Source organism: Kluyvera sp. STS39-E (assembly GCF_040932435.1).
Taxonomy (GTDB): domain Bacteria; phylum Pseudomonadota; class Gammaproteobacteria; order Enterobacterales; family Enterobacteriaceae; genus Kluyvera.
The window spans coordinates 1-57,671 of sequence record NZ_JBFQGA010000002.1 but is presented as its reverse complement, the minus strand read 5'-3'; the positions used below and the strand labels follow the sequence as shown (position 1 = coordinate 57,671).

At 54.1% G+C, this 57,671-nt stretch carries 52 protein-coding genes (1 of these 52 running past the window's edge); 23 read left to right on the top strand and 29 right to left on the bottom strand.

Features of this window, described 5'->3' with window-relative positions; genetic code table 11:
* The 4 genes in view from potH to rlmC are tightly spaced (at most 60 nt apart) and all read left to right on the top strand, a layout consistent with a single transcriptional unit that may run on beyond the window.
* Positions 1-7, top strand: the end of a protein-coding gene (gene potH, locus AB4K05_RS03835; protein WP_368478696.1) for a putrescine ABC transporter permease PotH. 947 nt of this gene lie to the left of the window's left edge; the window shows 7 of its 954 coding nt (coding positions 948-954); its start codon lies beyond the left edge, outside the window; it ends in the stop codon at positions 5-7.
* The gene (gene potI / locus AB4K05_RS03830) at positions 4-849 is read left to right on the top strand and encodes a putrescine ABC transporter permease PotI (protein WP_368478695.1); all 846 of its coding nucleotides are present in this window, start codon (positions 4-6) and stop codon (positions 847-849) included. The genes potH and potI overlap by 4 nt, the downstream gene beginning before the upstream one ends.
* Positions 850-909: 60 nt before the next feature.
* Positions 910-1,398: a YbjO family protein gene (locus AB4K05_RS03825; RefSeq protein WP_368478694.1), complete on the top strand. Its 489-nt coding sequence runs from the start codon at positions 910-912 to the stop codon at positions 1,396-1,398.
* Between the two features lie 42 nt (positions 1,399-1,440).
* Complete coding sequence (rlmC, locus tag AB4K05_RS03820) at positions 1,441-2,568, top strand: 23S rRNA (uracil(747)-C(5))-methyltransferase RlmC (protein ID WP_368478693.1); 1,128 nt, start codon at positions 1,441-1,443, stop codon at positions 2,566-2,568.
* 54 nt (positions 2,569-2,622) lie between these two features.
* On the opposite strand, the gene AB4K05_RS03815 is transcribed toward rlmC, so the two are convergent.
* The 3 genes from AB4K05_RS03815 to AB4K05_RS03805 are packed head-to-tail and all read right to left on the bottom strand — an operon-like array spanning position 2,623 to position 4,312.
* A complete protein-coding gene (locus AB4K05_RS03815) occupies positions 2,623-2,901 on the bottom strand; it encodes a pentapeptide MXKDX repeat protein (RefSeq protein ID WP_368478692.1) in 279 nt (92 codons plus the stop codon).
* Positions 2,902-2,931: 30 nt separating this feature from the next.
* Complete coding sequence (locus AB4K05_RS03810) at positions 2,932-3,702, bottom strand: molybdopterin-dependent oxidoreductase (RefSeq protein WP_368478691.1); 771 nt, start codon at positions 3,700-3,702, stop codon at positions 2,932-2,934.
* A gap of 10 nt (positions 3,703-3,712) precedes the next feature.
* On the bottom strand, positions 3,713-4,312 hold the full coding sequence (locus tag AB4K05_RS03805; RefSeq protein WP_368478690.1) for a cytochrome b/b6 domain-containing protein: 600 nt from the start codon (positions 4,310-4,312) through the stop codon (positions 3,713-3,715).
* A gap of 137 nt (positions 4,313-4,449) precedes the next feature.
* Between AB4K05_RS03805 and AB4K05_RS03800 the strand changes: the two genes are divergently transcribed.
* The gene (locus AB4K05_RS03800) at positions 4,450-5,172 is read left to right on the top strand and encodes a response regulator (RefSeq protein ID WP_368478689.1); all 723 of its coding nucleotides are present in this window, start codon (positions 4,450-4,452) and stop codon (positions 5,170-5,172) included.
* The gene (locus AB4K05_RS03795; protein WP_368478688.1) at positions 5,169-6,641 is read left to right on the top strand and encodes a sensor histidine kinase; all 1,473 of its coding nucleotides are present in this window, start codon (positions 5,169-5,171) and stop codon (positions 6,639-6,641) included. Before AB4K05_RS03800 ends, AB4K05_RS03795 begins: the two co-directional genes overlap by 4 nt.
* A 35-nt stretch (positions 6,642-6,676) precedes the next feature.
* Here AB4K05_RS03795 and artJ read toward each other — a convergent pair whose 3' ends face one another.
* From artJ to AB4K05_RS03765, 6 genes are all read right to left on the bottom strand, one after another.
* The gene (gene artJ, locus AB4K05_RS03790; protein ID WP_368478687.1) at positions 6,677-7,408 is read right to left on the bottom strand and encodes an arginine ABC transporter substrate-binding protein ArtJ; all 732 of its coding nucleotides are present in this window, start codon (positions 7,406-7,408) and stop codon (positions 6,677-6,679) included.
* Positions 7,409-7,585: 177 nt separating this feature from the next.
* Entirely contained in the window at positions 7,586-8,254 is a 669-nt protein-coding gene (gene artM, locus AB4K05_RS03785) for an arginine ABC transporter permease ArtM (RefSeq protein WP_368478686.1), read from the bottom strand.
* The gene (gene artQ / locus AB4K05_RS03780) at positions 8,254-8,970 is read right to left on the bottom strand and encodes an arginine ABC transporter permease ArtQ (RefSeq protein WP_368478685.1); all 717 of its coding nucleotides are present in this window, start codon (positions 8,968-8,970) and stop codon (positions 8,254-8,256) included. The genes artM and artQ overlap by 1 nt, the downstream gene beginning before the upstream one ends.
* A gap of 6 nt (positions 8,971-8,976) precedes the next feature.
* Positions 8,977-9,708: an arginine ABC transporter substrate-binding protein ArtI gene (gene artI, locus AB4K05_RS03775; protein WP_368478684.1), complete on the bottom strand. Its 732-nt coding sequence runs from the start codon at positions 9,706-9,708 to the stop codon at positions 8,977-8,979.
* Between the two features lie 17 nt (positions 9,709-9,725).
* Positions 9,726-10,454, bottom strand: coding sequence for an arginine ABC transporter ATP-binding protein ArtP (artP, locus tag AB4K05_RS03770; protein ID WP_368478683.1), 729 nt, complete (start codon positions 10,452-10,454; stop codon positions 9,726-9,728).
* Positions 10,455-10,764: 310 nt separating this feature from the next.
* Positions 10,765-11,280 carry a lipoprotein gene (locus AB4K05_RS03765; RefSeq protein ID WP_368478682.1) on the bottom strand — a complete coding sequence of 172 codons (516 nt, stop codon included), beginning with the start codon at positions 11,278-11,280 and terminating at the stop codon, positions 10,765-10,767.
* Positions 11,281-11,397: 117 nt separating this feature from the next.
* Here AB4K05_RS03765 and AB4K05_RS03760 point away from each other — a divergent pair, with 117 nt between their 5' ends.
* Both AB4K05_RS03760 and AB4K05_RS03755 read left to right on the top strand, forming a co-directional pair.
* Positions 11,398-11,721: a heavy metal-binding domain-containing protein gene (locus tag AB4K05_RS03760; protein WP_368478681.1), complete on the top strand. Its 324-nt coding sequence runs from the start codon at positions 11,398-11,400 to the stop codon at positions 11,719-11,721.
* Complete coding sequence (locus AB4K05_RS03755) at positions 11,718-12,557, top strand: N-acetylmuramoyl-L-alanine amidase (protein WP_368478680.1); 840 nt, start codon at positions 11,718-11,720, stop codon at positions 12,555-12,557. Before AB4K05_RS03760 ends, AB4K05_RS03755 begins: the two co-directional genes overlap by 4 nt.
* A 1-nt stretch (position 12,558) precedes the next feature.
* On the opposite strand, the gene AB4K05_RS03750 is transcribed toward AB4K05_RS03755, so the two are convergent.
* The 4 genes from AB4K05_RS03750 to poxB form a co-directional block, all read right to left on the bottom strand.
* On the bottom strand, positions 12,559-13,572 hold the full coding sequence (locus AB4K05_RS03750) for an NAD-dependent epimerase/dehydratase family protein (RefSeq protein ID WP_368478679.1): 1,014 nt from the start codon (positions 13,570-13,572) through the stop codon (positions 12,559-12,561).
* A gap of 87 nt (positions 13,573-13,659) precedes the next feature.
* Positions 13,660-15,102: a DUF2867 domain-containing protein gene (locus AB4K05_RS03745; protein WP_368478678.1), complete on the bottom strand. Its 1,443-nt coding sequence runs from the start codon at positions 15,100-15,102 to the stop codon at positions 13,660-13,662.
* 11 nt (positions 15,103-15,113) lie between these two features.
* Complete coding sequence (gene ltaE, locus AB4K05_RS03740; protein ID WP_368478677.1) at positions 15,114-16,115, bottom strand: low-specificity L-threonine aldolase; 1,002 nt, start codon at positions 16,113-16,115, stop codon at positions 15,114-15,116.
* Between the two features lie 38 nt (positions 16,116-16,153).
* Positions 16,154-17,872 (bottom strand): ubiquinone-dependent pyruvate dehydrogenase, encoded by a 1,719-nt coding sequence (gene poxB, locus AB4K05_RS03735; protein ID WP_368478676.1) that lies wholly within the window; start codon positions 17,870-17,872, stop codon positions 16,154-16,156.
* Positions 17,873-18,025: 153 nt separating this feature from the next.
* On the opposite strand from poxB, the gene AB4K05_RS03730 reads away from it, so the two are divergent.
* A complete protein-coding gene (locus AB4K05_RS03730; protein ID WP_368478675.1) occupies positions 18,026-18,460 on the top strand; it encodes a DoxX family protein in 435 nt (144 codons plus the stop codon).
* 62 nt (positions 18,461-18,522) lie between these two features.
* Here AB4K05_RS03730 and AB4K05_RS03725 read toward each other — a convergent pair whose 3' ends face one another.
* From AB4K05_RS03725 to AB4K05_RS03715, 3 genes are read right to left on the bottom strand one after another with little or no spacing between them, the layout of a single operon-like run.
* On the bottom strand, positions 18,523-20,139 hold the full coding sequence (locus AB4K05_RS03725) for an FAD-NAD(P)-binding protein (protein WP_368478674.1): 1,617 nt from the start codon (positions 20,137-20,139) through the stop codon (positions 18,523-18,525).
* Between the two features lie 23 nt (positions 20,140-20,162).
* On the bottom strand, positions 20,163-20,699 hold the full coding sequence (locus tag AB4K05_RS03720; protein ID WP_368478673.1) for a hypothetical protein: 537 nt from the start codon (positions 20,697-20,699) through the stop codon (positions 20,163-20,165).
* A 56-nt stretch (positions 20,700-20,755) separates the two neighbouring features.
* Positions 20,756-21,637, bottom strand: a complete 882-nt coding sequence (locus AB4K05_RS03715) for a LysR family transcriptional regulator (protein ID WP_368478672.1) — start codon at positions 21,635-21,637, stop codon at positions 20,756-20,758.
* A 123-nt stretch (positions 21,638-21,760) separates the two neighbouring features.
* On the opposite strand from AB4K05_RS03715, the gene AB4K05_RS03710 reads away from it, so the two are divergent.
* Positions 21,761-22,612 carry a Vmh family MBL fold metallo-hydrolase gene (locus AB4K05_RS03710; RefSeq protein WP_368478671.1) on the top strand — a complete coding sequence of 284 codons (852 nt, stop codon included), beginning with the start codon at positions 21,761-21,763 and terminating at the stop codon, positions 22,610-22,612.
* Positions 22,613-22,726: 114 nt separating this feature from the next.
* Here AB4K05_RS03710 and AB4K05_RS03705 read toward each other — a convergent pair whose 3' ends face one another.
* The gene (locus AB4K05_RS03705) at positions 22,727-23,641 is read right to left on the bottom strand and encodes a LysR family transcriptional regulator (protein ID WP_368478670.1); all 915 of its coding nucleotides are present in this window, start codon (positions 23,639-23,641) and stop codon (positions 22,727-22,729) included.
* A gap of 102 nt (positions 23,642-23,743) precedes the next feature.
* On the opposite strand from AB4K05_RS03705, the gene AB4K05_RS03700 reads away from it, so the two are divergent.
* On the top strand, positions 23,744-24,658 hold the full coding sequence (locus AB4K05_RS03700) for a DMT family transporter (protein WP_368478669.1): 915 nt from the start codon (positions 23,744-23,746) through the stop codon (positions 24,656-24,658).
* A 54-nt stretch (positions 24,659-24,712) separates the two neighbouring features.
* Here the strand turns inward: AB4K05_RS03700 and hcr are convergent, their stop codons facing one another.
* The 4 genes from hcr to aqpZ all read right to left on the bottom strand — a co-directional run bounded on the left by hcr (position 24,713) and on the right by aqpZ (position 29,274).
* A complete protein-coding gene (gene hcr / locus AB4K05_RS03695; protein ID WP_368478668.1) occupies positions 24,713-25,681 on the bottom strand; it encodes an NADH oxidoreductase in 969 nt (322 codons plus the stop codon).
* 10 nt (positions 25,682-25,691) lie between these two features.
* A complete protein-coding gene (hcp, locus tag AB4K05_RS03690; protein WP_368478667.1) occupies positions 25,692-27,344 on the bottom strand; it encodes a hydroxylamine reductase in 1,653 nt (550 codons plus the stop codon).
* A 147-nt stretch (positions 27,345-27,491) separates the two neighbouring features.
* Positions 27,492-28,391: a lysine exporter LysO family protein gene (locus AB4K05_RS03685; RefSeq protein WP_368478666.1), complete on the bottom strand. Its 900-nt coding sequence runs from the start codon at positions 28,389-28,391 to the stop codon at positions 27,492-27,494.
* A 190-nt stretch (positions 28,392-28,581) separates the two neighbouring features.
* Positions 28,582-29,274: an aquaporin Z gene (aqpZ, locus tag AB4K05_RS03680; protein WP_368478665.1), complete on the bottom strand. Its 693-nt coding sequence runs from the start codon at positions 29,272-29,274 to the stop codon at positions 28,582-28,584.
* Between the two features lie 371 nt (positions 29,275-29,645).
* Between aqpZ and AB4K05_RS03675 the strand changes: the two genes are divergently transcribed.
* Positions 29,646-31,304, top strand: coding sequence for an ATP-dependent endonuclease (locus AB4K05_RS03675; protein WP_368478664.1), 1,659 nt, complete (start codon positions 29,646-29,648; stop codon positions 31,302-31,304).
* On the opposite strand, the gene AB4K05_RS03670 is transcribed toward AB4K05_RS03675, so the two are convergent.
* Both AB4K05_RS03670 and AB4K05_RS03665 read right to left on the bottom strand, forming a co-directional pair.
* Entirely contained in the window at positions 31,301-32,257 is a 957-nt protein-coding gene (locus tag AB4K05_RS03670) for a VirK/YbjX family protein (protein WP_368478663.1), read from the bottom strand. The two genes, AB4K05_RS03675 and AB4K05_RS03670, sit on opposite strands and share 4 nt — an antisense overlap.
* Before the next feature lie 174 nt (positions 32,258-32,431).
* The gene (locus AB4K05_RS03665; RefSeq protein ID WP_368478662.1) at positions 32,432-33,385 is read right to left on the bottom strand and encodes a VirK/YbjX family protein; all 954 of its coding nucleotides are present in this window, start codon (positions 33,383-33,385) and stop codon (positions 32,432-32,434) included.
* A gap of 161 nt (positions 33,386-33,546) precedes the next feature.
* Here AB4K05_RS03665 and macA point away from each other — a divergent pair, with 161 nt between their 5' ends.
* Together macA and macB are read left to right on the top strand one after the other, a co-directional pair.
* A complete protein-coding gene (gene macA, locus AB4K05_RS03660) occupies positions 33,547-34,662 on the top strand; it encodes a macrolide transporter subunit MacA (protein WP_368478661.1) in 1,116 nt (371 codons plus the stop codon).
* A complete protein-coding gene (gene macB / locus AB4K05_RS03655) occupies positions 34,659-36,599 on the top strand; it encodes a macrolide ABC transporter ATP-binding protein/permease MacB (protein WP_368478660.1) in 1,941 nt (646 codons plus the stop codon). The genes macA and macB overlap by 4 nt, the downstream gene beginning before the upstream one ends.
* An 81-nt stretch (positions 36,600-36,680) precedes the next feature.
* Here the strand turns inward: macB and cspD are convergent, their stop codons facing one another.
* The gene (gene cspD / locus AB4K05_RS03650; protein WP_368478659.1) at positions 36,681-36,908 is read right to left on the bottom strand and encodes a cold shock-like protein CspD; all 228 of its coding nucleotides are present in this window, start codon (positions 36,906-36,908) and stop codon (positions 36,681-36,683) included.
* A 383-nt stretch (positions 36,909-37,291) separates the two neighbouring features.
* Here cspD and clpS point away from each other — a divergent pair, with 383 nt between their 5' ends.
* Positions 37,292-37,612, top strand: coding sequence for an ATP-dependent Clp protease adapter ClpS (clpS, locus tag AB4K05_RS03645; protein WP_368478658.1), 321 nt, complete (start codon positions 37,292-37,294; stop codon positions 37,610-37,612).
* A 29-nt stretch (positions 37,613-37,641) separates the two neighbouring features.
* Positions 37,642-39,918 (top strand): ATP-dependent Clp protease ATP-binding subunit ClpA, encoded by a 2,277-nt coding sequence (clpA, locus tag AB4K05_RS03640; protein ID WP_368478657.1) that lies wholly within the window; start codon positions 37,642-37,644, stop codon positions 39,916-39,918.
* A 187-nt stretch (positions 39,919-40,105) separates the two neighbouring features.
* Here clpA and infA read toward each other — a convergent pair whose 3' ends face one another.
* The 5 genes from infA to trxB form a co-directional block, all read right to left on the bottom strand.
* Complete coding sequence (gene infA / locus AB4K05_RS03635) at positions 40,106-40,324, bottom strand: translation initiation factor IF-1 (protein WP_002211347.1); 219 nt, start codon at positions 40,322-40,324, stop codon at positions 40,106-40,108.
* 284 nt (positions 40,325-40,608) lie between these two features.
* Entirely contained in the window at positions 40,609-41,313 is a 705-nt protein-coding gene (aat, locus tag AB4K05_RS03630) for a leucyl/phenylalanyl-tRNA--protein transferase (protein ID WP_368478656.1), read from the bottom strand.
* Positions 41,314-41,468: 155 nt separating this feature from the next.
* Positions 41,469-43,190 carry a cysteine/glutathione ABC transporter ATP-binding protein/permease CydC gene (gene cydC, locus AB4K05_RS03625; RefSeq protein ID WP_368478655.1) on the bottom strand — a complete coding sequence of 574 codons (1,722 nt, stop codon included), beginning with the start codon at positions 43,188-43,190 and terminating at the stop codon, positions 41,469-41,471.
* Positions 43,191-44,957: a cysteine/glutathione ABC transporter permease/ATP-binding protein CydD gene (cydD, locus tag AB4K05_RS03620; RefSeq protein WP_368478654.1), complete on the bottom strand. Its 1,767-nt coding sequence runs from the start codon at positions 44,955-44,957 to the stop codon at positions 43,191-43,193.
* Positions 44,958-45,073: 116 nt separating this feature from the next.
* Positions 45,074-46,042 (bottom strand): thioredoxin-disulfide reductase, encoded by a 969-nt coding sequence (trxB, locus tag AB4K05_RS03615; protein ID WP_368478653.1) that lies wholly within the window; start codon positions 46,040-46,042, stop codon positions 45,074-45,076.
* Positions 46,043-46,592: 550 nt separating this feature from the next.
* Here trxB and lrp point away from each other — a divergent pair.
* From lrp to AB4K05_RS03580, 7 genes are all read left to right on the top strand, one after another.
* Positions 46,593-47,087, top strand: coding sequence for a leucine-responsive transcriptional regulator Lrp (lrp, locus tag AB4K05_RS03610; RefSeq protein WP_000228473.1), 495 nt, complete (start codon positions 46,593-46,595; stop codon positions 47,085-47,087).
* 120 nt (positions 47,088-47,207) lie between these two features.
* A complete protein-coding gene (gene ftsK, locus AB4K05_RS03605) occupies positions 47,208-51,401 on the top strand; it encodes a DNA translocase FtsK (protein WP_368478652.1) in 4,194 nt (1,397 codons plus the stop codon).
* A 122-nt stretch (positions 51,402-51,523) separates the two neighbouring features.
* Complete coding sequence (gene lolA, locus AB4K05_RS03600; protein WP_368478651.1) at positions 51,524-52,135, top strand: outer membrane lipoprotein chaperone LolA; 612 nt, start codon at positions 51,524-51,526, stop codon at positions 52,133-52,135.
* 9 nt (positions 52,136-52,144) lie between these two features.
* Positions 52,145-53,488, top strand: a complete 1,344-nt coding sequence (gene rarA / locus AB4K05_RS03595) for a replication-associated recombination protein RarA (protein WP_368478650.1) — start codon at positions 52,145-52,147, stop codon at positions 53,486-53,488.
* Positions 53,489-53,580: 92 nt separating this feature from the next.
* Positions 53,581-54,873 (top strand): serine--tRNA ligase, encoded by a 1,293-nt coding sequence (gene serS / locus AB4K05_RS03590; RefSeq protein ID WP_368478649.1) that lies wholly within the window; start codon positions 53,581-53,583, stop codon positions 54,871-54,873.
* A 202-nt stretch (positions 54,874-55,075) separates the two neighbouring features.
* Complete coding sequence (gene dmsA, locus AB4K05_RS03585) at positions 55,076-57,520, top strand: dimethylsulfoxide reductase subunit A (protein WP_368478648.1); 2,445 nt, start codon at positions 55,076-55,078, stop codon at positions 57,518-57,520.
* Between the two features lie 10 nt (positions 57,521-57,530).
* Positions 57,531-57,671: 4Fe-4S binding protein (locus AB4K05_RS03580; protein ID WP_048481461.1), on the top strand; the 141-nt coding region annotated here is incomplete at its 3' end.

Here is a 57,671-nt window from a genome sequence, read left to right as displayed (position 1 = left end):
CGGATGAACAACTTACCGGTCGTGCGCTCACCGTGGCGTATCCTGATTCTGGTGATTGGGTTTACGTTCCTGTACGCCCCAATGCTGATGTTGGTTATCTACTCATTTAACAGCTCAAAACTGGTTACCGTCTGGGCGGGGTGGTCAACGCGCTGGTACGGAGAGCTGTTCCGCGATGACGCCATGATGAGTGCGGTTGGGCTAAGTCTGACTATTGCGGCAGCGGCGGCAACGGCGGCGGCGGTTCTAGGGACCATTGCCGCCATGGTGATGGTGCGCTTTGGCCGCTTTCGGGGATCGAACGGCTTTGCCTTTATGATCACGGCACCGCTAGTGATGCCGGACGTGATTACCGGGCTGTCGCTGCTGCTGCTGTTTGTGGCGCTGGCACATGCCATTGGCTGGCCGGCAGACCGCGGGATGCTCACCATTTGGCTTGCCCACGTCACCTTCTGTACAGCCTATGTCGCAGTGGTTATCTCCTCGCGTTTGCGCGAGCTTGATCGCTCAATCGAAGAGGCGGCGATGGATCTGGGGGCGACGCCGCTGAAGGTCTTTTTCATCATTACGCTGCCGATGATTATGCCGGCGGTGATCTCAGGCTGGCTGCTGGCCTTTACGTTATCGCTCGATGATCTGGTGATCGCCAGCTTCGTTTCAGGCCCAGGGGCGACCACTTTACCGATGCTGGTCTTCTCCAGCGTGCGTATGGGGGTGAATCCAGAAATTAACGCCCTGGCATCGCTAATACTCGGCGTCGTCGGAATTGTCGGATTAATCGCCTGGTACTTGATGGCGCGCGCAGAAAAACAGCGAGTGCGCGATATCCAACGTGCAAGACGCGGATAATCCACTTAAAATCGATACGGATATGCAGTCGATGCCGCGAACGTTCGCGGCATCGTTTTCATGGAAGGCATTACATTGGAATTGTTTACTCGAAGCCGTCGGTCGCACGCCCGTCTGAATGTTCCTGCTTTAGTGCAGGTGGCTGCGCTCGCAATTATTTTAATCCGCTGTCTCGACCTGCTAATGATCATCAACCTGCTGGGTCTAAGCGGTATTGGCGACTTTATTCATCGCAGCGTGCAAACCTGGACGCTGACGATGGTGTTTCTCGGTAGCTTGGTGCTGGTTTTCGTTGAGATTGGCTGTGCGTTTTCGCTGGTGAAAGGGCGCAACTGGGCGCGATGGGTCTATTTGCTGACTCAATTGATTGCCGCTGGATACCTGTGGGCGGCCTCGCTTGGCTACGGTTATCCGGAGCTGTTCAGCATTGCCGGGGAGTCAAAAAGGGAAATTTTCCGCTCACTGGTGATGCAAAAAATGCCGGATCTGCTGGTTTTACTCCTGCTTTTTATTCCACCCGCCTCGCGACGATTTTTCCGCTTACAATAACGGTGATACAATCCCCGCCCCATTTTGTCTCAAGGTCTTTGTATGCAGTGCGCACTTTATGATGCCGATCGTTGTCGTTCCTGTCAGTGGATTGAACGTCCGATCGCCGATCAACTCGCGGCCAAAATGGCCGATCTCCAGACGCTGTTGGCGGATGCCGCCGTGGTACAGTGGTGCGCACCTGTCTCTGGCCCGGAACAAGGCTTTCGCAACAAAGCCAAAATGGTGGTCAGCGGCAGTGTGGAAAAACCGCTGCTCGGCATGCTTCATCGCGACGGGACTCCAGAAGATTTAACCGACTGCCCGCTTTATCCAGATACGTTTGCGCCGGTCTTTGCCGCACTCAAGCCTTTCATTGCCCGCGCTGGGCTGACGCCGTATAACGTGGCGCGTAAGCGCGGCGAGCTAAAATATCTGCTGCTGACGGAAAGCCAGCGCGACGGCGGCATGATGCTGCGCTTTGTGCTGCGCTCAGAAGCCAAACTGGCCCAGCTTCGTGCTGCGCTGCCCGAGTTGCAGGCGCAACTGCCGCAGCTCTTGGTGATTACCGCCAACATTCAGCCGGTGCATATGGCGATTATGGAAGGTGAGCAGGAGATTTTCTTCACCGAGCAGCAGGCGCTGGCGGAGACCTTTAACGGCGTGCCGCTGTGGATCCGCCCACAAAGCTTCTTCCAAACCAACCCCACCGTGGCTAGCGCGCTGTACGCCACCGCCCGTGATTGGGTGCGGGAATTGCCGGTGGATCACATGTGGGATTTGTTCTGCGGGGTAGGCGGTTTTGGCCTGCACTGCGCGACGCCGGAGATGACCCTCACCGGTATCGAAATTGCCCCGGAAGCTATTGCTTGCGCCAAGCAGTCGGCGGCGGAACTCGGGTTAGATAAACTGCATTTCCAGGCGCTGGATTCCACCCAGTTCGCCACCGCCCAGGGTGAGGTGCCACAGCTGGTGCTGGTCAACCCGCCACGTCGCGGGATTGGTAAAGCGCTGTGTGATTACTTAAGTCAGATGGCGCCGCAGTATATTGTCTACTCAAGCTGCAATGCGCAGACCATGGCGAAGGATTTTGCCCACCTTTCGGGCTACCGCGTGGAGCGTGTACAGCTGTTCGATATGTTCCCGCATACCGCGCATTACGAGGTGCTGACCCTGCTAGTGCGGGAGTAACCCACCGGTGACAGTGCGCCCGGCAGGCCTTCGCCGCCGGGCAGCAGGTTGAATCTATTGGCTCATGGCATCTTTTTTCATCGTGTCTTTCGCCATGCTGTCCATCTTGCCCATTTTGTCCTTCTTCATCCCGTCTTTGGACATGTTCTCTTTGCACATGCCGTCTTTGCACATTTTATCGTGGGATTTCTTCATCCCGTCTTTTGCCATCGTATCGTGAGACATGGCCATTTTATCGTGGCTCATACCGTCTTTGCTCATGGAGTCAGCTGCCTGCGCGTTGACCATAAACAGGGCGCACAGCGCGGCGCTAGCGATAATCATCTTTTTCATGGTATTTCCTCGTCATTTAAGTGTGGTCAATTAACTGCCGCCAAACCAGTTATAGCCCTGATCTTCCCAGTAACCGCCTGGGAACCGGTTGGTTATCTCAATGGCTAAAACGTGCTTTGGATTTTTGTACCCGAGCTTGGTCGGGATACGGATTTTCATTGGGTAGCCGTACTCCGGGGGCAGAATGCGGTTATCCCAGGTGAGTGCCATCAGCGTCTGCGGGTGCAGAGCCGTGGCCATATCAATGCTGGTGTAGTAGTCGTCGGCGCAGCGGAAGCTGACGTATTTAGCCCGTTTATCTGCGCCAATTAGCGCTAAGAACTGATGAAATGGCACGCCGCCCCATCTGCCGATGGCGCTCCAGCCTTCTACGCAGATATGACGCGTTATCTGGCTGACTTGCTGCATGTGGTATAGCTCTGGGAGCGTCCAGCTTTTGCTCTCCCTGACCAGCCCGTGGATGGCCAACTGGTAATCATGACCGTCAACCTGCGGGATCTCATCCGGGCCGTAGAAGGCGTTAAACGGGAAGGGGCGGGCGATATCAGATTCCTGATACTCCGGCGCCAGATCGTGGTGGCTAAAGAGAAAGCCCTGCACCCGGTCGTTAAAGCGTGACATGCGGGACAGCGCATGTTCCACACTCTGGTTATCACTGATATCGCAGCCGGTCAGCATCATGATGCCACCGAGCGTCAGTCCTTGGCGCAGCAGGCGGCGGCGCCCCGGGCTTAGCAGTTTCTCCGCATCCTTCACCAGATAGTGCGCGTCGCTCTCGGAGAGAAAGGTCGGTTTTTTCATTATTTTATCCTTAGCGCCCGCGCAGCATGGCCAGCAGCGTACGGGGAACCAGCAGCACCATCAGTAGGTGGATAACCACAAACAGCGCCATGCCACTCATACAGAAAAAGTGGATATAGCGCGCGGCGTCATAGCCGCCCAGCAGCGTCCGCAGCAACGGAAACTGCACCGATTTCCACAGCACAAGGCCAGACAGGACCAGCCCAATACCGAGCACAATGACGGCGAGATAAGCGATTTTTTGTACGGCGTTATAATGAGTCAGGTCGGCATGGGCGAGCTTGCCGCGCAGCGCCTGCCCGATATCATCACGCAGTTGCCGGAGCGAAAGTGGAAAGAATTTGCGCCGAAAATGGCCCGTCGCCACGCCAAGCGTGAGGTAGACGGCGGCGTTGATTCCCAGCAGCCACATCATGGCAAAGTGCCACTGCAACGCGCCGCCCAGCCAGCCGCCCAAAGTTATCTCCGCGGGAAAAGAGAAGCCGAAAAGCGGGGAGGCGTTATAGATGCGCCAGCCGCTAAATAACATGCCCGCCATGGCGATGGCGTTAACCCAGTGGCACAAACGAACCCAGACGGGATGCACTGTTTTTGGATGTGATGAGAACATGCTCGGCGCTCCGTGAATGACATGTCCGCAGCATGCGCCGCATTTGGTCACCACATCCTCACCAAAGTTTAAATAAAATGTGATAACTCGGGATGCTCGCCTGCGGTAAGCTTGAAAAAAAGGCTGGATGAAACGTCATGAATAGCGCAAAGAAAATATTATTGGTGGAAGACGACCAGGACATCGCAACCTTACTGCGGCTTAATCTGCAGGATGAAGGTTATCAGATCGTGCATGAGGCGGATGGCGCGCGGGCGCTGGTGCTGTTGGAGAACACGGTTTGGGATGCGGTGATCCTCGATTTGATGCTGCCCGGCGTCGATGGGCTGGAAATCTGCCGCCGCATTCGCCAGATGACGCGCTATCTGCCGGTGATTATCATCAGCGCGCGCACCAGCGAAACGCATCGCGTGCTGGGGCTGGAAATGGGCGCCGATGACTATCTGCCGAAGCCTTTTTCGGTGCTTGAGCTTATCGCCCGCGTGAAGGCGCTGTTTCGTCGCCAAGAAGCGATGGGACAGAATATCCGTCTGGAAAGCGGGGCGATTACCAGCCACGGCCTAGATATCGATCCGCTCTCCCGCGAAGTAAGGCTGCGCGGTGAAATGATCGAGCTGACGCCGCGGGAGTTCGATCTGCTGTACTGGTTTGCCCGTCATCCAGGTGAAGTTTTTTCCCGCTTGGCGCTGCTCGACAGAGTATGGGGCTATCAGCACGAAGGCTATGAACATACGGTCAACACCCACATTAACCGTTTGCGAATCAAGATTGAAAACGATCCCGCTGAGCCTGAGATTATCCTGACCGTGTGGGGAAAAGGGTATAAGTTCGCCAGCGAGAAAGCGGAGTCCACATCATGATCCGACACTTAAGCCTCAGCCAACGGTTGACGCTGGTGTTTACGGCGATCCTGCTGCTTTGCGCGGTAGCCGCCTGTAGCGTCCAGCTGTATAACAGCAAGCAGTATGGTAATGCGATGGTGCAGCGCCTGTCGGCCGGGCTGGCGCAGCAAATCGTCAACAGTGAGCCGTTGCTCGACGCCGAAGGCGAGGTTAATCGTCAGACCTTAAAACGGCTCTTCGATCGGCTAATGACGCTTAACCCCAGCGTCGAACTTTATCTTGTCTCAAACGGTGGTCGCCTGATGGCCGACGCCGCGCCGCAGGGCCATCTGAAGCGCCAGCAAATTGATATTGTGCCGCTGCAAACCTTTCTCTCAGGAGCGGCTTGGCCGGTCTACGGTGACGACCCACGTAGCGTGGACAAGCAGAAAGTGTTTAGCGTTGCGCCGGTGATGCAAGACGGCAAGCAGCAGGGCTATCTCTACATTATTCTGCAAGGGGAAGATCTCAACGCGCTGGCGGATAACGCGTGGCGGCAGGCCCAGTGGAGTACGCTGCTATGGTCACTGCTGCTGGTGGCGTTGTTTGGCCTGCTGGCCGGTAGCATGGTTTGGTATTGGGTGACGCGTCCGGTTAAAAAGCTGACCGCCGACGTAGAAGGGCTCAATCAGGACAGCATCAGCGCTATCAGGCAGTTGGCGCAGCAAACGCCGGAGATTGACCCGGCAAACGAGGTGGCGATTCTGCGCAATACTTTCATTGAGCTGGCGCGAAAAATCGCCAGCCAGTGGGATCAACTGTCCGACAGCGACAGGCAGCGTCGCGAGTTTATCGCCAATATCTCCCATGACCTGCGCACGCCGCTGACTTCGCTGCTGGGGTATCTAGAAACGCTGTCGATGAAGGCCGATACGTTGTCGCCGGAGGATAACCGCCAGTACCTGTCGATTGCCCTGCGTCAGGGACACAAGGTTCGCCATCTTTCCCAACAGCTTTTTGAGCTGGCGAAGCTGGAGCATGGCGGCATTAAGCCGCAGCTGGAGCGCTTTGCGATTGGCGAGCTGATTCAGGACGTGGCGCAAAAGTTCGATTTGATGATTGCGACACGGAAGCTGACGTTAAAGGTCGAGGTGCCGCGCGCGCTGCCGCTGGTGAATGCGGATGTGTCGATGATTGAGCGGGTGGTGACCAATTTGCTGGACAATGCCGTGCGCCATACCCCAGAGGGCGGTACGGTGGTCTTACGCGTCTGGCAGGAAAATGAAAAGCTGCAGGTGGAAGTCGCAGATAGTGGACCGGGGGTGGAACAAGAACTTCGCGATCAGCTGTTCCTGCGCCCTTCAGCGCTCAATCCGCAAAGTGCGAGAGAGAATCGCGGTGGCTTAGGATTGTTGATTGTGCGTCGGATGCTGGAGTTACACGGCGGGGGGATTCGTCTGATGGATGCCACAACGGGCGCCTGTTTTCGCTTTTTTGTTCCGCTATAAGTAAAAATCCCCGGCGCAAAGCCGGGGATCACTAATTATTCAGCAAACCACTTATCGTTGATTTTCTGATAGGTGCCGTCGGTTTTAATCGCCTTCAGCGCGCCGTTGAGTTTTTCCAGCAGCGCTTTGTTATCCGGGCGAACAGCAATGCCTAAACCGATACCGAAGTACTGTGGGTCGGTGACTTTCTCGGTTGCCACGCCCAGCTGTGGATTGGTTTTCAGCCATTCATTGACGACTGCGGTATCACCAAACACGCCATCGATACGACCATTCTTCAGGTCAATAATCGCATTCTGGTAGCTGTCATAAGCCACTGTTTTCACTTCAGGGTGCTTATCCATCAGGTATTTCTGGTGGGTGGTGCCGTTTTCCATCCCGATACGTTTGCCTTTCAGATCGTCAAAGGTTTTGAACTCGCCTTTTTTCGCAATAACCAGCGCGGAGTTGGCGTAGTACGGGTCGGTAAATGAAACCTGTTTGCTACGTTCTGGGGTGATATCCATACCGGAAATCACAGCGTCGTATTTTTTGAATTTCAGCGCCGGGATCAGGCTATCAAACGCGTGGTTGGTGAAGGTACACTCAGCCTGCATCTGTTTGCACAACGCGTTAGCCAGATCGATATCAAAGCCAACAATCTGGTTGTTTGCATCCATTGATTCAAATGGAGGATAGGTCGCGGAAACGCCAAAACTGATTTTATCTGCGGCATGAGCGCCTGCGGCAACGGTGGCGAGTAAGGCGGCCAATACTAATTTTTTCATGGATGTGCTCCTGTCTGTCTAGCTTGTTGGTTGCTGCCCTGCGTGTGGCATGAAGCTACAATGCCACTGTGTGAATTTATATGCAATATAGTTGATTAAATATTTTTATTTAATGCAAAAAAAACGGATAAGCCAGTCACTTATCCGTTTTCATAATTGCTATTTATGCAATGAAAGTTAGTTTCGGCGCTCGAAGGCCAGCGCTTTGCGCTCAATTAAACGCATCAACAGCGTTAGCAGACCGTTCACTACTAGGTACACAAGCCCAGCAGCACCAAAGACCATTACATCGTAGGTGCGACCGTACAGCAGTTGCCCGTGGCCCATCACTTCCATCAGCGTGATGGTGTAGGCAAGCGAGGTACTCTTAAATACCAGCACCACTTCGTTGGAGTAAGAAGAGAGCGCGCGCTTTAACGCATACGGCAGCAAAATGGCCAGCGTATCTTTCTTGCTCATCCCCAGTGAACTGCACGATTGCCATTGTCCTTCCGGGATAGCTCTGATGGCCCCGAAGAAGAGCTGCGTGGTATATGCCGCGCTGTTAAGCGACAGTGCAATCAGCGCACACAACCACGGCTCGGACAGCAGGTGCCACACCACCGGGTAATTCTGCAGCGACGGGAACTGGCCCGGGCCGTAGTAAATAAGGAAGATCTGCACCAGCAGCGGCGTGCCGGTGAAGAGGGTGATATAGCCGCGAACCAGCCACACCACCACCGGTGTTTTCAGCGTCAGGATGATGGTGAATATCAGCGACAGTATCAGCGCCACCACGATAGAGGCGACGGTGAGCGTCAGGCTGGTATGCAGCCCTTTCATTAGCTCCGGTAAATACTCGAGCATCAGCCTGGTCTCCGTTCAAAGCGAGTGGTACGCAGGTCAATGCGTTTGAGAATGTACTGGCTTAACAACGTAATCACCAAGTAAATAGCCGCCGCGACGATGTACCAAGTAAACGGCTCTTGGGTGCGCGTGGCGATGCTTTTGGTTTGCAGCATCAGATCGTTAACGCTAATCAGTGAGACCAGCGCGGTATCTTTCAGCAGTACCAGCCACTGGTTACCCAGCCCCGGCAGCGCGTGTCGCCACATCTGCGGCATCACTAGGCGGAAGAAAATCGCGCTTTTCGACAGCCCCAGCGCTTGGCCTGATTCCCACTGCCCAATCGGTACCGCCTTCAGTGCGCCACGCAGCGTTTGCGATGCATAGGCGGCGTACAGCAAGGAGAGGGCGATAACGCCGCACAGGAACGGGCTAACGTCGAAGTTTTCGATCTGCATCTGCACGGGAATTTGCACGAAACCGAGGTTGATGGTGAATCCATCGGACAGCGTCAGCAGCAGCTGAGAGGAGCCGAAATAGATAAACAGCACCACCAGAATTTCCGGCAGACCGCGCAGCACGGTAACCAGCGCGGAACCCGCCCAAGCGACCGGACGCCATTTAACTGACTCCCAGACCGCAAAGAGCATTGCCAGCGCCAGCCCGATGACCAGTGCACAAACCGCAAGGCCGACGGTCATGCCGGCGGCGCTTGCTAAAGGAAACATTTCGTTCATCAAGTCTTACTTCTGGAACCATTTAGCGTAGAGGGTCGCGTACGTCCCGTCTTTTTTCACTTTTTCCAGCGCAGCGTTGAATTTCTGCTGCAGCTCGGTGTTGCCCTGGCGGACCGCAATGCCAAGACCTGTGCCGAAGTAGCCTTTGTCAGCCACTTTGTCACCGACGGCGGCCAGCTTGTCGTTCGCTTTCAGCCATTCTGTGACGACGGCGGTATCACCGAATACGGCATCAATACGGCCGTTTTGCAGATCCAGTTTCGCATTCTGGTAGCTGTCATAAGGTACGGTGGTGATTTCTGGATGTTTATCCATGATGAATTTCTGGTGCGTTGTGCCGTTCTGAACGCCGACTTTCTTACCTTTCAGCTGATCGATACCGGTGAATTTGCCTTTCACACCCACGAACAGCGCAGAGTTTTCGTAGTAAGGCGTGGTAAACAGCACCTGTTTTTCACGTTCTGGAGTGATATCCATACCGGCCATCACCGCGTCGATGCGGCGGAATTTCAGGCTTGGGATCAGGCTATCAAAAGACTGATTGCTGAAAGTACAGGTTGCGTCGATCTCTTTACAGAGGGCGTTTGCCAGATCCACGTCAAAGCCGACGATCTGGTTATTGGCATCCATTGACTCAAACGGAGGGTATGAGGCTTCTGTTGCGAAACGAATGGTTTGTGCGGCGGCAGCGGAGAGGCTGACGCTGGCAAGCAGCGCGGCGATCAGTATTTTTTTCATAGTCATTGTCCTGAATCTCAGTGAGAAAGATAGCTTCTGAATGCATCTGTCTGTGGGCTGTTAAAACAGCTTGCATCGCCTTGTTCGACGATATAACCGTTTTCCATGTACACCACGCGGCTGGCCGTTTTACGCGCCACCTCAACCTCGTGGGTAACGATAACTTGGGTAATATTGGTCTCCGCCAGCTCATGAATGATGCTGACGATTTGCGCGGTGATTTCCGGGTCGAGAGCGGCAGTGGGTTCATCAAACAGCAGAACCTGTGGCTCCATCATTAACGCTCGGGCAATTGCCACGCGCTGTTGCTGGCCGCCGGAAAGATGCAGCGGAAAACGATCGCTGTACGGCTTTAAGCGTAAACGCTCCAGCAGTTTTTCTGCGCGGGCCATCGCCTGTTCTTTGCTTAAACCCAGTACTCGGCAAGGCGCTTCAATCAGGTTTTGTACTACCGTGAGGTGCGGCCAGAGGTTGTACTGCTGGAAGACCATGCCCACGTTCTGACGCAGTTCGCGAATCGCTTTGTCTGACGGGGATTTAGCAAAATCGAAATGGTTACCCGCAATCGCCAGGGTGCCAGATTTTGGCATCTCTAGCAGATTCAGCACGCGCAGCAGTGAGCTTTTGCCCGCGCCGCTTGGGCCAAGCAGCACCAGCGTTTCGCCTTCAGGGCACTGAAGCGTGATGTCGAACAGCGCCTGATGTGCGCCATAAAAGCAGTTAATGCCGTCTAATTTAATGCTCATTGATACCCGTCACGAAAGTGTTGTCCTCGCCCTGGAAACGCCAGGGGCTTACTCAACTGCCGTACTTCGCCTTCCTGCTGAAGGTCTCACTGATGGAGTCATTATCAGCAATTGAGGCCGCAAATAGTACCTTTGACAGAATAGTTATGCAATATTTGTGCGTTAAAACTTAAATATAAACCAACTTTTGTTTTAAAGTTAGCACAAAATAACGGTCGCTGTGGGGGCGGGGAACAAATGTCGGCATTCCGTGAGGAATGCCAGACATTTTGCCGGAATAGACGGTTAGACAGAATTAGTTAACAGATTATTAACGTTTTTCGAGAGATTGCCGTAATGTGCCGGCCGGCGCATGGGTGTTGTTACCCAGATAACGTACATCATCGACGGCCCAGCACTGGCCTTCACGAACCATCAACACCTCATCTTTCCAGCTTTGGCTGCCCTGTTTTAACTCAACGCGTAGCGGAATGTTGCGGGCATCGGTATTGGGGATGGTTGAAGCGCTGGCAACGCTTGCGCTATTTGGCGCGGTGCTGCTGCTTGAGAACAGGTTGGATTGCATAAGCGTACGCTGACTGTCGTCTTTGCTGCTGTCATTGAGCAGTTTGGCTAAGCCATCGCTGAGATAAGGCCGCAGCGCGGTGTAGTCATGAGTCCGTTGCTGGACCTGAGCGTCGTAAAATTTCTGCGCCACGGCGTCTGGGCCGCCTTCTACGCATGGTCCGCTGCGGGTACCAATATCTTTATAGGCAGGGGTGACGGTCGTACAGGCGCTGAGTGCTAGCGCGCAAGGGATAACAAGAGCAAGAACGTGATATCGCATGGTTGTTTCCTTATCAGCAAACTATCTTAAGAATATCTTTCCAAGCATAGCGTATCGGTCCGATAATGCGTTTAGCGCTGAGAGCTAAGCTATTGAACGTTAAAGAAGGAGCAGGTCATGCAATTTTCAACAACCCCCACCCTTGAAGGACAGCCGATTGTCGAGTATTGCGGCGTCGTGACTGGGGAAGCCATCTTAGGTGCGAACATCTTCCGCGACTTTTTTGCCGGTATCCGCGATATCGTCGGTGGCCGTTCCGGAGCCTACGAAAAGGAACTGCGGAAAGCGCGTGAAATTGCCTTCAAAGAGCTGGGCGAGCAGGCCGAAGCGCTGGGAGCCGATGCGGTGGTCGGTATCGATATTGATTATGAAACCGTGGGCAAAGACAGCAGCATGCTGATGGTGAGCGTTAGCGGAACGGCGGTGAAAACGCGCAAATGAAACGGCTCCTGACGGTTTTAATGCTGGCGGTTTTGCTGGCGGGGTGTGCCGGGGAAGGTAAAAAAGCGGTTGTGGTGGAAAAACCGGGCTACGTGCTCGATAAAAGCCGATCGGCACCGGCGGCGTACCCGCGAATAAAAATGCTGGTTCTCCACTACACGGCTGATGATTTTGACGTCTCACTACAAACATTAACCGGCAGCCAGGTGAGCGTACATTACCTGATCCCTGCCGTACCACCGCTGATGCACGGCAAACCGCGGATCTGGCAGTTGGTGCCGGAGTCAGAGCTCGCTTGGCATGCTGGAATCAGCTTCTGGCGAGGCGCAACGCGCATCAACGACACCTCGATAGGTATTGAACTGGAAAACATGGGCTGGCAAAAGTCAGAGGGCACCCGATACTTTACGCCGTTTGAACCCGCGCAGATCCAGGCGCTCCTCCCACTGGCCAAAGACATTATCAAACGCTACAACATTGAGCCGCAGAACGTGGTGGCGCATTCGGATATCGCGCCGCAGCGCAAAGACGATCCCGGTCCTTTATTCCCCTGGAAGTCGTTGGCGCAGCAGGGCATAGGCGCATGGCCAGATGAACAGCGGGTCGCGTTTTATCTCAATGGACGTTCGCCTAACGCGCCGGTGTCTACGTGGAATCTGCTCGACCTACTGGGCCGTTACGGTTACGAAGTGAAACCCGGCATGACCCGTATGCAGCAAATGAGGGTGATTGCAGCGTTCCAGATGCACTTCCGCCCGGAACGCTGGGATGGTGTTGCCGATGCCGAAAGTCAGGCGATTGCGGAAGCACTGCTGGAAAAATACGGGCAGGGATAACCTAACGGGGCAGCTTGCCGTGATCTTCAAGCCAAGCGGCGGTACGGATAATACCGTCGTCTAGCGAGACAATAGGCTCGTAGCCCAGTTCTTCCCGGGCACGGCTGATATCCAGCGTAAAATCGAAGTTCAGCTTAGATACGCCGTAGTGGGTCAAAGAGGGCTCTTTGGCCTTCTTATCACCAAAGCGTTCCATGCTGCGCGCAATCATATCTAGCATCGGATACGGCACCGAGCGGATCCGGCAGGCGATATCCAGCTCGTCAATCAAGCGTTCAACGATGCTGCGCAGCGTGCGCGGCTCGCCGTTGGTGATGTTATAGGCACGGCCGGACGGCAGGTCGTCACAGCGGGGCTGACTGGCGAGCCACATCGCGTGTACGGCATTTTCGTAGTAGGTCATGTCCACCATCGCATGGCCGCCACGTGGCAGCAGTACGCTACCGTAATGGTGCATCATCTGTGCTAGGCGTGGGATAAAGACTTTATCGTGCGGGCCAAATACGCTCTGCGGACGCAGGATGGTGAAGCGGGTATTGGGGTTCGCCTGTGCCAACAGCTGAATCACCTCTTCGCTGGCGGCTTTACTACGGGCGAATTCGTTGGCGAAACGGTGTGGACGAAAGTCTTCTTTGATATCCCGATGATGGTGATAATCGAAATACAGGGAAGGTGACGAGATATGAATGAAGTTGCGCACGCCCCAGGCCACGGCCCATTCACCAAGACGACGGGTGGCACGGACGTTCGCCAAATCAAACGCCGCCTGCGTGCCCCATGGTGAGGTAAAGCTCGAGCAGTGCCACAGGGTGTCTACTCCCGCCAGCATCACTTTTGCCTGCGAAGAGACTAGCTCGGTTAGGTCGGCATGGACGAACTCGGCGCCCATTTTTTCCAGCAGTTTACCCATCGCTTCATTGCGACCGCTCGCTCTGACGCTAATGCCCCTGCTGCGCAGATATTCAACCGCATTTCTGCCTAAACCGCTGGTGGCGCCGGTGACCAGTACCTTCATAATCATCCACAGTGTTAAAAAAGAGTTTCGTGCGCATTCTTCCGTTTATTTCACTCGTATGCAATGGGAAACTAAGACGAAATAAGCCTATTGCTCATTTTTTGCCGTAACTTCTTCTGCCAGACGAGCGATGCGCCGCGCCATTCCGCGGAAGATAAACAGGTGCGCCGGTATCATCAATAGCCAGTATAGTAATCCTGGCATACCGTGCGGATGCCACCAGGCTCGAACATCAAGCTCGCGATGCGTCCCTTTATCCACTAGTGTAAAACTCAGACGGCCAAGCCCTGGCGCTTTCATGCCGAACAGTAAGCTGAGCGCTTTTTCCGGTTCGACGATAATCACCTTCCAGCTATCGACCCTATCGCCGGTCTGTAACAGCGGACTCTCGGGGCGGCCCTTGGCCAGCTTATGACCCACCAGCAAATCCATTGCCGCGCGCGTCTTCCACAGAACGTTGCCGAAGAAATAGCCCTCTTTGCCGCCGAGACGGTTCACCACTTCCCACAGTGCTGACAGACTGGCTGAGGTCTGGACGGTACATCCGGCCTGCTTGGCAAAAAAACCGTACTCCGGACGCCAGCGGGCAAACGCCTGCGCGTCGTAACCCCAGTCGCTGGAGTTGGCGAGCTTTTTCTCCTCTTCCAACGTACGGCGTACCGCTTCGTCAAAGGGGATCAAGGTTTGCGGGATCAGCGCGCGTAGATCCTTGTCATCCGCCAGCAGATCGTGTTTTAGACCTTGGATCAGCGCTTTGGCGATCGTCGGCGGTACCGAGGTGATGACGTTTAAGAACCACACCGAGATCCAACTGGTAGGGAAGGGGATGGGGATCAACAGACGGTGGCGTCCGCTGACCGCCATAAAATGCTCAAACTGCTGCTGATAGGTCAGCTCTTGCGGGCCCGCCGCTTCAAAAACCCGGTGCTCATGCGCCGGATGATTGAGCAACTCGACCAGATACACCAGCAGGTTTTCCAGCGCAATCGGCGTAGTCCGCGAACGGACCCAGCGCGGCGGCGTCAGCACCGGCAGGTTGTAAACCATATCGCGCATCACCTCAAACGCAGCGGAACCGGCGCCGACGATAATCCCAGCGCGCAGCTCGGTGACCGGAACGCCAGCATCACGCAGAATATCGGCAGTTAGCTGGCGCGCCTGCAAATGTGCCGACTGTTCATGCGCCGGAGCCTGCAGCGAGCTTAGGAAAATAAGCTGCTTTACCGGCGTGATAAGCAAAGCGCTGCGCACGTTTTCCGCGACCCGGCGTTCATGCTGGAGAAAATTATGGCTCTCACCCATACCGTGTACCAGGTAGTACACGGTATCGACTCCGTTCAAGAGCCTAGCGATATCGCCATTTTTTTCCAAGTCGACCGAATGGCAGATCACCCCCGGCAACTTGAGCTTTTGCAGCCGTTCAATACGGCGTGCCACTGCCCTCACGGTATACCCGCGCTGGCTTAATTCCGTCACCAGATGCTGGCCGATATAGCCGCTGGCACCAAAAACCAGAATAGTTTGTGTCACGCCGAGGCTCCTTAACGGGCTAAAAAGGCTTTCCAGTGCGCAACCACTTCCGTGAGCTGCTGACGGCTAACGTCCAGATGCGTGACTAAACGTACGACCGGTGAGGCGTTGATCAATACGCCGCGTTCCTGCATAAACTCACCCAGCGCCGCCGCGTTTTCGTCACCGACGCGAACAAACAGCATATTGGTGTCATGACGCATCACGTCGGCGCCAATTTCACGCAGCTGTTCGGCAAGCCAGGCGGCGTTATCGTGATCGTCTTGCAGACGGGCGACGTTATTTTTCAACGCGTACAGCCCGGCTGCCGCGAGGAATCCGGCCTGGCGCATGCCGCCGCCGGTCATCTTACGCCAGCGGTTGGCACGTTTAATGTAGTCGTGATTGCCCACCAACAGCGAGCCAACTGGCGTCCCCAAACCTTTGGAGAGGCAGATGGTGAAAGAGTCGCAGTACTGGGCAATGTCTTTAAGCTCGCAGCCGTAGGTGACGAGGGCGTTGAAAATACGCGCACCGTCGACGTGAAGCGCCAGCTCGCGCTCGCGGGTAAACTCCCACGCTTCTTCCAGATACGCCTGCGGCAGCACTTTGCCGTTATGGGTATTTTCAATGCTCAGCAGTTTGGTGCGAGCAAAGTGGATATCGTCAGCTTTGATTTTGGCCGCCACTTTATCCAGCGGCAGGGTGCCGTCGGCTGCGGCGTCAATCGGCTGCGGCTGAATGCTGCCCAGCACCGCCGCGCCGCCCGCTTCATACAGATAGTTATGCGCGCCTTGGCCGACGATATACTCTTCGCCACGTTCGCAGTGGCTTAGGAGTGCGACGAGGTTGGCCTGAGTTCCGGTCGGCAGGAACAGCGCTGCCTCTTTGCCCGCCAGCTCTGCGGCGTACTGTTGCAGGGCGTTAACCGTTGGGTCATCGCCATAGACATCATCACCGACCGGCGCGCTCATCATCTCATCGAGCATGGCGCGCGTCGGACGGGTTACGGTATCACTACGTAAATCAATCACGGCATTTCCTTTTTAAACTCAGAAGAATGCCTCCATTTTTACCTGAGCCAGTTGGTTTTCGCCAGCTCAATGACTTCATCGCCGCGTCCGTTGATAATGGCGCGCAGCATATACAGGCTAAAACCCTTGGCCTGTTCGAGTTTCAGCTGCGGTGGCATGGCGAGTTCTTCCTTTGCGACCACGACGTCAACCAGAACCGGGCCGTCAATGCTAAAGGCGCGTTGGAGCGCCTCGTCGACGTCGGCGGCTTTTTCCACGCGGATCCCGGTAATGCCACAGGCTTCGGCGATGCGCGCAAAGTTAGTATCGTGCAGTTCGGTGCCATCAGTCAGATAACCGCCCGCTTTCATCTCCATGGCCACAAAGCCCAACACGCTATTGTTGAAGACCACGATTTTTACCGGCAGCTTCATCTGCGCCAGCGACAAAAAGTCGCCCATCAGCATGCTGAAACCCCCGTCACCGCACATGGCGACCACTTGGCGCGTGGGTTGCGTGGCCTGTGCGCCCAGTGCCTGCGGCATGGCGTTAGCCATGGAGCCGTGATTGAACGAACCGAGCAGTCGGCGCTTGCCGTTCATTTGCAGATAGCGCGCAGCCCATACCGTTGGCGTACCGACATCGCAGGTAAAAATGGCGTCATCGGTGGCGTAACGGCTAATTTGCTGTGCTAGATATTGCGGGTGGATAACTTTGTCACTGGCGGTGGCCAAATCGTCTAGCCCCTTGCGTGCGCTGTGGTAGTGCTCCAACGTTTTGTCGAGGAACCGACGGTCGGTTTTCTCTTCCAGCAGCGGCAGAAGTGCGGCGAGGGTGGCTTTGACATCGCCAATCAGCGCCATGTCCACTTTGCTGTGCGCACCGATGCTGGCGGGATTGATGTCAATTTGAATGATGGTGCTGTCACTTGGATAGAACGGGCGATAGGGGAATTGGGTGCCGAGCAGGATCAGCGTGTCGGCGTTCATCATGGCATGGAAACCGGAAGAAAAACCGATAAGCCCGGTCATCCCCACGTCATAGGGATTATCGTACTCGACGTGCTCTTTGCCGCGTAGGGCGTGGACAATAGGCGATTTCAGTTTCTCAGCAAAAGCGATAAGTTCCGCATGGGCGCCCGCGCAGCCGCTACCACACAGCAGGGTGATATTGCGTGAGGTTTTCAATTTCTCAGCCAGCTTTTCCAGCTCGGCTGGCTGCGGCGTAATGATAGGCTGTGGTGCAGGATACCAGTGGGTACTGGCGTTTTCCGGCGCGGCTTTCAGCGCCACATCGCCTGGGAGCACCACCACCGACACGCCGCGGTTCAATACCGCTTTTCGCATGGCGATAGCCAGCACCTGAGGGATCTGCTCCGGGGATGAAACCAGCTCACAATAGTGGCTGCATTCGCGGAATAGCTCCTGTGGATGCGTCTCCTGAAAATAGCCACTGCCGATTTCGCTCGACGGAATATGTGCAGCAATCGCGAGCACCGGAACATGGTTGCGATGGCAGTCGAACAGCCCGTTGATTAAATGCAGGTTACCTGGCCCACATGACCCGGCGCACACCGCCAGTTCGCCGGTGAGCTGTGCTTCGGCTCCGGCGGCAAATGCAGCCACCTCTTCGTGTCGCGTCGGCATCCACGCAATGGTGCCCATCCGATTCAGGCTATCGCTAAGCCCGTTGAGCGAATCCCCGGTCACGCCCCAGATTCGTTGGACTCCAGCTTGTTCAAGAGTTTTGGCAATGTAGTTGGCTACGGTCTGTTTCATGGTTTTCCATCTCCTTAAATGTGATACCGGTTACAAGTTTAGATGAATCTCGTCGTTTCGCAGGCTTAATCCCCTTATTTTCAGCAGGTATATTTCGTAAATGAGAAGCAGTAACTTAGTGTTCTACAGGGATAAAACAGGGATAAAAATGAGATGATCACAACATTATTAAATGCCGTGAACCGCACGCTGTCGCACGAAGATTTTGGTAAGCTTTTGCTGCGTCTTGGCGTCGGTGGGTTGATGCTGTTTCACGGCCTGCACAAGCTGTTTGATGGCGTGGATGGCATCAGCGGTATGCTGGTGGCGAAAGGGCTGCCTGGATTTATTGCCTACGGCGTGCTGGTAGGTGAAGTGGTGGCACCGATTCTGTTGATTCTCGGCGTGTTGACCCGTCCGGCGGCGCTGGTGTTAGCGTTTACGATGGTAGTCGCCTGGCTGATGGTCGGTCTGGATAAAACCGCTGCACTAGATAAAACCGGCGCGTGGGCTATCGAGAGCCTAGTGTATTTCTTTGTTGCGGCGCTGGTCATTGCGTTTATTGGCGCGGGGAAATATGCGCTGGGCGGAAATTCGGCCTGGCGTTAGCCTGAAAATGCAGAGGCGAGTAACGGGGAAAATCCGGCTCGCTTCTGCGCGCGATAGGAATGCTAATTCCATTCATCGTTGTCCCACCATGTTTGCCGACGCCTCACTGCGCGCTTCGTCAACGCGTTTGCCATCGCCGCGCCAATTTCTGCACTGACCACCAGCCCTTGAACAAACGGACGGTCGTGCATTAACCACGGCAACCCCCCAAAGGCGATGCGACCGCCAGCATTTTCTGGCCCTTGCAGGGTGTAATCTTCACCAATATCCGGGATGTTATCACCGCAGGCCAGTAATTGAGCGCGTAGTGTAGGGAAAGGAATATCTTTGCTTTCCAATGCTTTTTGCCCGCGGGCATCAATAAATACGTCGAATTCCCGGCGCTGATTATCGTGATAGATAACCACCTTTCCCTGTTCATCTTTACGCTCATAATCAGCCCCTAGCCCGAGGATCTCCATCAGCCCGGCCTCGTGTAACGCCAGCAGGCGCCGGATAGACTCAGAGGGAATGGCGGCGTAATTATCGATGAATACTCGTGATAGACCGCGTTTGAACCGTGCTCTGTCAGTCCCATCGAGATACGGCACAATATCTTGAATCACTTCATGCAGGCGCAGTAGGGTATAGCGCCACGCCACGGTGTATTGCTGCTGTTTGTTACGTTCAACTTCCAACAGGTTGAGTCTTGCCCAATCAAACGGATCGCGTTGAACTCGCTCGGCAAAACAGGCATCTGAAAACGTATCTGCAGTGAGCTTTTCAAGGCTTATCAGCTTACTCCATTGCGGTGCAGCGTCCTGTAACTGCTGCACAATAAGCGCGAAGATGCGATCCAATAGCCCGTTTTGACCTTGCGCAATAGCGCACTCAACGGCCTCTTTGGTGGCGATGTTCAGCGGCTCATAGGGTAGAGGGCAATAAAAATCCGCCTCTGGCAACACACCGCTACGAGACATCAGGGTGAGTTTCAGGTTTTGGCTGCCGGGTTTGAGTTTGAAACGGACGGCTTCGTCAGCGTCGGTGATGAAAGTGCCATGTTGGCAGACCACGGCGACGGCCGCATCAAGCGCGCTCAATGAGGTGCCCAGAATTCCGACCCGGCAGGCGCTAATCTGCGCGTCCATCAGGCCGGTCCACGGGCTGGGGAAATATTGACGCGACGCGGTATCGCTTTCAGGCCACAGGTGGCCGGTTGCGATAACGGCGAAATCAACATCAACGGGTTGGGACCCATTGTTTACCCACAGTGAGACCCCTTCTGGGTTTGCACGTAGATCGGTGACTTTACTGGATTCATGGATCGAAACCTCAAAGCCCAATCTTCGCGCTTCGTCGACAAGGGATAAAAAGCAGCAGCGATAATAGTCGCCGAGGAGAATGCGCGGCAAAAACTGGCGTTCGTGGAGGCTTGTGCGTTCTATGCCAAATTGCGCTAGGTATTCATCGCTTTGGTTCTGTAACCACGTCAAATAGGAGACCTCAATCGGTGGGATCTCGATGCTGGCGATGTTTGCCAGCATATATTCTGAATTATTCTCGCTGTTGTAAGGCATACCGACGCCCGCCTGCTTGGCTTGCTCATAAAGCTGGACTGCCAGCGGTTCGCCGCGCTCCACCAGAGTATGAAAGGTGTAGATGCCGGTGGGGCCAACGCCGACGATAGCGACTGTCTTCATGAGGTTCCCTCTGGCGCATTGAACTACGTGAATTTATAGGGGAAAAGATGCGCCACATTGGCGGCGAGAAAGTATAGGCCAAGGCTTTCGGTTCTTTGTTTCATTTCCTCGAGGGGGAGAGCAGGGTCGGGCTCGCGTCCTCCCCAAATAAGTAACCCCTTGTGGGCGTAATCTTCCATGACCTCCACCGTTTTTCCGTTGCTGAGTGCAAGAACAACCTTGTTGCTGTCGACCGATGTCATCGAACCTTTATCATCGGCGATAGAGATTGTGATGGCGTCTGTGCGAGAGTGATTGTCGGTGTGCGGAGAAACGACAATCCCGTTCGCCGCAACAGGCGTAATGTCCAGCCGTGAGGTCGGGGTATTGGTGGAAGTGTCAGACGGAACTCTTCCACCCCAAACGTAGATACCGTCTGGAATGCCCGGCGGCAACGGCCGTGGGCTGGCGGTTAGCTCGAGCGTTTTACCGTTCCCAAACGTCACAATGATGCTGCTGCCTTTTTGCAGGTCTAGGTCACCATTCGCGCGAGGGGTATAGATTTTCATGTCATCAGCCATCGTCATTTTCACCGTGTATCGACGTTTTAGTATACGCAATTAAGCCAACCGCAAAATCAGCTTGAGCCTAGATACTGCTTGAGCGTATCGACGAACAGACTGAGCGCGGCATGCTGGTGATCGCGTGATTGATACAACGCGTAAATGTTCAGCGGTTGGGGTTGCAGATGCGGCAAGACCTGGACCAACCGACCGCTTTCAAGTCCAGCCCGAGCCTCGAGTTCGGGCACCATCGCCAAGCCCACATCCGCTTCGGCCATATCACACAGTAGTGACGATATTCCGGCACTAAAGTTACCGCCTACGGCTACCGATATCGCGCCTTGTACCGGGCAGCGAAAAGACCAAGACTGCCCGGAAAAACGGCTGTAGTGCAAACAGTTGTGCTGCGCGAGATCTTCAGGCGTTGTCGGTATACCGGCTTTTTTGAGGTATCCGGGCGATGCGCACAGTACCGATCGGCAGGTTCCAAGCAAACGCGCAATGGCTCCCGGTTCTGGCTCGTTGGTGATGCGAATTGCCAAATCGATTCGCTCTCCGACGAGGCTGACCGGATGGTTATTGATATCAACCTCAATTCGCAGTGCCGGATAGCGGGCGAGGAATGCGGGCGTCACCGGTCCAAGCAGATGGCTCGCGGTAAAATGGGCACAGGCAATACGCAGCGTCCCGGATGGCGTAATGCGCGTGGCGTCGCCTTCAATTCCTTGTGATAACAAGGCCAGCTGTCGGGTTTTTGCCAGCGTTTTCTCACCTGCCGGCGTGATGGTGAGCCTACGGGTTGAGCGATGAATCAGCCGTGCGCCGGCCCATTTCTCCATCTCATCAAGATAGCGGCTGACCATCGGGCGGGAAATGCCGAGTGAACGGGCAGCTGCGCTTAGGCTGCCGAGTTCACAAATGCGGTTGTAGGTGATTGCCGCCATGATCCTGTCCATTGCATCCCCATTAGATCGTTTTATGAAACACTGCATGTATTGTTTCAGGAATTCTAGCAGAAGTATAAATCCGTAAAATGTGGGGCGAAACGTAACTCACCGGAAAAACCATTGAGGACCCCCATGAATATAAAATCACTGTCGCTGGTATTGTCACTGGCGGCGGCACCGGCATTCGCCGCGCCATTGCAGCTCGATGTTTACAATCCGCAGGAAAAGGGCATTTTCCCGGTGTCGTCGACTCTGGTCTCCGGCCCGAAAGAGGCGGTGCTGTTTGATGCGCAGTTCAGCGTGAAAGATGGCGAGAAGCTGGTGCAGATGATTCGCGCGAGCGGCAAAACGCTTAAAGAGATTGTTATCACCTCCGGCGATCCAGATTTCTACTTCGGGCTTGAGCCGCTGGTGAAGGCGTTCCCGCAGGCTAAGGTTGTGGCTTCACAGGCCGTTGTTGACCATATCAAGGCCACCAAGGACGCGAAGCTGGCTTTCTGGGGCCCGCAGATGAAAGAGGGTGCGCCGACGAAAATCATCGTACCGCAGGCGACCAACAACACGCGCTTTACCGTGGACGGCGAGGCGCTGGAGCTAAAACACGCAGGTGATTATGCCGCGTACGTTTGGATCCCCGTGAACAAAGCAATTCTGGGCGGAACCGGCATTGCGTCGGGTATTCATGTCTGGACCGCGGATACGCAAACCCCGGCGATTCGTCAGGGTTGGATGAATGTGCTTGGCGAAATGCAGTCGCTAAAACCGCAGCAGGTTATTCCGGGACATTATCTGGGAGAGCGCCCGGCAAACGATGCGGCTATTACCTTTACCCATCGCTATTTGCACACCTTTGAGCAGGCTTTGGCCCAGCAAAAAGACTCAAAAGCGGTTATCGCGACCATGAAAGCGGCCTACCCGAAACTTGCCGATGACAGCTCGCTTGAACTGAGCGCGAAGGTGAATACCGGCGAGATGAAGTGGTAACAAGACGCTGCATGCTGGTCAGTTAAGGGGGCTGTAGGCCGGATAAGGCATTTATGCCGCCATCCGGCAATTGATGCCGGATGGCGCTTCGCTTATCCGGCCTACAGTTCGGGGTCAGTGCCTGCCTTCCAATCTCACAATCAGAGAACGAAGAAAGTCTTTCAACCGCGTGGCGGGGGCCGACAACGGTTTTCCGGCAAGGGTCACCACGCCGACGTCCATGTAGGTGATGCAGTCTTCAATCGTTCGGCGAATAATGCGCTGACCGTTCAGTGACCAGGGGCGATAAACCAGGTCGGATAAAATGGTAATCCCGTTCCCCTGAGCCACGAGGCTGCGCACGGCCTCAAAAGAGTTACTGCGAAAGTGAATGTTGGGCTGATAACCGTCGCGTTGCCAGACTTCTGCTATTACCGTCGGATACCTGTCGGTTTCAAGCATCAAAAAGGGCAGTTTTTCAATATCCTGCAGGCGGATAACCGGCTGGCTGAGCAAGGCATGCCCCGGGGCTATCCACAGCTGGCGCAGTGAGCGAATAATGGTTTCGACCTCAAGGTCGCCGTCGTGCTGAATATTCGAGGTGAGTAAGAGACAAAAATCGACCTGCTGCTGTCGCAAAGCGTTCAGCAAGTCTGGCGCAGTGGCCTCGAAATAGTCGATTTCCAGCAATGGGAATCGGTTTTCAATATCACTGAGCATCTCCGGTAGCAGGTACGCCGAAAGCGTCTGGGCGATGCCGATGCGTACTTTCCCGGCCGTGGTTTCAGGCTGACGGTGTAAATCTTCTAGCGCAAGGCGGCTGTTGCCGATGATAGTGCGGGCATGCGTTAGAAAGCGCTCACCGGCCACCGTGAGCTTAATCCCTTTAGGGTGACGCAGAAACAGCGGGGCATTTAGCGCTTCTTCCAGATTGCGTAACGCCACGGTCATTGACGACTGCGATACGTGGCAGCGGCTGGCTGCTTTCGACACCTGCAAGGTTTCTGCTAATGCGATGTAAAATTCAAGTTGCCTGAGTGTAAACATCATAGTTTCAAACGATACCTACAAAGCAAAACTTTATATTAGCATCTTCATTCCCTTCGCAGTAATGTTCTGCACTACAAAGTTATATTATTGCGCGGAGTTATTATGCCTTATTTATTACTCACCGTGGCCGCTTGCTTTTGGGGCGGAAATTATGTGGTGGGGCATTTATTAGTGAATCTGGTGGACCCGATTATATTATCTTCCGCTCGCTGGATATTGACGGCAATACTGCTGGCGGCGCTCTATCACCGGCAGATTGCCGGGCAGTGGGGCGCGATGCGTCGTTCTTTCCACATCATCACCTTGCTGGCGTTATTTGGTCAGGTACTATTCCCGCTGACTTTATATATCGGGCTACAATATACCTCATCACTTAATGCAGCCATTTATTTATCCACAACGCCAGCATTGGTCTTATTGATTAATAAAACGATTTTTAAAGAAAAAATATCTATCCAAAATATCGCCGGGGTTATCATCAGCTCTTTAGGCGTGATATGGCTGGTGATGCAGGGGGATCTATGGCATCTCGATACGCTCAAAAACCTCAACCGTGGCGATTTATGGACGATGGGATCGGCCGCGAGTTGGGCGGTCTATTGCGCCTTCCTGCGGCTTAAACCGCGTGAAGTGGGCGGAAATGCGTTTGTCGCCGTCAGCGCAACGATAGGGGCCGTGGTGCTGCTTCCGATATTGATTTTCTCTATGGCAACACATGGCCTTCCCTCGGTAGCCGAATTCAGCCGTAGCGGGGTGATCATCGGTTTGCTGTATCTGGTGATTTTTCCTTCATGGTTGTCGTACTTGCTGTGGAACAAGGGTATTGGGGCCATTGGTGCGACGCGGGGCGAAGTCTTCTCCCATATCATCCCGCTCAGCGGTGGCTTATTTAGCGTGCTGTTTCTCAGCGTGCCATTACATTCTTTTCATCTGGTTAGCGCGCTGCTTATTGTCTGCGGAATTGCGCTGTGTTCGGGCAAACCGGCGAAAAGCACGGCTGTAGCGAGCCGCGCGTAAAAAAAAAACGCTGGGTATAAACCCGGCGGCTTTTTGACGACTGGAGTGACGGAATTACGCCAGCACTAAGTCACCCTGTGGATGACATGAGCAGGCCAGCACATACCCTTGGGCAATTTCCGCGTCGGTCAGCGTCATGGTGCTGCTGACGGTATATTCGCCGGAAACAACTTGGGTTTTGCAGCAGCCGCAAACGCCCGCGCGACATGCGGCAACGACCGGCACTTTATTGCTTTCTAGCGCATCCAGCAGCGCTGTGCCTACCGGCGCATAAAACTCTTTTGCCGGCTCGAGCTTGGTGAACTTCAGTCCGGTGGTTGCAGCACTGGCAACCGGCGTGAAGAATTTCTCTTTAAAGAAACGCGTTACGCCCAACGCTTTCACTTCTTTTTCTACCAGATCCATATACGGCGCGGGGCCGCAGGTCATCACGGTACGTGCGGCTAAATCGGGCACGCTTTTCAGCAACTCGCTGCTCAGACGGCCGGAAACGAAACCATGAGTGGCTTTGTTTTCTGCCACCAGCGTGACGGGATACTGACGCCATTCGTCGGCAAAGATCACATCTTCCGGCGAACGAACGTTAAAGATAACCTGCACATCGGCCTGCGGACGGTACTTCGCCAACCAGCGACGCATCGACATGATTGGCGTCACGCCACAGCCTGCCGCCAGCATCAGGAACTTGTCGTCCGCTTTGTCTTCGCAGGTGAAATCACCCATCGCATCGGACAGCCAGAGGTAATCACCGCGTTTTAAGTCGCGGGTCAGCCACTGTGAACCGGCACCGTCGTCAATGCGGCGGACCGTTAGCGTGATGTACTCGCTAACGCCTGGCGTTGAGGAGAGGGTGTAGGCTCGCAGCGTTTCTGCGCTGTTGCGTACGCTGACCAGTGCATACTGCCCGGCGCGGTACGGATAATAGTCGTGGCACAGCAACGCTATCGTCCATACATCCGGCGTTTCCTGATGGATGTGATGAACCTGCATCCGCCATGGGCACTGATTTGTTGGCATCGTCATTCTGTACTCCTTACGCGCTCAGCAGCTGCTTCATATCTTCTTCAACGGTGGTCACGGAACGCAGACCAAATTTCTCGTTGAGCACGGCCAGCAGATCAGGCGTGAAGAAGCCCGGTGCGGTTGGGCCAGTGACGATATTTTTCACGCCCAAGGACAGCAGGGTCAGCAGAATAACAATCGCTTTTTGTTCAAACCAAGAAAGCACCAGAGACAGCGGCAGGTCGTTCACGCCGCAGCCCAGTTTTTCCGCCAAGGTTACCGCCAAGATGATGGCAGAGTAAGCATCGTTACACTGACCGGCGTCGATAAGACGTGGCAGGCCTTCGATATCACCGAATTCCAGTTTGTTGAAACGGTATTTACCGCAAGCCAAGGTCAGGATCAGGCAGTCGTCCGGCACGCTGGTGGCGAAGTCGGTGAAGTAGTTACGCTCACCGCGCGCGCCGTCACAGCCGCCGACGAGGAAGATGTGGCGCAGTTTTTCACGGCTCACCAGATCGATCAGGGAGTCAGCCGCACCCAGCAGGGTTTGACGACCGAAGCCGACGGTGATCAGGTGCGGAATTTCGCTGTATGGGAAGCCAGCCATCTGCTGCGCTTGGGCGATAACCGGTGCGAAATCATCACCTTCCAGGTGGCTGACATTTGGCCAGCCGACGATGCTACGGGTCCAGATGCGGTCGTCGTAGGCGCCAATGGTTGGGTCGATGATGCAGTTAGAGGTCATCACGATTGGGCCTGGGAAACGGGCAAATTCAACCTGCTGGTTCTGCCAGCCGCTGCCGTAGTTACCAATCAGGTGTTTGAATTTGCGCAGTTCAGGGTAACCGTGTGCTGGCAGCATTTCGCCGTGGGTATAGACGTTAACGCCGGTGCCTTCGGTTTGTTCCAGCAGGTTGTAGAGATCTTTGAGGTCGTGACCGGAAATCAGGATGCATTTGCCTTCGGTCGCTTTGACGTTGACCTGAGTTGGCGTTGGGTGACCGTATTTGGTGGTTTCACCCGCATCCAAAATGCTCATCACTTTGAAGTTCATCTGGCCGATTTCCATAGAACACTCCAGCAGAGCGTTCATGTCAGCAGGCCAAGTCCCCAGCCACGCCATGATTTTGTGGTATTGGGCGTAGATTTCGTTGTCGTACTGATCGAGGACGTGCGCGTGCTCCATGTAAGCCGCCGCACCTTTCAGACCGTACAGGCACAGCAGACGCAGGCCGAGGATGTTATCGCCGATGGTTGCCTTGTCTTTATTCGGCGTGAACTCAGCCGCCTGTTTTTGCAGGTCGCCCAGATCGTCGCTCACCAGTTGAAGAGCGGCCATTGGGTGGGAAATGGCGGCATTGGCATCAACGGCTAGGCACTGAGCTTTCAGCGCTTCGCGCATGGCGATAGCGTCACGTGCGTAGCCGACGATACGCGGAGAGTCGAAGTTAACGTTGGTTAAGGTAGAGAAGAACGCGCGCGGGGCGAAGTTATCAACGTCGTGGCTGATGATACCGTATTCACGCGCTTTCACCGCCCATGCGGACAGACCTTGCAGGGCGGCGATCAGCAGATCCTGCAGATCGGATGTTTCTGCAGTTTTACCGCACATACCCTGTGCGTAAGAGCAGCCGTTCCCTGCCGGAGTACGGATGGTTTGTTCACATTGCACACAAAACATGGTCACACCTTTTTTAAAGTTATATTTAATATACATGTTTAAGGGTAAGCCTGACGGATGACCTTGAAAAGGCCTTTTTAGAGCAACTTACAGGGAGGTTGATTTAGCGCAATTTTGGCGGCAGCAGAGGCTACCGCCTTGGGAGTATTAGGCGGTGAAGAAGGCCATCATCAAAGGCACCAACAGGCTTAATATAAAACCGTGAACGATGGCTGGAGGCACCATTTCCACGCCACCGGAGCGCTGTAGCACGGGCAGGGTGAAGTCCATCGATGTTGCGCCACACAGACCCAGCGCCGTAGAGCGGCTGCGACGTACCATTCCGGGGATCAACATAATAGCCACCAGTTCACGCGCTAGGTCATTGAAGAAGGTGGCGCTGCCGATAACCGGGCCATAAGCATCGGTCAACAGAATGCCTGACAGCGAATACCAGCCAAAGCCTGACGCCATTGCCAGACCGGTTTTAATGGGCAAATCCAGTAAGAAGGCATTAATGACGCCAGCAACCATCGAGCTGGCGACAACCACCAATGCAATGAGCATTCCGCGGCGATTGAGAATAATTTGGCGTAGCGTCATGCCGCTATTACGCAGCTGAATTCCCACGAGGAACAGCAGGAAAATAAGCGTGTATTCGCTGGCATCGGTGGCGTGCTGTAAAAATGAAAGGCCGGTTAACCCAAGCACGAAACCAGCAATCACCACAAAACACAGTTTTAATGATTCCAGCGCCATGGCTAAACGGGAAGGCAATTTTTCCTGATGGTGAGGATGTCCCCACGGACGTACTTTTTCCAACCACAGCAGGGCGGCAGTATTACAGGCCAGAATAACCACAACACTTATAGCGGAATAGTGCAGGATGGCGAGAAGGTTGGCGGTTAAATTATCCAGAAACGCCAAGCTTATTCCCATAAAAAACAAAATGAGATACACAATCCAACTGAGCAGTCGATTAATGAGCTGGAGGGTGCCGCGATGGCTAAGGGGAATGAGGTAGCCGAAAACTAACGGCACCAGAATAATGAGCAATCCGGATAACATGGCTGACACAGTTCCTTGCAGTATTTAAATCGCGCAGAGACACTACCTAAATCCACATACTGAGTAAAGCCATGAAAAAAGAAAGACCCGACAGAGTCGGGCCTTTGTTGGCCGGATAAGGCAACGCCGCCATCCGGCAATGTGCCAAGTATTGCCTGATGGCGCTACGCTTATCAGGCCTACAGGCTACTTATTTCTTTTCCAGCAGGGTGCGATAAATCAAGCCACCCAGGATACCGCCGATAATTGGCATAACCCAGAACAGCCAAAGTTGGTTCAGTGCCCAGCCGCCTTGGAAGATAGCTACTGCGGTACTACGTGCTGGGTTAACGGAGGTGTTGGTCACCGGGATGCTGATTAGGTGAATCAGAGTCAGCGCCAGACCAATCGCAATAGGGGCAAAGCCTGTGGGTGCATTTTTGTCCGTTGCACCGTGGATAACAATCAGGAAGCCACAGGTCAGAACGATTTCAATCACGATAGCGGAAAGCATAGAGAAGCCGCCCGGTGAGTGTTCGCCATAGCCGTTAGAAGCAAAGCCGCTTGCTGCCGCATCAAAGCCGGCTTTGCCGCTGGCAACGAGGTACAAAATAGCTGCTGCGATAATGCCGCCGACAACCTGCGCGATGATATAGCCAATCACGTCTTTTGCCGGGAAACGACCGCCGGCCCACAGGCCCAGAGTCACCGCAGGGTTAAAATGACCGCCAGAAATGTGTCCGACGGCAAATGCCATGGTCAGGACGGTTAAACCGAACGCCAGCGCAACGCCTGCAAAGCCAATCCCTAATTCTGGAAATGCTGCAGCCAGAACGGCGCTACCGCAACCACCAAATACCAGCCAGAAGGTACCGAAGCACTCTGCAGCTAATTTTCTAAACATAACCACCTCGAATCAAAAATATTATCGTCACAAAGGATGACGACACAATTTATACCTACCGAAAATGGGGGCAGATATAGTCAGCGTTATTTTAAAAACTAACGTCATCCCTTAACCAGTTAAATAAATACGTGAACTTTGACACAAAACAATGTGGTGTCATTCCTTAATCAATTTATTCTTCGAATTAGAGTGTAGTGCATTATTTTCGGATTAATCGGGTAAGGGTGACAAGGAGCGCACTTTATTACACTTAATGGTTATTAAAGCAACACATAGTCCGGATCCGGGCTACGGGGCGGTGTCAAGCGTATGGCATGCCGCTATACTGCCGATAAGCAGGATGGTCGTTACCGTGTTACGGAGGATTTATGCTTCTTGAGCGCACCGAGATTTCAGGGTTTCGCGGCATTAACCGTTTATCGTTAATGCTGGAGGAGAACAACGTCTTAATCGGCGAGAACGCTTGGGGCAAATCGAGCCTGCTGGATGCGTTAACGCTGCTGCTTTCTCCGCACGAAGAGTTGTACCATTTTGTCCACACCGACTTCTGGTTCCCGCCGGGTGATATAGAAGGGCGGGAACATCATCTTCATATCGTTTTGACCTTTCGCGAAAATGAGCCCGGTCGATATCGCGGCCGCCGCTATCGGGGGCTCTCAGACTGCTGGACGCTGTGTCATGACGGTTATCAGCGCATTTTCTATCGCCTTGAGGGCGAGCTTGCTGCCGATGGCAGCGTGCTGACCCTGCGCAGTTTTATCGATAGCGACGGTCAGGCGTTGGAATTAGATGACATTGACGCTCAGGCACGCGAGCTGATTCGCTTGATGCCGGTGTTGCGCCTGCGTGACGCGCGTTTTATGCGGCGCATTCGCAACGGCACGGTGCCTAACGTACCGGATGTTGAAATTACCGCCCGCCAGCTTGATGTCCTCTCTCGCGAACTGGTGACCAGTCCGCAAAACCTTAGCGATGGTCAAATCCGCCAAGGGTTGGCGGCAATGGGACAGTTGCTGGAACATTACTTTTCAGAGCAAGGCTCAGGCCCCGCCATTCAGCGCTTAATGCGCCGTCGCTCCCATGATGAACAGCGAAGCTGGCGCTATCTTGATTTGATCAACCGGATGATTGATAAACCCGGGGCTCGGAATCATCGGGTGATCCTACTGGGGATGTTCTCAACGCTTCTGCAGGCGAAAGGGACGGTCAGACTGGATAAAGATGCCCGTCCGCTGCTGCTGGTGGAGGACCCGGAAACGCGTCTTCATCCAATCATGCTCTCGGTGGCGTGGAGTCTGCTCAATTTGATGCCGCTCCAGCGCATCGCCACCACCAATTCTGGCGAGCTATTGTCGCTGACCCCGATGCAGAATGTCTGCCGCCTGGTGCGAGAGTCCTCCCGCGTTGCCGCCTGGCGTTTGGGTCCGGAGGGGATGAATGCTGAAGATAGCCGGCGTATCTCCTTCCATATCCGATTTAATCGTGCCTCTTCGCTGTTTGCCCGCTGCTGGCTGTTGGTGGAGGGGGAAACGGAAACGTGGGTGATAAACGAGCTGGCCCGTCAATGCGGGCACCATTTTGATGCCGAAGGGATTAAGGTCATTGAGTTCGCTCAGTCAGGATTAAAACCGCTTATCAAGTTCGCCCGGCGAATGGGTATCGAATGGCACGTGCTGGTTGACGGCGATGAGGCAGGAAAAAAATACGCGGCGACGGTTCGCGGGGTGCTCAATAACGACCGGGAGCTTGAGCGCCATCATTTAACCACGTTGCCAGCGCCGGATATGGAACACTTTATGTATAGGCAGGGATTTTCGAATGTCTACCATCGCGTGGCGCAACTGCCGGAGAACATACCAATGAATATGCGACGGGTGATAACCAAAGCGATTCATCGATCGTCGAAACCGGACCTGGCGATTGAGGTGGCGATGGAAGCGGGGCGGCGCGGTACTGATGCCGTGCCGCCGCTGCTTAAAAAAATGTTTTCCCGCGTCGTTTGGCTGGCACGCGGGAAGGCGGATTAACGCTGGACGGCCAGAGCCACCTGCTGCTGGAGCGAATCCAGCAGCTCATAGCGGCGGCGATATTCTGCGCGCTTCTTACTGGCTATCTCTTCCATGGTTTTACGCGGCAGCGCCAACGGCAGTACGTAATCCCCTTTCGCATCAGTCACCGCACTTAACGATTCCCAGAAGCTATTGTAATCAGCATGCAGCTTGTCGCGTTTCTTACGGCGATAGCGCAGGCTGCGATAGATATGGGTTTCATTACTCACCGCACGGACATGCTCCACCGACAGTTGTGCCGCCAGCGTGAGCAGCGCATCTACGACCAGACGTTTAGGAAACAGGCCGTGACAGGCTTTGGTTGCCACCTGAATCAACTGATGAGGAACATCGGCTTTTGCGCCCTGTAGGCCACCGATAAAGAAGGTGTTTACGCCATTGTACTGACACAGGGTAAAGGTCAGCTCGGCCAGCACGGTATTGTCCGTATCGCGGAACGTCAGGGTCGCTTCACCTTCCTTATCCAGCATGGAATCAGCACCTAAATAAATGCGGTAGCACTGACCTTCTTTTCCTTCAATGGTCGTGAGCAACGCACCGTTGGCGGAAAGATAGCCGCTGGCGATGCTGTCCGGAAGCTTGTCGAGCATCTGTTGATAATGACAGCACAGTGCATCGATGGTCTGTTTTGGGCTCATATGCGTTGACAGCCAAGGGCGATGCAGTCTGCACGGCAGGCCTGGCTGGACGTTGAGTATTTGCATCAGCTGCGGTTGTTTGGTCAGGCTGTCTAACAGCTTACCGGTCATGCGCGGTGCGCCGAGTGTGCGCAGCAGGAATTTACGGCGATAGGCGGGATTCTTCCAAGCTCGGCCAGGAGTTAATGCTCCTGAGGTCAGTAGCTTAAAGAGATGCCAGCTGGACTCGGGCTGTGGCGCAGTGGAAAAGGTCAATTCGGCAACGCTAGACATAGGAAAAATCTCATCGCATGGAGGTTTTGCCTATTTAATCAACGGAATCTTCAATGATTCTTCAACAAATGCAAAGATTGTGAAGAATTGACTTTGTTTATGAATGGTTTAAGTTTGGTAGCGAACTTTTTTGCTGGGTTTTTATGCGCCGACTTTTCGGCGCATAAAAATTATTTACCGTGCTGAAAACAAAGACGACATTTGTGACTGGATTTCATCCAACAGTTGATAGCGGCGACGATATTCGGCGCGTTTTTTACTGGCAATCTCAGACTCGTCTTTACGCACAATCTGGATGGGGATATGGAAATACCCTTGCTTATCGCACTCTCCGCCGACGGCGGCCCAGAAAGTATCGTAATCAGAGAGTATTTTTTTGTTCTTATCCTGGTAACGTTCGCCTCGGAAAATATGGACTTCATTGCTGACTGCGAGAATTTGCTCAACTTGCAGACGTTCGGCAAAACGGCATACGGCTTCCATCACTAGGCGTTTAGGAAATAGGCCGTGACAGGATTTCGTTGCGTTCTGAATCGCCTCATGCGGCAGGTCGCGTTTGCCCCCCTGCAGCCCGCCGATAAATAGCGTGCGCTTATTGTTGTAGGCCAGAATGCTGAAGGTCATTTCCGCCAGCACGTCGCCGTCGCTATTACGCATCAGGATCGTACTGTCGCCTTCTTTATCCAGATTGACCTGCATCGTTAATTCGAAGGTAAAGGTGTCGCCATTTTTGCCTTCAACCTGCGCCAGCGGTAAAGCCTGTGTATTCAGGTAGGTGGTCAACTCTTCTGAGGACATCACCTCCGACAACAGCGTATAGTGATAACGCAGCGCATCCAGCACCTGATGGCGGCTAAAGTTGACCGCCAGATACGGGCGATGCAGGCGTACCGGTAGGCGCGGCTGTCTGGTCAGCAGGGCGTCGAGGTTTGACCATTGGGACAGTTCGCTCATCCATTCACGGCTTAAACGCGGCATCATCAGGGAGCGCAACATAAATTTCCTTCGGAAACTGCGCTGGTTCCAGAACTCGCCTGGTCGCCATTGACCGCTAAACAGGCTAAAAAAGAGGCCTAAAGCGGAGGGGTGTCGAGAGGATTCGAATGAGTTTTCGCTAAGCTGTGACATGGTTTACTATCCAGAAATACATTTTGGCGCTGATTTTAGCATTGACGAAATGAATCAATTAACGCAACACCGCCGTTGACTACCCCTTTTCACGGTTTGTTTAACCTGTGTTTAAGTTGGTATTTACATTCTGTCGGGTTAATCGGGAATTTAGGATTTTTATGAGCATCAAGGGAAAATTTAAAAAACGGTACGTCTTCGCAATTATCATTTTAGTTATTGTGGTTATTGCAGCTTGGAAAACGCTGAATGCGCCGTTGCCCAATTACCAGACGTTAATTGTGCGCAAGGGCTCCCTTGAGCAAAGCGTACTGGCTACCGGTAAGCTTGATGCGCTACGCAAGGTTGACGTCGGCGCGCAGGTCAGCGGTCAGCTCAAGACTCTGTCGGTGAATATCGGCGATAAAGTGGTAAAAGATCAGCTATTGGGGGTTATCGATCCCGAACAGGCTCAAAACCAAATAAAAGAAGTCGAAGCGACGCTCATGGAGCTAAACGCCCAGCGCCAGCAGGCCGAAGCCGAGTGGAAACTGGCAAGCGTCACCTACGCGCGTCAGCAGCAGTTGGCAAAAACTCAGGCGGTTTCGCGCCAAGATCTCGATACCGCCGCGACTGAAATGGCGGTCAAAAAGGCGCAAATTGGCACTATCGATGCGCAAATAAAACGCAACAAAGCCTCTCTTGATACAGCCAAAACCAACCTCGATTACACCCGGATTGTGGCGCCAATGGCAGGGGAAGTGACGCAAATTACGACCCTGCAAGGGCAGACGGTTATTGCCGCCCAGCAGGCGCCTAATATTCTGACGCTGGCGGATCTCGGCACGATGCTGGTGAAAGCGCAGGTGTCTGAAGCTGACGTCATTCTCCTTAAACCTGGTCAAAAGGCTTGGTTTACCGTATTGGGCGATCCGTTAACCCGCTACGAAGGGACGCTGAAGGATATTCTGCCGACGCCGGAAAAGGTGAATGACGCCATTTTCTACTACGCCCGTTTTGAAGTTCCCAACCCGAAAGGTGTGCTGCGTCTGGAGATGACGGCGCAGGTGCATATTCAGCTTAGCGGCGTGAGCGATGTGTTGACGATTCCACTGTCGGCGCTTGGCGATAACGTGGGTGACAATCGCTACAACGTGCGGCTGTTGCGAAATGGCGAAGTGAAAACCCGTGAAGTGGTGATTGGTGCGCGTAATGATACTGATGTGGAAATCGCGAAAGGCCTAGAAGAGGGCGACGAGGTGATTACCGGTGAAGGGAAAGCCGGAGCAGGTAAATGACCGCACTGCTTGAATTGACCGAAATCCGCCGTAGTTACCCTTCCGGCGATAGCAGCGTTGAGGTGCTAAAGGGCATTTCCCTACAGATTAACGCCGGTGAAATGGTGGCTATCGTCGGGGCATCCGGCTCGGGTAAATCGACCCTGATGAACATTTTGGGCTGTCTGGATAAACCCACTAGCGGCACCTATCGAGTGGCCGGAACCGACGTGGCGACCCTTGATGGTGATGCGTTGGCCGAACTGCGCCGCGAGCACTTTGGTTTTATCTTCCAGCGCTACCATCTGTTATCGCATCTGACGGCAGCGCAAAACGTCGAGGTGCCGGCGGTGTATGCGGGCATGGAACGCAAAGCCCGGCTGGAGAGGGCGAAACAGCTTTTACAGCGTCTGGGAATGCAAGACCGGGTTGACTATGCCCCTTCACAGCTTTCAGGTGGTCAGCAGCAGCGAGTCAGTATTGCTCGCGCGCTGATGAACGGCGGGCAGGTGATCCTTGCGGATGAGCCAACCGGGGCGCTGGACAGCCATTCCGGCGAAGAGGTGATGGCGATCCTTCATCAGCTCAAAGAGCAGGGACACACCATCATCATCGTGACCCACGATCCGCTGGTAGCGGCTCAGGCTGAGCGGGTGATTGAAATTCGTGACGGTGAAATTATCCGTAACCCACCGGCACGTGTTGGTGCAGCGGCATCGCGTTCACCTGCGGCCCAGAACGTGTCCGGCTGGCGGCAGTTTAGCAACAGCTTCCGTGAGGCGCTTTCGATGGCATGGCGTGCGATGGTAGCGAATAAAATGCGTACGCTCCTGACGATGCTCGGGATTATTATCGGTATCGCCTCGGTGGTATCGATTGTGGTAGTGGGCGATGCGGCCAAACAAATGGTGTTGGCGGATATTCGCGCTATCGGCACCAACACTATCGATGTCTACCCGGGTAAAGATTTTGGCGATGACGATCCTCAGTATCAGCAATCACTGAAGTATGACGATCTGCTAGCGATTGAAAAGCAGGCGTGGGTTAGTTCAGTAACGCCATCGGTGTCGAAAAATTTGCGGATCCGTGCGGGCAATATTGACGTTGCAGCCAGCGTACAGGGGATTGGCCAGCAATATTTTAACGTCTACGGCATGACCTTTAGTGAAGGGAACACCTTCAATGAGGTGCAGGCGGCGGAACGCTCGCAGGTGGTCGTGCTGGACAGTAACAGCCGCCGCCAGCTTTTTCCTAATAAGACGAATGTGGTGGGCGAAGTTATTCTCGTCGGCAATATGCCAGCGACGGTTATTGGCGTGGCGGATGAAAAGCAGTCGATGTTTGGCAGCAGCAAAGTTTTGCGCGTCTGGCTGCCGTACTCCACCATGTCTGGGCGTGTGATGGGGCAAGCATGGCTGAACTCGATTACCGTCAGGGTTAAAGAGGGCTACGATAGCAGCGTCGCTGAAGAGCAGCTTACCCGTCTGTTGAATTTGCGACACGGCAAAAAAGATTTCTTCGTCTGGAACATGGACAGCGTCTTGAAAACGGCAGAACGCACCACACATACATTACAGCTGTTCTTAACGCTGGTGGCGGTGATCTCGCTGGTGGTTGGTGGTATTGGCGTGATGAATATTATGCTGGTATCGGTCACCGAACGGACACGAGAAATTGGTATCCGTATGGCAGTAGGCGCGCGAGCCAGCAACGTACTGCAGCAGTTTTTGATAGAGGCTGTTCTTGTCTGCCTAGTTGGCGGCGCAATAGGGGTTGCGCTGTCGTTAATGATTGCGCTGCTGCTGCAGTTGGTACTGCCCGGTTGGGAGATAGGTTTCTCGCCGCTGGCACTGTTGACGGCGTTTATTTGCTCGACGCTAACCGGTGTTTTATTTGGCTGGCTACCGGCGCGTAACGCCGCACGACTTGACCCGGTGGATGCGCTGGCGCGTGAGTAACTTTGGCGTCATTCAGAGGTAAAAATGCCAGTCAGAAGGACTGGCATTTTGATAGCGAGATGTACACAATGGGGCAGTATACTAGGCGGCCGTTTCTGCTTGCGCTTCCAGTGGAATAATGACGCTAGCGTGATTGCCTTTCGGCCCCTCGTGGACATCAAAGTGGACGGATTGCCCGGCTTTTAATGTTCTGTACCCATCCATCTGGATGGTGGAGTAATGGGCGAAGATGTCCTCGCCACCGCCTTCCGGGCAAATAAAACCGAACCCTTTAGCATTGTTGAACCACTTAACAGTACCCATTTCCATACTTCGACATCCTTCGTAATTCTATTATACGTTTATAAGTAGATGGAATGAACCGGTGGTGGAGTCAGGAGTTGTTCAAAACCTCACCAACTCTCGCCAGTACAATTTAGATATTTCGAACAGTGCGTCAAGCGTTTGAGGGGGACAATAGGCGGAAAATGCATCAAAATTTGAAGCAGTTAACGCTATTGACGGGAATGTGACAGAGTTCGCGAATGGCAACTATAGGTGATAGCTATCTATGATCTACAGTAAATTCAGAACCTATATATGCAGCAATGGGTGCCATATGGCGAATGGGGTATCTCACTAATCATATGGAATCTCGGCATATAACGAGGCTCGTCAGCAGCAATAGATGACACCGACGATGATAACTGACAATGAGTAAGACCAGAGACTGGCTGGATTTCGACCAGCTTACGGCAGACAAACTCAAAGATGGGCTTAAACCCCCGTCGATGTATAAAGTGATATTGGTCAATGATGATTACACTCCGATGGAGTTTGTTATTGACGTGTTACAAAAATTCTTTTCTTATGATGTAGAACGCGCAACACAATTGATGCTAGCGGTTCACTATCAAGGTAAAGCAATTTGTGGTGTATTTACGGCAGAAGTCGCCGAAACCAAAGTTGCGATGGTGAATCAATACGCGAAGGAAAACGAGCATCCATTGTTGTGTACGCTGGAACAAGCCTGATACAGGCATGAAAATTGGGGGAGGTGCCAATGCTCAATCAAGAACTGGAACTCAGTTTAAACATGGCTTTCGCCAGAGCGCGCGAGCACCGTCACGAGTTTATGACCGTCGAGCACCTGTTGCTGGCTCTGCTGAGCAACCCATCCGCCCGTGAAGCGCTGGAGGCGTGCTCGGTCGATCTGGTGGCGCTGCGTCAGGAACTCGAAGCCTTCATTGAACAAACCACGCCGGTACTCCCGGTCAGTGAAGAAGAGCGTGAAACACAACCGACGCTCAGCTTCCAGCGTGTTCTCCAACGCGCGGTCTTCCACGTCCAGTCATCCGGGCGTAGCGAAGTCACCGGCGCTAACGTCCTTGTGGCGATTTTTAGCGAGCAGGAGTCGCAGGCTGCGTACCTTCTGCGTAAACATGAAGTGAGCCGCCTTGACGTGGTGAACTTCATCTCTCACGGCACGCGCAAAGACGAGCCAAGCCAGCCTTCCGATTCCGGGACTCAGCAGACTAACGAAGAGCAAGCAGGCGGGGAGGATCGTATGGAAAACTTCACCACCAACCTTAATCAGCTTGCTCGCGTCGGTGGGATTGACCCACTGATCGGTCGCGACAAAGAGCTGGAACGCACTATTCAGGTTCTGTGCCGCCGTCGTAAAAACAACCCGCTGCTGGTGGGTGAGTCCGGTGTCGGTAAAACCGCGATTGCGGAAGGCCTTGCATGGCGCATCGTGCGCGGCGACGTGCCGGAAATCATGGCTGATTGCACCATCTATTCATTGGATATTGGCTCGCTGCTGGCGGGAACCAAATATCGCGGTGATTTTGAAAAACGCTTTAAAGCGCTGCTTAAACAGCTTGAACAGGATACTAATAGCATTCTGTTTATCGACGAAATCCACACCATTATTGGTGCCGGTGCGGCGTCGGGCGGCCAAGTAGATGCGGCGAATCTGATTAAACCGCTGCTCTCCAGCGGCAAGATCCGGGTTATGGGTTCGACAACCTACCAGGAATTTAGCAACATCTTCGAGAAAGACAGGGCGCTGGCGCGTCGTTTCCAGAAAATTGATATTACAGAACCATCGGTGGAAGAGACCGTACAGATCCTTAACGGTTTGAAGCCGAAGTATGAAGCGCACCACGATGTTCGCTACACGGCGAAAGCGGTACGCGCGGCGGTAGAGCTGGCGGTGAAATATATCAACGACCGTCACCTGCCGGATAAGGCGATTGACGTCATTGACGAAGCGGGTGCGCGTGCGCGCCTGATGCCGGTGAGTAAGCGTAAGAAAACGATCAACGTGGCGGACATTGAGTCCGTGGTGGCGCGTATTGCGCGTATCCCGGAGAAAAGTGTTTCCCAGAGCGATCGTGACACGCTGAAAAACCTCGGCAATCGCCTGAAAATGCTGGTGTTTGGACAGGACAAGGCAATCGATGCGCTGACTGAAGCCATCAAGATGAGCCGTGCCGGTCTTGGGCATGATCATCGTCCGGTAGGTTCCTTCTTGTTTGCGGGCCCAACCGGGGTAGGTAAGACGGAAGTCACCGTCCAACTGGCGAAAGCGATGGGCATTGAGCTGCTGCGTTTCGATATGTCGGAATATATGGAGCGCCATACGGTGAGCCGCCTGATTGGTGCGCCTCCGGGCTACGTTGGTTTTGATCAGGGCGGCCTGCTGACCGATGCGGTGATTAAGCATCCACATGCAGTGCTGCTGCTGGATGAAATCGAAAAAGCGCACCCGGACGTCTTTAACCTGCTGCTGCAGGTGATGGACAACGGTACTCTGACCGATAACAACGGCCGTAAAGCTGATTTCCGCAACGTGGTGCTGGTGATGACCACTAACGCCGGCGTTCGTGAAACTGAGCGTAAATCGATTGGCCTTATCCAGCAGGACAACAGTCCTGATGCGATGGATGAGATCAAAAAGATCTTCACGCCAGAATTCCGCAACCGTCTGGACAACATCATCTGGTTCGATCATCTGTCGACCGATGTGATCCACCAAGTCGTCGATAAGTTTATCGTCGAGTTGCAGGTTCAGTTGGATCAGAAAGGCGTCTCGCTGGAAGTTAGCCAGGAAGCTCGCGATTGGCTGGCTGAGAAAGGCTATGATCGTGCGATGGGTGCACGTCCAATGGCCCGTGTGATTCAGGATAGCCTGAAGAAACCGCTGGCTAACGAACTGCTGTTTGGTTCGCTGGTGGACGGCGGGCAGGTTACCGTCGCGCTCGATAAAGAGAAAAACGAGCTGACCTACGGCTTCCATAGCGCGCAGAAACATAAACCGGAAGCGGCGCATTAACGGCTGATGTCGGGATATAAACAAAACCGGGCTGCTAATAGCCCGGTTTTTTTATACCGGCTTAATGTTGCTCAACGGCAAGATAACGAAGCGAGAGATAAAAAAAATGCCCTGCATAAGCAGGGCATCATTATTTGGCAAATAGCGCTCGGCGAACGTTGCGCCAGGCGCTCATTATCTGCGGGTTTTAGCGACTACGGAAGACAATGCGGCCTTTGCTCAGGTCGTACGGGGTCAGCTCAACAGTCACTTTGTCGCCCGTCAGGATGCGGATATAGTTTTTGCGCATTTTACCGGAGATATGTGCAGTCACCACGTGTCCGTTTTCCAGTTCTACGCGGAACATGGTATTAGGTAACGTATCAAGTACGGTACCCTGCATTTCAATATTGTCTTCTTTGGCCATCTAATCCTCTGGGGTATCACTACCGTAATTTGAACCGGCAAGATAATGCCGAAGTTCATCAAGTAAGTAAAGAATTGTCCTTCTTAATCGGCGAAAGTCGTTTTTGCGCATTACCCTTTCACCACACAAGAAGATTATGTGATGGGCGCAAACCAGGCCGGAAACAGCAGGATAAACGTGGGCGTTATCTGACTCGAATGATTCCCAAACGGCGGCGGGGCAAAAGGCAGAAGCGACTCTCGTCGGCAATTATATCATCCTGATGGAAATTGTGCTGAAAACATTTACGTTTCAGCTGAAAACAGGCGGTGTGGGACCCAAAATTTTTCCGATAGCGATCCGGTGCGGAGATTATCTAGGTGTTCTAGGTAGTCGCGACGGGGAATTTCCACGGCACCAAGCGAAGCGGTATGGCTATTTAGCACCTGACAATCAATCATTTTACCACCTGCTTGGCTAAATGCCTCACAGAAGACGTACAACGCGGTCTTAGAGGCGTTCTCTGCACGGCTGAACATTGACTCACCGCAGAACAGTTCGCCCATAGCAACGCCATACATGCCGCCTACAAGGGTATCACCAAGCCACACTTCAATAGAGTGCGCGTGGCCGAGTTCGTGTAGGCGATGATAGGCTTGGCTGATACTGGTGGTAATCCATGTCCCTTCGTGGCGATCCTGCGCACAACCCTCAATCACTTGGCTAAAGGCATAGTTGAGCGTCACGCGGTAAGGCGAGGTCTTATGGAAGCGTTTCATGCTGCGGCTTAGATGGAACTGTTCAGGCCACAGTACGGCGCGAGGGTCAGGCGACCACCACAAAATAGGGTCGCCGGGAGAAAACCACGGAAAGATCCCGCGTTGGTAGGCCATCAGCAGACGAGCGGGCGCGAGATCGCCCCCTAAAGCGAGGAGCCCATTTGGTTCGCGTAATGCGCCCTCCGGAGAGGGAAAAGCAATCGAGTGTCGAGAAAGCTGGACAAGGCGCATGCCGCGATGACCTCACGAAACAAAGTTATCTAATCATATACACAAAATAATCTAAGTTGCAGGACAAAACGCTTCAGGCGTTTTGAACAGCGCTTGCACTGGCCTCTAAGGGGCGTAGACCGCGCACCTGCAACGTGAAGTATGACGCGTATAGTCTACAGGCGCTGTTTAAACTGGTAGTAACGACCTTGTTTTGCCAGCAGTTCCGTATGATTACCTTGCTCAATAATTTGCCCGTTGTCCATGACAATAATCTGATTAAATCTCGCCAGACCACGCAGGCGGTGAGTCACCATCAGCAGCGTTTTATCGCGCATCACGTCTGCCAATAACTCAAGGATTTGACTCTCGGTAGTGGCGTCCAGACCTTCTGTTGGCTCGTCCAGCATCATTAGCGGCGCATCGTGCAGTAGCGCACGAGCAATGCCAAGACGGCGCAGTTCACCGCCAGACAACTGACGACCACCTTCACCCAGCCAGCTATTAAGCCCGGCATCCTCAAGCAGCTTTTCCAAGCCCGTACGGCGCAGCACTTCGCTCAACGTATCATCGCTGGCATCCGGTTTTGCTAACAGCAAGTTCTCGCGCAGCGTGGCGCTAAACAGGTGTACGCGCTGCGGGACGAGGCTCATGGTACGGCGCAGTGTTGGCTCATCAATAGCGTTTAGCGCGATATCGTTGAGCTGAATGTTGCCCTGCTGCGGGTCCCAGGCGCGGGTCAGCAGCTGCAATAGCGTTGATTTACCGCAACCGGTACGCCCGAGAATGGCAACATGCGAGCCGGCGTGAATTTGCAGCGAGATATTATCTAACGCTGGCTGCGACTGCTCTGGGTAGGTGAACGACACCTGCTCCAGCGTCAGCGCGACCTGCTGCGGCGCAGCGGCGGTTGATGTTGGGAAAGCGACTTCTGGTTTCTGTTCAATAATTTGGCTTACGCGTGTTGCCGAGGCGATGACCTGGCCTAAGTGCTGGAATGCACCGGTAACTGGGGCTAGCGCCTCAAAGGCTGCCAGCGCACAAAAGACAAACAGCGCGATTAACGCACCAGGCTGCATATTATCGCCAACGCCACCGGCCGCTAGCCAAAGCATGGCAACCACCGCTACGCCGCCAATGAGCAGCATCAGCGCTTGAGACAGCGCAGTAAGTTCCGACTGGCGACGCTGGGCGTCGTGCCAGTTCACCTCAGTTTGTTCCATCTGCTTACGGTAGCGCTGGCTAGCATTGTAGATGGTCAACTCGGCCTGGCCTTGTAGCCATGCGGTCAATTGTTGGCGATATTCTCCGCGCAGCGTAGTGAGCTGCTCTCCTGTCGGTTTACCTGCACGGTAAAACAGTGGCGGCAGTAACAGCAGCGTGGCCAGCATAATGCCGCCAAGCGTGAGGGCCAGCGTAACGTCCAGTATGCTCAGCCCAACGGTGACCACCACAATCACCACAAGGGCACCAATCAGCGGCGAAATGACTCGCAGATAAAGATGATCGAGGGTATCAACGTCCGCCACCATGCGGTTAAGCAGTTCGCCTTGGCGAAAACGGGCCAGACCTGCGGGGGAGAGCGGTAGCAGTTTGCTGAAGGTAAACACGCGCAGGTGTTGGAGCACCCGGAAGGTGGCGTCGTGGCTTACCAGCCGCTCAAAATAACGACCCGCTGTACGGATAATTGCTGCGCCGCGCACGCCGGCTGCGGGAAGCATATAGTTAAAACTGTAAGCGCCCGCAAACCCGACAAACGCCGATGCGGACAGGAACCAGCCGGAGAGCGTCAGCAAGCCGATGCTTGCCAGCAGGGTAACAATCGCCAGAACCACGCCAAGGCTTAATAACCATTTATGGCGTTTATAGAGCGCCAGATAAGGTAACAGTGCGCGCATTTAAATCTCCTCCTGGCGATTGGCGAGAAGACGCGTAAATAAGCCATCGGCGTCCACCAGCTGTTGATACGTTCCCTGCTCAATAATCTGACCGTCCGCCATCACCCAGATAACGTCCCAATCGGTCAGACCTTCAAGTTGGTGAGTGACCATTAGCGTCGTTTGTTGGGCAGAGGCTTCAGTCAGCGCCTGCATTACCCGCTGCTCACTATGGGCATCCAAGCTAGCCGCTGGTTCATCAAGCAGAAGCAGACGGCAAGGGCTAATCAACGCACGTGCCACTGCCACGCGTTGCGCCTGACCGACGGATAAGCGAGCGGCCTGCTCGCCAACCACCGTGTCCACGCCGTCAGGAAGCAGCGGCAGGAATTCGCTCACCCACGCTTTATCAAGCGCGTTTTTGAGTTGTTGCTCACTGGCGTCCGGATCCCGTAGCAGCACGTTCTCGCGCAGCGTAGCGGCTGGAAGCTGTGGATTTTGCCCAACCCAGCTCATCATGCGATGCCAGCCTTCCGGCTGTAGATGTCGCAGTTCAACGCCGTTTACCAGCAAAGATCCGCTGTAGGGCAGGAACCCGGCTAGCGCATTGAGCAGCGAGCTTTTTCCTGAACCACTTTGCCCAACTAGCACGGCGCGCTGGCCAGCGTTGAGGGTAAAGTTCAGCGGGCCTACGAGCATTTTGCCTTCAGGCGAGGTGATAAACAGATCTTTTGCCTGCAGCGTTACAGGTTCGCTGGTATCCAGAACCTGATCCCCTTGTTCCGGATTCGCCAGCGGTGCTTCTAGGAAAGTTTTCAAGCTGTCTGCCGCGCCGACGGCCTGCGCTTTGGCGTGATAGAAGGTGCCTAAATCACGCAGCGGCTGGAAGAACTCAGGTGCCAGAATCAACGCTAAGAAGCCGGAAGAGAGCGTGACTGCCAGACCGTAGCTACCAAAATTCAGCTCACCCAGATAGGAGAAACCAAAGTAGACCGCTACCAATGCAATGGACAGTGAGGTAAAGAATTCGAGCACGCCGGAAGAGAGGAAGGCGAGACGCAGAACTTCCATCGTGCGGTGGCGGAAATCCTCTGATGCTTCGCGGATGCTTTGCGTTTCGGCTTCACCGCGACCAAAAATACGTAGGGTATCCATACCGCGCAGCCTGTCGAGAAAATGACCGCTCAAACGCGCCAGCGCGAGGAAGTTACGTCGGTTGGCATCGGCGGCGCCCATGCCGACCAATGCCATGAAAAGCGGAATGAGCGGGGCGGTAATCAACAGGATAAGCGCGGCTGCCCAGTTTGATGGAATGATAGCCACCACGATTAATAACGGCACGCAGACCGCCAGCGCCATCTGCGGTAGGTAGCGGGCGTAGTAATCGTGCATATCATCAATTTGCTCAAGAACCAGCGTGGCCCAACTTCCGGCAGGTTTGCCCTGAATCCAGGCCGGTCCTGCTTGCTCAAGTCTGTCTAAAACCTGACGACGAATTTCATAACGAATCTGTTGTCCGGCATGGAAACCCACGCGTTCACGTAACCAGACGACCCAGGCACGGAGAATAAAAATCAGCACCAGTTGGATAAAGGGCAGCAACAGGGCTTCGCGCGGGATACTCTCCATAATCATGTGATGAAGAATACGGGCGAGGAACCAGGCCTGACCAATAATCAGAACGCCGCTGACGAAGCCGAGCAGACGGGAGAGGGCTAACCAGCGGCGTGAAAGTACGCTTTGCTGTTTGAGCCAGCGGGTGAGTTCTTGTTGGCGACTTTTATTCATTGGGCGCTTAGCAGGTAGCTTATGGTTTTAGTTACGGGCGCGGCAATGTTACAACGCAGAAAAAATAAAGGCGACTTATCGTCGCCTTTTTTACTTTTGTTACTGACTTGTAAAGATTATTTGCAAGCGTCAGCCAGACCGTCGAGGTAACGTTCTGCGTCCAGCGCGGCCATACAGCCGGTGCCCGCAGAGGTGATTGCCTGACGATAAATGTGGTCCATCACATCGCCTGCGGCGAAGACGCCAGGAATGCTGGTTTGCGTGGCATTACCGTGAATACCGGACTGCACTTTGATGTAGCCGTTTTCCAGTTCCAACTGACCTTGGAAAATTCCGGTGTTTGGGCTGTGACCAATAGCAACAAACAGACCCGCGACGTCCAGAGATTCCACGGTGTCGGTGTTGTGCGTATCGCGCAGACGCAGTCCGCTCACGCCCATTTGGTCACCGGTGACTTCGTCCAGCGTACGGTTGGTATGCAGCACGATGTTGCCGCTTTCTACTTTATCCATCAGACGTTTGATCAGGATTTTTTCTGCACGGAATGAATCACGACGGTGAATCAGGTGCACTTCTGAGGCAATGTTTGACAGGTACAGCGCTTCTTCAACGGCTGTGTTACCACCACCGATAACCGCGACTTTCTGGTTGCGATAGAAGAAACCGTCACAGGTTGCGCAGGCGGAAACGCCACGACCTTTAAAGGCCTCTTCCGACGGCAGACCCAGATAGCGGGCTGAAGCGCCGGTAGCAATGATTAACGCATCGCAGGTGTACTCGCCGCTGTCGCCGGTCAGGCGGAACGGACGGTTCTGCAGGTCAACGCTGTGGATGTGATCGAAAAGAATTTCGGTCTCAAATTTAGCCGCATGCTCATGCATACGTTCCATCAGCAGTGGACCGGTCAGGTCGTTTGGATCGCCAGGCCAGTTTTCCACTTCGGTCGTGGTGGTCAACTGACCGCCTTTTTCCATTCCGGTAATCAGTACCGGTTGCAGATTTGCGCGTGCAGCATAGACCGCAGCGGTGTATCCCGCAGGTCCAGAACCAAGGATTAGCAGCTTACTGTGTTTGGCCGTGCCCATGAGATCCCCATAATTGTTGGCAGTCATTGGTCTGGATTGTAGGGAATTTGTAGACGTAAAAAAAGAGCACAGCGATTTTGTTAACGATATGTGCAATAGAACAGGCCGATTGATTGACTATTTTAGCATCAAAAAATATAACTATTTCTACTGCGCGCTATGGAATTATAAGACGATTACATGTGAATCAAGCCCGGGTGATAATGAATATCTGGCATGTTGTACTAAAAAAAGATGTTTTACTTTGACAATCCCCTGTGCTTTTGCGACAACATTCAAGGAAGAAGAAAAGCAGTGTTTCGCGTGTGGTGAATTTTCATGCACGCAAATGCCATTTTTACCCGGTTCACTGAAATCTACGTATGGTGTGGACAGATACCATACGTGATGTCGGAGACTGTCCTTGCGGCGCCGGGGCTTCTCATACGCATACCCTGGGATATGCGTCGTTGCAGCAACAACGGCGTATTGAAATCGGGATAAGGCTCTGAACAGTGAAGTGCACAGAGTCAAGACAGGAGTAGGGAAGGAATACAGAGAGACAATAATAATGGTAGATAGTAAAAAACGCCCTGGCAAAGATCTCGACCGCATCGACCGCAACATTCTGAATGAGCTGCAAAAAGATGGGCGTATTTCGAACGTCGAGCTTTCCAAAAGAGTAGGACTTTCTCCGACCCCGTGCCTTGAGCGCGTACGTCGCCTGGAACGACAGGGTTTTATTCAGGGTTACACTGCGCTGTTAAACCCACATTATCTGGATGCATCACTGCTGGTATTTGTTGAGATTACTCTGAATCGTGGTGCGCCGGATGTATTTGAGCAATTTAACACCGCAGTGCAAAAACTTGAAGAAATTCAAGAATGTCACCTCGTTTCTGGTGATTTCGACTACCTGTTGAAAACGCGTGTGCCGGATATGTCGGCCTACCGTAAGCTTCTGGGCGAGACTCTGCTGCGCCTGCCTGGCGTCAACGACACCCGTACCTATGTCGTGATGGAAGAGGTCAAACAGAGTAATCGTCTGGTAATTAAGACTCGCTAAAACGGAACAGGTGCAAAATCAGCGTAGTTTGATTACACTCCTGTTAATCCATACAGCAACAGTGTCAGCGCAATCTGACACTGTTGTCCGTTTTTAGCATTGGCACCTGGAGAGCCTTTCTTGAGCCAGGAATATACAGAAGACAAAGAAGTCAAACTAACAAAACTCAGCAGCGGACGCCGACTCCTTGAGGCGTTACTCCTTTTATGCGCCATTTTTGCCGTTTGGTTAATGGCCGCACTACTGAGCTTCAATCCTTCCGATCCCAGCTGGTCGCAAACGGCCTGGCATGAACCTATCCACAATTTATGTGGCGCTTCGGGCGCATGGCTTGCTGATACCCTGTTCTTCATCTTCGGCGTCATGGCGTACACCATCCCGGTGATTATCGTGGGTGCCTGCTGGTTTGCCTGGAAACGCCGGGCAAGTGAAGATTACATCGATTATTTTGCCGTCTCGCTGCGTTTAATCGGCGTGTTGGCCATCATTTTGACCTCCTGCGGTCTGGCGGCAATCAACGCCGACGATATTTGGTATTTCGCTTCCGGCGGCGTGATTGGCAGCCTGTTGAGCACCGCACTGCAGCCAATGCTGCACAGCAGCGGCGGTACCATCGCATTATTGTGTATCTGGGCCGCCGGACTGACGCTGTTTACCGGCTGGTCATGGGTCAGCATTGCCGAGAAAATGGGCAGTTGGATCCTCAATATTCTTACCTTCGCCAGTAACCGCACGCGTCGTGACGACACTTGGGTTGAAGAAGACGAGTACGAAGATGAATACGAAGAGGACGATGGCAGCGTAGCGCAGAAGTCGAAAGCGTCGCACGAATCCCGTCGCGCCCGGATCCTGCGCGGTGCGTTGGCCCGTCGTAAACGTATCGCGGAAAAATTTGCCAACCCGATGGGGCGCATGACCGATGAAGCCTTATTCTCTGGCCGACGTATGGATGATCCAGAAGAGGCCGCGCGTTACAGCGTAAAAGCTGATCCTGACGACGTGCTGTTCTCGGGAGCTAGTGCAACGCGTACGGCGGATTATGATGAGTTTGACCCGTTGCTGAGCGGCCATACGGTGACGGAATCTGTCACTGCCGCAGCGGCAGTCGGGACTGTGCCAGTGTGGGCGGCGGAAACCGCGCAGCCAGTGCAGTTTGCCGATAGTCAGCCGGTTTCTGGCCCTGATGCGGCATGGCAACATGCAAGCGCGGCGGAATACGGTACGCAGGAACCACAGTACGCGCAACCGCAGTCACCGGCTTACGAGCAGCCGCAGTACGCGCAACCGCAGCCACCGGCATACGAACAGCCGCAGTACGCGCAACCGCAGCCAGCGGCCTACGAGCAGCCTCAATACGCGCAACCGCAGCCACCAGCGTACGAACAGCCGCAGTACGCGCAACCGCAGCCAGCGGCTTACGAGCAGCCGCAGTACGCGCAACCGCAGCCAGCGGCATACGAACAGCCGCAGTACGCGCAACCGCAGCCACCGGCTTACGAGCAGCCGCAGTACGCGCAACCGCAGCCAGCGGCCTACGAGCAGCCGCAGTACGCGCAACCGCAGCCAGCGGCCTACGAGCAGCCGCAATACGCGCAACCTCAGCCAGCGGCTTACGAACAGCCGCAATACGCGCAACCGCAGCCAGCGGCCTACGAGCAGCCGCAATACGCGCAACCTCAGCCAGCGGCTTACGAACAGCCGCAACAACCGCTTTATGAAGAACCACAGTACACGCAGCCAGAGCCACCCGCGTATGAACAACCTTACGCAGCTCAGGAACAAACAGCACCAGTGGTTGAGCCGGAACCGGCTGTGGAAGAAGAGGTTAAGCCAGCCCATCGTCCACCGATGTACTATTTTGAAGAAGTTGAAGAGAAACGTGCGCGTGAACGTGAGCAACTGGAGGCATGGTATCAACCAATCCCTGAGCCTTTAGCGCCGGTTGAACAACGCGGCGTCTTCACGTCCACCGCAGCATCCGTTCCGGTTCCTGAGCCGACCTCTACGGTGGCGCCAGTCGCCGCCAGTGTTCGTCATGCTTCTGCCGCCGCAGGTGCTGCCGCAGCCGTTGCGACTTCTGCGCCGTTGTTTAGCCCGGCCGAAGGACCGCGTCCGCAGGTAAAAGAGGGCATTGGCCCGAAATTACCACCGCCGAACCGTGTCCGGGTACCGACGCGTCGGGAGCTGGCTTCTTATGGGATCAAGCTGCCATCGCAGCGCATGGCTGAAGAGCGTGCAGCGCGTGAAGCTGATAATTATCAGCATGAAAGCGCCGATGATCTCAGCGCAGACGAAGCCGAAGCGCTGCATCAGGATGCGCTGGCACGTCAATTTGCCGCGTCTCAGCACACCCGTTATGGTGAAACTAACGCGCATGAGGATTATGCCGCTGAGGAAGATGATGCGGATAGCATTGCGGAAGCTGAGCTTGCACGACAGTTTGCCGCATCGCAGCAGACGCGTTATGCCAGCGAGCAGCCGCAGGGTGCCCGTCCGTACTCGGCTGAGGATTATGAATTCTCGCCAATGAAAACGTTGGTTGATGACACGCCGAAAGCGCCGCTGTTTACGCCGAGCGCGATGCCAGAGCCGCAGCCGTATCAGCAGCCACAGCAACAGCCGCCACAGCATGCTCAGAGTTATCATCAGCCACAGCATGTGCAGCAGCCACCGGCGCAGCCGCATCAGTATGCACAGCCACAGGCGCCTGTACAGCAGCCACAATATGCGCCACCTCAACAGCATGTACAGCAGCCGGTAACGCCGCCGCAGGAAAGCTTAATCCATCCGTTGCTGATGCGTAACGGCGACGATCGCCCGCTGCAGAGGCCAACGACGCCGCTGCCATCGCTCGATCTCCTGACGCCACCGCCGACGGAAGTGGAGCCGGTTGATACCTTTGCGCTGGAACAAATGGCGCGTCTGGTTGAAACTCGCCTAGCCGATTACCGTATTAAGGCCGACGTGGTGAACTATTCACCTGGCCCGGTTATCACCCGCTTCGAGTTGAACTTGGCACCGGGCGTGAAGGCTGCGCGTATTTCTAACCTTTCCCGTGACCTCGCGCGTTCGCTTTCGACCGTGGCGGTGCGTGTGGTGGAAGTAATCCCGGGCAAGCCATATGTCGGCCTTGAGCTGCCGAATAAAAAACGTCAGACCGTTTACCTGCGTGAAGTGCTGGACTGCGACAAATTCCGCGATAACCCATCACCGTTAACCGTGGTACTGGGTAAAGATATCGCCGGTGAACCAGTCGTTGCCGATCTTGCCAAAATGCCACACCTGCTGGTTGCGGGTACCACCGGTTCCGGTAAGTCGGTTGGTGTGAACGCCATGATCCTCAGTATGCTGTATAAAGCGCAGCCTGAAGATGTTCGCTTCATCATGATTGACCCGAAAATGCTGGAACTGTCGGTGTACGAGGGCATTCCGCATCTGTTGACTGAAGTCGTTACCGACATGAAAGACGCTGCCAACGCTCTGCGCTGGAGCGTTAATGAAATGGAACGTCGCTATAAGCTGATGTCTGCGCTAGGCGTACGTAATCTGGCGGGTTATAACGAAAAAATTGCCGAAGCGGCCCGTATGGGACGTCCGATTCCGGACCCATACTGGAAACCGGGCGACAGCATGGATGCCACCCATCCGGTGTTGGAAAAACTGCCGTATATCGTCGTGCTGGTGGACGAATTTGCCGACCTGATGATGACCGTAGGCAAAAAAGTGGAAGAGCTTATTGCTCGACTGGCACAGAAAGCGCGTGCTGCCGGGATCCACTTGGTCCTTGCCACCCAGCGTCCGTCGGTTGATGTCATTACCGGCTTGATTAAAGCCAACATCCCAACGCGTATTGCTTTTACGGTTTCCAGCAAAATTGACTCCCGCACTATCCTCGATCAGGGCGGCGCAGAATCACTGCTGGGCATGGGTGACATGTTGTACGCGGGGCCGAACTCAAATAACCCGGTACGTGTTCACGGGGCGTTCGTCCGCGACCAGGAAGTCCACGCCGTGGTTCAGGACTGGAAAGCCCGTGGTCGTCCGCAGTACGTTGATGGCATTACCTCCGACAGCGAAAGCGAGGGCGGCGGCGGTGGCTTTGACGGCGGCGAAGAACTGGATCCTTTATTCGATCAAGCGGTGAACTTTGTGACTCAGAAGCGAAAAGCGTCGATCTCCGGCGTCCAACGTCAATTCCGCATCGGCTACAACCGCGCTGCGCGTATTATTGAACAGATGGAAGCGCAGGGGATTGTCAGCGAGCAGGGGCATAACGGCAACCGCGAGGTGCTTGCACCACCGCCGTTTGACTGATTGCAAAGATGGGTAAATAAGTCAAAATTAAGCATTTTCTTCTGTCACCACACGAAATGGCGTCATAGAGTGGGTGACAGAGGCTCTCCTCGCGAGAGCATGAGGCTATTTAAGGATTAACAATGAAAAAGTTCGCCATCACCTGTGCATTACTTTCCAGCTTTGTTGTTAGCAGCGTCTGGGCAGACGCCGCTGGTGATCTGAAATCTCGTCTGGATAAAGTGAGTAGCTTCCATGCGAGTTTTACCCAGAAAGTGACCGACGGTAGCGGTAATGCGGTACAGGACGGTCAGGGCGACCTGTGGGTTAAACGTCCGAACCTGTTTAACTGGCATATGACTCAGCCGGATGAAAGCGTGCTGGTCTCTGACGGGAAAACCCTGTGGTTCTATAACCCGTTTGTTGAACAGGCAACGGCGACCTGGCTGAAAGACGCGACCGGCAATACGCCGTTTATGTTGATTGCTCGCAACCAAGCCAGCGATTGGCAGCAGTACAACATTCAGCAAACCGGCGATGATTTTGTCCTGACGCCGCGCGGCAATAATGGCAATCTGAAGAAATTCACCATTAATGTGGGTCGTGATGGCACTATCCATCAATTCAGCGCCATTGAGCAGGACGATCAGCGCAGCAGCTACCAGCTGAAAACGCAGCAGAACGGTTCGGTAGACGCATCCAAATTCACCTTTACACCGCCGAAGGGCGTGACGGTGGACGATCAGCGTAAGTAAGAGGCATGCGTGGGCAATTTGTCGCTCGATTTTTCCGATAATACTTTTCAGCCTCTGGCCGCGCGTATGCGGCCAGAAAATTTAGCGCAGTATATTGGCCAACAGCATTTGCTGGCCGCTGGCAAACCATTGCCGCGTGCCATTGAGGCTGGGCATCTGCACTCGATGATCCTTTGGGGGCCACCTGGTACCGGCAAAACGACGCTGGCAGAAGTGATTGGCCGCTATGCGAATGCCGACGTTGAGCGAATCTCTGCCGTCACCTCCGGGGTGAAAGAGATTCGTGAAGCTATCGAGCGAGCGCGACAAAATCGCAACGCCGGTCGGCGTACTATTTTGTTCGTTGATGAAGTCCACCGCTTCAATAAAAGCCAGCAGGATGCCTTCCTGCCGCATATTGAAGACGGCACGATTACCTTTATCGGTGCGACCACCGAAAACCCCTCGTTTGAGCTGAACTCCGCGCTGCTTTCCCGTGCTCGCGTTTATCTGCTGAAATCGCTGACTGTCGAAGATATCGAGCATGTGCTAACTCAGGCAATGGAAGACAACGCTCGCGGCTACGGCGGCCAGGATATTATCCTGCCGGACGAAACTCGCCGCGCCATTGCGGAGCTGGTTAACGGTGATGCGCGCCGGGCGCTGAATACGCTGGAAATGATGGCGGATATGGCCGAACTGGACGCTTCTGGCAAGCGTGTGCTGCAGCCACAGTTGTTAACGGAAATTGCCGGTGAACGCAGCGCGCGTTTTGATAACAAAGGCGATCGTTTCTACGATCTGATCTCCGCGCTACATAAATCGGTACGCGGCAGCGCACCGGATGCTGCGTTGTACTGGTATGCGCGGATTATTACCGCCGGTGGCGACCCGCTGTACGTGGCGCGTCGCTGTTTGGCCATCGCTTCTGAAGATGTGGGCAATGCTGACCCACGTGCCATGCAGGTGGCGATTTCGGCTTGGGATTGTTTCACCCGTGTCGGACCTGCAGAAGGCGAGCGCGCGATTGCTCAAGCAATTGTTTATCTGGCCTGTGCGCCAAAAAGCAACGCCGTCTATACCGCTTTTAAAGCAGCGATGGCGGATGCGCGCGAACGCCCGGATTATGATGTGCCGGAACATCTGCGCAACGCACCGACCAAACTGATGAAAGAGATGGGCTACGGGCAGGAATATCGCTATGCCCATGATGAACCTAACGCTTACGCAGCGGGTGAAGAGTATTTCCCCAGCGAAATGGCGCAAACTCGCTACTATCGTCCAACGAATCGGGGTCTTGAAGGCAAGATTGGCGAAAAGCTCGCCTGGCTCGCTGAACAGGATCAAAATAGCCACACAAAACGCTACCGCTAGCGCAGTCGTTGCGGTAATGTTGTCGATGTACCTCTGTGACCGCAGGCTGCGGTCACATACTCCACTTTCAATTCGATAAGCATAGGATAAGCATGCTCGATCCCAATCTGCTGCGCACAGAGCCAGACGCAGTCGCAGAAAAACTGGCACGCCGGGGCTATAAGCTGGATGTAGATAAACTTCGCGTTCTTGAAGAGCGTCGTAAAGTACTGCAGGTAGAAACTGAAAATCTGCAGGCAGAGCGTAACTCGCGATCGAAATCCATTGGCCAGGCGAAAGCACGCGGGGAAGACATTGAGCCATTACGCCTGGAAGTGAATAAACTCGGCGAACAACTTGATGCCGCAAAATCCGAACTGGACGTTCTGTTGGCTGAGATCCGCGATATCGCACTGGCTATCCCGAACGTTCCTCATGACGATGCACCTATCGGCCGTGACGAAAACGACAACGTTGAAGTTAGCCGCTGGGGTACGCCGCGTGAGTTTGATTTTGATGTTCGCGACCACGTAACGCTGGGTGAAATGCACAGCGGTCTGGATTTTGCCGCTGCCGTTAAGCTGACCGGCTCACGCTTTGTGGTTATGAAAGGCCAGATTGCCCGTATGCACCGCGCATTGGCGCAGTTCATGCTGGATCTTCACACCGAGCAGCATGGCTATAGCGAAAACTATGTGCCTTACTTGGTTAACCACGACACTCTGTACGGTACTGGTCAGTTGCCGAAGTTCGCAGGCGATCTGTTCCATACTCGTCCGCTGGAAGAAGAGTCAGACAGCAGCAACTATGCGCTGATCCCAACGGCAGAAGTGCCGCTGACGAACCTGGTTCGTGACGAAATCATCGATGAAGATGATTTGCCAATCAAAATGACCGCGCACACGCCGTGTTTCCGCTCAGAAGCGGGATCTTATGGCCGTGACACCCGTGGTCTTATCCGTATGCACCAGTTCGACAAAGTTGAAATGGTGCAGGTAGTGCGTCCGGAAGATTCAATGGCTGCGCTGGAAGAGATGACCGGTCACGCGGAAAAAGTCCTGCAGCTGCTGGGCCTGCCGTACCGTAAAATCATCCTGTGCACTGGCGACATGGGCTTTAGCGCATGCAAAACCTATGACCTTGAAGTTTGGGTTCCGGCACAGAACACCTACCGCGAAATTTCCTCATGTTCCAACGTGGGTGATTTCCAGGCGCGCCGCATGCAAGCTCGCTGCCGCAGTAAGTCCGACAAGAAAACACGTCTGGTGCATACCCTGAACGGGTCTGGCTTGGCGGTAGGACGTACTTTGGTTGCTGTGCTGGAAAACTACCAGCAGGCCGATGGCCGCATTGAAGTTCCTGCGGTGCTGCGTCCTTATATGAACGGTTTGGAATTTGTTGGTTAATTCTCACCGTTTTGAAAAAAAAGCGCCGAAAGGCGCTTTTTTTATGTCTCACATTGATACCGAACAATACCTCTCCTGGTAGAACGCTTAATACTCCTTCCTAAGTAACGCCCAGCATAAAAAACTACAATAACAGTATTTCGTTATATAAATAACTATATAACGATCAATGTTTTCAATGTCAGCAACGAAGTGAGTATCCATGAAAACTGAAACCCCCGATGCTTTACTGGCAGCCGAGGTCAGCCGTCGTGGTTTGATGAAAACCACGGCAATCGGCGGACTGGCGATGGCCAGCAGCGCGTTGACGCTCCCATTCAGCCGTATTGTCAGCGCTGCGGATGCGATTGCTCCAGCAACGGCCGCAGAGCGCGTCACCTGGAGTGCCTGTACGGTGAACTGCGGTAGCCGTTGCCCGCTGCGTATGCATGTTGTCGATGGCGAGATTAAATACGTCGAGACAGATAACACCGGCGATGATGACTACGAAGGTCTCCATCAGATCCGCGCCTGTTTGCGAGGCCGTTCAATGCGCCGTCGCGTCTACAACCCGGATCGTCTTAAGTATCCAATGAAGCGCGTAGGTAAACGTGGCGAAGGCAAATTCGAGCGTATTAGCTGGGATGAAGCTTTTGACCTGATTACCGACAATATGCAGCGCTTAATCAAAGACTACGGTAACGAATCGATTTATCTCAACTATGGTACTGGTACGCTTGGCGGCACATTGACCCGCTCTTGGCCACCGGGAAAAACGCTGATTGCGCGTCTGATGAACTGCTGCGGCGGTTATCTGAATCACTATGGTGACTACTCCTCCGCGCAGATTGCAGCCGGTCTGAACTACACCTACGGCGGCTGGGCCGATGGCAACAGCCCGTCGGATATTGAAAACAGCAAGCTGGTGGTGCTGTTTGGTAACAACCCTGGCGAAACGCGCATGAGTGGCGGCGGGGTGACCTACTATCTGGAACAGGCGCGGCAGAAATCCAATGCCCGTATGATTATCGTCGATCCTCGTTACACCGACACCGGTGCGGGTCGTGAAGATGAGTGGATCCCAATTCGTCCGGGTACCGATGCGGCACTGGTTTCCGCACTGGCTTGGGTGATGATCACCGAAAACATGGTCGATCAGCCGTTCCTCGATAAGTACTGCGTGGGTTACGACGAGAAAACGCTGCCAGAAGGCGCACCGGCTAACGGCCACTACAAGGCTTATATCCTTGGTCAGGGCAATGACGCTACGGCGAAAACGCCGGAGTGGGCATCGACCATCACCGGTATCCCGGTTGAACGGATCGTGAAGTTGGCACGTGAAATTGGCAGCGCAAAACCAGCTTATATCTCCCAAGGTTGGGGGCCGCAGCGCCACGCCAACGGTGAAATTGCCACCCGTGCTATCTCGATGCTGTCAATTCTGACCGGCAACGTTGGTATTCACGGCGGTAACAGCGGTGCGCGTGAAGGCTCCTATGAGGTGCCGTTTGAGCGTATGCCGACGTTGGAAAACCCGATTGAAACCAGCATCTCCATGTTTATGTGGACCGACGCTATTGTCCGTGGCCCGGAAATGACGGCACTGCGCGACGGCGTGCGTGGTAAAGATAAACTGGATGTGCCGATCAAAATGATCTGGAACTATGCCGGTAACTGTCTGATTAACCAGCACTCTGAAATTAACCGCACGCATGAAATTCTGCAGGATGATAAGAAGTGCGAAATGATTGTGGTTATCGATTGCCACATGACGTCGTCGGCGAAGTATGCCGATATTCTGCTGCCGGACTGCACCGCATCCGAGCAGATGGACTTCGCGCTGGACGCTTCCTGCGGCAACATGTCTTACGTCATCTTTACCGATCAGGTCATCAAACCGCGCTTTGAGTGCAAAACCATTTATGACATGACCACTGAGTTGGCGAAACGCATGGGCGTAGAGCAGAAGTTCACCGAAGGTCGGACGCAGGAAGGATGGATGCGCCATCTGCATGAACTCTCTCGTCAAGCTGTGCCGGAACTGCCGGACTTCGACACCTTCCGCAAGCAGGGTCTTTTCAAACAACGCGATCCAGAAGGCCATCACGTTGCCTATAAAGCATTCCGTGAAGATCCGCAGGCAAATCCGCTGACCACACCGTCGGGTAAAATTGAAATCTACTCACAGGATTTGGCAAAAATCGCTGCAACCTGGGAGCTGGCGGAAGATGATGTTATCGATCCGTTACCGATCTACACCCCGGGCTTTGAAAACTACAACGATCCGCTTGCTGGAAAATATCCGCTGCAGCTGACGGGCTTCCACTACAAGTCCCGCGTTCACTCGACCTACGGGAACGTTGATGTGCTGCAGGCTGCCTGTCGCCAGGAAATGTGGATAAACCCACTGGACGCGAAGAGCCGTGGGATTGCTAATGGCGATCGCATTCGTATCTTCAATGACCGAGGTGAAGTGCATATTGAAGCCAAGGTTACACCGCGCATGATGCCGGGCATCGTGGCGTTGGGTGAGGGTGCCTGGTACAACCCGGATGCGGGACGTATCGATCAGGCAGGCTCTATCAACGTGCTGACGACCCAGCGCCCATCGCCGCTGGCGAAAGGCAACCCATCGCACACGAATCTCGTCCAGGTTGAGAAGGTGTAAGGAGTAACCGATGACCACCCAATATGGCTTTTTTATTGACTCCGCCCGCTGCACCGGTTGTAAAACCTGTGAACTGGCCTGTAAAGATTACAAGAACTTAACCCCGGACGTCAGCTTCCGCCGTATCTACGAATACGCGGGTGGCGACTGG

Bases quoted from the DNA above. Each gene is read 5' to 3' on its own strand.
- potI (WP_368478695.1), top strand. From the start codon at position 4: ATGAACAACTTACCGGTCGTGCGCTCACCGTGGCGTATCCTGATTCTG.
- AB4K05_RS03825 (WP_368478694.1), top strand. From the start codon at position 910: ATGGAAGGCATTACATTGGAATTGTTTACTCGAAGCCGTCGGTCGCAC.
- rlmC (WP_368478693.1), top strand. From the start codon at position 1,441: ATGCAGTGCGCACTTTATGATGCCGATCGTTGTCGTTCCTGTCAGTGG.
- AB4K05_RS03815 (WP_368478692.1), bottom strand. From the start codon at position 2,901: ATGAAAAAGATGATTATCGCTAGCGCCGCGCTGTGCGCCCTGTTTATG.
- AB4K05_RS03810 (WP_368478691.1), bottom strand. From the start codon at position 3,702: ATGAAAAAACCGACCTTTCTCTCCGAGAGCGACGCGCACTATCTGGTG.
- AB4K05_RS03805 (WP_368478690.1), bottom strand. From the start codon at position 4,312: ATGTTCTCATCACATCCAAAAACAGTGCATCCCGTCTGGGTTCGTTTG.
- AB4K05_RS03800 (WP_368478689.1), top strand. From the start codon at position 4,450: ATGAATAGCGCAAAGAAAATATTATTGGTGGAAGACGACCAGGACATC.
- AB4K05_RS03795 (WP_368478688.1), top strand. From the start codon at position 5,169: ATGATCCGACACTTAAGCCTCAGCCAACGGTTGACGCTGGTGTTTACG.
- artJ (WP_368478687.1), bottom strand. From the start codon at position 7,408: ATGAAAAAATTAGTATTGGCCGCCTTACTCGCCACCGTTGCCGCAGGC.
- artM (WP_368478686.1), bottom strand. From the start codon at position 8,254: ATGCTCGAGTATTTACCGGAGCTAATGAAAGGGCTGCATACCAGCCTG.
- artQ (WP_368478685.1), bottom strand. From the start codon at position 8,970: ATGAACGAAATGTTTCCTTTAGCAAGCGCCGCCGGCATGACCGTCGGC.
- artI (WP_368478684.1), bottom strand. From the start codon at position 9,708: ATGAAAAAAATACTGATCGCCGCGCTGCTTGCCAGCGTCAGCCTCTCC.
- artP (WP_368478683.1), bottom strand. From the start codon at position 10,454: ATGAGCATTAAATTAGACGGCATTAACTGCTTTTATGGCGCACATCAG.
- AB4K05_RS03765 (WP_368478682.1), bottom strand. From the start codon at position 11,280: ATGCGATATCACGTTCTTGCTCTTGTTATCCCTTGCGCGCTAGCACTC.
- AB4K05_RS03760 (WP_368478681.1), top strand. From the start codon at position 11,398: ATGCAATTTTCAACAACCCCCACCCTTGAAGGACAGCCGATTGTCGAG.
- AB4K05_RS03755 (WP_368478680.1), top strand. From the start codon at position 11,718: ATGAAACGGCTCCTGACGGTTTTAATGCTGGCGGTTTTGCTGGCGGGG.
- AB4K05_RS03750 (WP_368478679.1), bottom strand. From the start codon at position 13,572: ATGAAGGTACTGGTCACCGGCGCCACCAGCGGTTTAGGCAGAAATGCG.
- poxB (WP_368478676.1), bottom strand. From the start codon at position 17,872: ATGAAACAGACCGTAGCCAACTACATTGCCAAAACTCTTGAACAAGCT.
- AB4K05_RS03730 (WP_368478675.1), top strand. From the start codon at position 18,026: ATGATCACAACATTATTAAATGCCGTGAACCGCACGCTGTCGCACGAA.
- AB4K05_RS03725 (WP_368478674.1), bottom strand. From the start codon at position 20,139: ATGAAGACAGTCGCTATCGTCGGCGTTGGCCCCACCGGCATCTACACC.
- AB4K05_RS03720 (WP_368478673.1), bottom strand. From the start codon at position 20,699: ATGGCTGATGACATGAAAATCTATACCCCTCGCGCGAATGGTGACCTA.
- AB4K05_RS03715 (WP_368478672.1), bottom strand. From the start codon at position 21,637: ATGGACAGGATCATGGCGGCAATCACCTACAACCGCATTTGTGAACTC.
- AB4K05_RS03710 (WP_368478671.1), top strand. From the start codon at position 21,761: ATGAATATAAAATCACTGTCGCTGGTATTGTCACTGGCGGCGGCACCG.
- AB4K05_RS03705 (WP_368478670.1), bottom strand. From the start codon at position 23,641: ATGATGTTTACACTCAGGCAACTTGAATTTTACATCGCATTAGCAGAA.
- AB4K05_RS03700 (WP_368478669.1), top strand. From the start codon at position 23,744: ATGCCTTATTTATTACTCACCGTGGCCGCTTGCTTTTGGGGCGGAAAT.
- hcr (WP_368478668.1), bottom strand. From the start codon at position 25,681: ATGACGATGCCAACAAATCAGTGCCCATGGCGGATGCAGGTTCATCAC.
- hcp (WP_368478667.1), bottom strand. From the start codon at position 27,344: ATGTTTTGTGTGCAATGTGAACAAACCATCCGTACTCCGGCAGGGAAC.
- AB4K05_RS03685 (WP_368478666.1), bottom strand. From the start codon at position 28,391: ATGTTATCCGGATTGCTCATTATTCTGGTGCCGTTAGTTTTCGGCTAC.
- aqpZ (WP_368478665.1), bottom strand. From the start codon at position 29,274: ATGTTTAGAAAATTAGCTGCAGAGTGCTTCGGTACCTTCTGGCTGGTA.
- AB4K05_RS03675 (WP_368478664.1), top strand. From the start codon at position 29,646: ATGCTTCTTGAGCGCACCGAGATTTCAGGGTTTCGCGGCATTAACCGT.
- AB4K05_RS03670 (WP_368478663.1), bottom strand. From the start codon at position 32,257: ATGTCTAGCGTTGCCGAATTGACCTTTTCCACTGCGCCACAGCCCGAG.
- AB4K05_RS03665 (WP_368478662.1), bottom strand. From the start codon at position 33,385: ATGTCACAGCTTAGCGAAAACTCATTCGAATCCTCTCGACACCCCTCC.
- macA (WP_368478661.1), top strand. From the start codon at position 33,547: ATGAGCATCAAGGGAAAATTTAAAAAACGGTACGTCTTCGCAATTATC.
- macB (WP_368478660.1), top strand. From the start codon at position 34,659: ATGACCGCACTGCTTGAATTGACCGAAATCCGCCGTAGTTACCCTTCC.
- cspD (WP_368478659.1), bottom strand. From the start codon at position 36,908: ATGGAAATGGGTACTGTTAAGTGGTTCAACAATGCTAAAGGGTTCGGT.
- clpS (WP_368478658.1), top strand. From the start codon at position 37,292: ATGAGTAAGACCAGAGACTGGCTGGATTTCGACCAGCTTACGGCAGAC.
- clpA (WP_368478657.1), top strand. From the start codon at position 37,642: ATGCTCAATCAAGAACTGGAACTCAGTTTAAACATGGCTTTCGCCAGA.
- infA (WP_002211347.1), bottom strand. From the start codon at position 40,324: ATGGCCAAAGAAGACAATATTGAAATGCAGGGTACCGTACTTGATACG.
- aat (WP_368478656.1), bottom strand. From the start codon at position 41,313: ATGCGCCTTGTCCAGCTTTCTCGACACTCGATTGCTTTTCCCTCTCCG.
- cydC (WP_368478655.1), bottom strand. From the start codon at position 43,190: ATGCGCGCACTGTTACCTTATCTGGCGCTCTATAAACGCCATAAATGG.
- cydD (WP_368478654.1), bottom strand. From the start codon at position 44,957: ATGAATAAAAGTCGCCAACAAGAACTCACCCGCTGGCTCAAACAGCAA.
- trxB (WP_368478653.1), bottom strand. From the start codon at position 46,042: ATGGGCACGGCCAAACACAGTAAGCTGCTAATCCTTGGTTCTGGACCT.
- lrp (WP_000228473.1), top strand. From the start codon at position 46,593: ATGGTAGATAGTAAAAAACGCCCTGGCAAAGATCTCGACCGCATCGAC.
- lolA (WP_368478651.1), top strand. From the start codon at position 51,524: ATGAAAAAGTTCGCCATCACCTGTGCATTACTTTCCAGCTTTGTTGTT.
- serS (WP_368478649.1), top strand. From the start codon at position 53,581: ATGCTCGATCCCAATCTGCTGCGCACAGAGCCAGACGCAGTCGCAGAA.
- dmsA (WP_368478648.1), top strand. From the start codon at position 55,076: ATGAAAACTGAAACCCCCGATGCTTTACTGGCAGCCGAGGTCAGCCGT.